60 protein-coding genes and 3 tRNA genes (1 of these 63 cut by a window edge) are annotated in these 54,889 nt (G+C 63.6%); 26 read left to right on the top strand and 37 right to left on the bottom strand.

Going from position 1 to position 54,889, the window contains the following annotated elements:
• The 3 genes in view from Q4G22_RS04110 to recR are tightly spaced (at most 1 nt apart) and all read left to right on the top strand, a layout consistent with a single transcriptional unit that may run on beyond the window.
• Positions 1-1,537: the 3' portion of a DNA polymerase III subunit gamma/tau gene (locus Q4G22_RS04110; RefSeq protein ID WP_303384628.1), read on the top strand. It extends 239 nt beyond the left edge of the window; only the last 1,537 of its 1,776 coding nucleotides appear in the window; the start codon falls outside the window, past its left edge; it ends in the stop codon at positions 1,535-1,537.
• A gap of 1 nt (position 1,538) precedes the next feature.
• Positions 1,539-1,883, top strand: a complete 345-nt coding sequence (locus tag Q4G22_RS04105) for a YbaB/EbfC family nucleoid-associated protein (RefSeq protein ID WP_303360145.1) — start codon at positions 1,539-1,541, stop codon at positions 1,881-1,883.
• Complete coding sequence (gene recR, locus Q4G22_RS04100; protein ID WP_303384627.1) at positions 1,884-2,486, top strand: recombination mediator RecR; 603 nt, start codon at positions 1,884-1,886, stop codon at positions 2,484-2,486.
• 96 nt (positions 2,487-2,582) lie between these two features.
• Here recR and Q4G22_RS04095 read toward each other — a convergent pair whose 3' ends face one another.
• The 9 genes from Q4G22_RS04095 to Q4G22_RS04055 form a co-directional block, all read right to left on the bottom strand.
• The gene (locus Q4G22_RS04095; RefSeq protein ID WP_303384626.1) at positions 2,583-3,035 is read right to left on the bottom strand and encodes an Hsp20 family protein; all 453 of its coding nucleotides are present in this window, start codon (positions 3,033-3,035) and stop codon (positions 2,583-2,585) included.
• 275 nt (positions 3,036-3,310) lie between these two features.
• A complete protein-coding gene (locus tag Q4G22_RS04090; RefSeq protein ID WP_303384625.1) occupies positions 3,311-3,556 on the bottom strand; it encodes a hypothetical protein in 246 nt (81 codons plus the stop codon).
• 221 nt (positions 3,557-3,777) lie between these two features.
• Positions 3,778-3,912, bottom strand: a complete 135-nt coding sequence (locus Q4G22_RS04085) for a hypothetical protein (protein ID WP_303384624.1) — start codon at positions 3,910-3,912, stop codon at positions 3,778-3,780.
• Positions 3,909-4,139, bottom strand: a complete 231-nt coding sequence (locus tag Q4G22_RS04080; RefSeq protein WP_303384623.1) for a hypothetical protein — start codon at positions 4,137-4,139, stop codon at positions 3,909-3,911. Before Q4G22_RS04080 ends, Q4G22_RS04085 begins: the two co-directional genes overlap by 4 nt.
• Positions 4,140-4,148: 9 nt before the next feature.
• Positions 4,149-4,862, bottom strand: coding sequence for a hypothetical protein (locus tag Q4G22_RS04075; RefSeq protein ID WP_303384622.1), 714 nt, complete (start codon positions 4,860-4,862; stop codon positions 4,149-4,151).
• Complete coding sequence (glcF, locus tag Q4G22_RS04070) at positions 4,859-6,130, bottom strand: glycolate oxidase subunit GlcF (protein ID WP_303384621.1); 1,272 nt, start codon at positions 6,128-6,130, stop codon at positions 4,859-4,861. The genes Q4G22_RS04075 and glcF overlap by 4 nt, the downstream gene beginning before the upstream one ends.
• Positions 6,130-7,161, bottom strand: coding sequence for an FAD-binding protein (locus Q4G22_RS04065; RefSeq protein WP_303384726.1), 1,032 nt, complete (start codon positions 7,159-7,161; stop codon positions 6,130-6,132). The genes glcF and Q4G22_RS04065 overlap by 1 nt, the downstream gene beginning before the upstream one ends.
• A gap of 4 nt (positions 7,162-7,165) precedes the next feature.
• Positions 7,166-8,611, bottom strand: a complete 1,446-nt coding sequence (locus tag Q4G22_RS04060) for an FAD-linked oxidase C-terminal domain-containing protein (RefSeq protein ID WP_303384620.1) — start codon at positions 8,609-8,611, stop codon at positions 7,166-7,168.
• Positions 8,612-8,617: 6 nt separating this feature from the next.
• Positions 8,618-8,863: a YdcH family protein gene (locus tag Q4G22_RS04055; protein WP_303384619.1), complete on the bottom strand. Its 246-nt coding sequence runs from the start codon at positions 8,861-8,863 to the stop codon at positions 8,618-8,620.
• Between the two features lie 86 nt (positions 8,864-8,949).
• Here Q4G22_RS04055 and Q4G22_RS04050 point away from each other — a divergent pair, with 86 nt between their 5' ends.
• On the top strand, positions 8,950-9,720 hold the full coding sequence (locus Q4G22_RS04050) for a DUF599 domain-containing protein (protein ID WP_303384618.1): 771 nt from the start codon (positions 8,950-8,952) through the stop codon (positions 9,718-9,720).
• Here Q4G22_RS04050 and Q4G22_RS04045 read toward each other — a convergent pair.
• Positions 9,629-10,825, bottom strand: a complete 1,197-nt coding sequence (locus Q4G22_RS04045) for an MFS transporter (protein ID WP_303384617.1) — start codon at positions 10,823-10,825, stop codon at positions 9,629-9,631. The genes Q4G22_RS04050 and Q4G22_RS04045 overlap by 92 nt on opposite strands.
• Before the next feature lie 131 nt (positions 10,826-10,956).
• Between Q4G22_RS04045 and trpC the strand changes: the two genes are divergently transcribed.
• The 4 genes from trpC to lexA all read left to right on the top strand — a co-directional run bounded on the left by trpC (position 10,957) and on the right by lexA (position 14,179).
• The gene (gene trpC, locus Q4G22_RS04040; protein ID WP_303384616.1) at positions 10,957-11,748 is read left to right on the top strand and encodes an indole-3-glycerol phosphate synthase TrpC; all 792 of its coding nucleotides are present in this window, start codon (positions 10,957-10,959) and stop codon (positions 11,746-11,748) included.
• Positions 11,745-12,212: a cyclic pyranopterin monophosphate synthase MoaC gene (gene moaC, locus Q4G22_RS04035; RefSeq protein ID WP_303384615.1), complete on the top strand. Its 468-nt coding sequence runs from the start codon at positions 11,745-11,747 to the stop codon at positions 12,210-12,212. The genes trpC and moaC overlap by 4 nt, the downstream gene beginning before the upstream one ends.
• The gene (gene glp, locus Q4G22_RS04030; RefSeq protein WP_303384614.1) at positions 12,209-13,390 is read left to right on the top strand and encodes a gephyrin-like molybdotransferase Glp; all 1,182 of its coding nucleotides are present in this window, start codon (positions 12,209-12,211) and stop codon (positions 13,388-13,390) included. The genes moaC and glp overlap by 4 nt, the downstream gene beginning before the upstream one ends.
• Before the next feature lie 93 nt (positions 13,391-13,483).
• Complete coding sequence (lexA, locus tag Q4G22_RS04025) at positions 13,484-14,179, top strand: transcriptional repressor LexA (protein WP_303384613.1); 696 nt, start codon at positions 13,484-13,486, stop codon at positions 14,177-14,179.
• 155 nt (positions 14,180-14,334) lie between these two features.
• Here lexA and hemC read toward each other — a convergent pair whose 3' ends face one another.
• Complete coding sequence (gene hemC / locus Q4G22_RS04020; protein ID WP_303384612.1) at positions 14,335-15,267, bottom strand: hydroxymethylbilane synthase; 933 nt, start codon at positions 15,265-15,267, stop codon at positions 14,335-14,337.
• Between the two features lie 74 nt (positions 15,268-15,341).
• Here hemC and hemE point away from each other — a divergent pair, with 74 nt between their 5' ends.
• Positions 15,342-16,370 carry a uroporphyrinogen decarboxylase gene (gene hemE, locus Q4G22_RS04015; protein ID WP_303384611.1) on the top strand — a complete coding sequence of 343 codons (1,029 nt, stop codon included), beginning with the start codon at positions 15,342-15,344 and terminating at the stop codon, positions 16,368-16,370.
• A complete protein-coding gene (locus Q4G22_RS04010; protein WP_303384610.1) occupies positions 16,367-17,239 on the top strand; it encodes an EamA family transporter in 873 nt (290 codons plus the stop codon). Before hemE ends, Q4G22_RS04010 begins: the two co-directional genes overlap by 4 nt.
• On the opposite strand, the gene hemF is transcribed toward Q4G22_RS04010, so the two are convergent.
• Positions 17,240-18,094: an oxygen-dependent coproporphyrinogen oxidase gene (gene hemF, locus Q4G22_RS04005; RefSeq protein WP_303384609.1), complete on the bottom strand. Its 855-nt coding sequence runs from the start codon at positions 18,092-18,094 to the stop codon at positions 17,240-17,242.
• Between the two features lie 110 nt (positions 18,095-18,204).
• On the opposite strand from hemF, the gene Q4G22_RS04000 reads away from it, so the two are divergent.
• Complete coding sequence (locus Q4G22_RS04000; RefSeq protein ID WP_303384608.1) at positions 18,205-18,591, top strand: hypothetical protein; 387 nt, start codon at positions 18,205-18,207, stop codon at positions 18,589-18,591.
• Here Q4G22_RS04000 and Q4G22_RS03995 read toward each other — a convergent pair.
• The 3 genes from Q4G22_RS03995 to clpS are packed head-to-tail and all read right to left on the bottom strand — an operon-like array spanning position 18,573 to position 20,719.
• A complete protein-coding gene (locus Q4G22_RS03995; RefSeq protein ID WP_303384607.1) occupies positions 18,573-19,397 on the bottom strand; it encodes an SDR family NAD(P)-dependent oxidoreductase in 825 nt (274 codons plus the stop codon). The genes Q4G22_RS04000 and Q4G22_RS03995 overlap by 19 nt on opposite strands.
• Positions 19,394-20,389: a class I SAM-dependent methyltransferase gene (locus Q4G22_RS03990; RefSeq protein WP_303384606.1), complete on the bottom strand. Its 996-nt coding sequence runs from the start codon at positions 20,387-20,389 to the stop codon at positions 19,394-19,396. Before Q4G22_RS03990 ends, Q4G22_RS03995 begins: the two co-directional genes overlap by 4 nt.
• A gap of 3 nt (positions 20,390-20,392) precedes the next feature.
• Positions 20,393-20,719 carry an ATP-dependent Clp protease adapter ClpS gene (gene clpS / locus Q4G22_RS03985; protein ID WP_303360126.1) on the bottom strand — a complete coding sequence of 109 codons (327 nt, stop codon included), beginning with the start codon at positions 20,717-20,719 and terminating at the stop codon, positions 20,393-20,395.
• 201 nt (positions 20,720-20,920) lie between these two features.
• On the opposite strand from clpS, the gene Q4G22_RS03980 reads away from it, so the two are divergent.
• Positions 20,921-22,570, top strand: a complete 1,650-nt coding sequence (locus Q4G22_RS03980; RefSeq protein ID WP_303384605.1) for a D-alanyl-D-alanine carboxypeptidase family protein — start codon at positions 20,921-20,923, stop codon at positions 22,568-22,570.
• A gap of 307 nt (positions 22,571-22,877) precedes the next feature.
• Here the strand turns inward: Q4G22_RS03980 and ccoS are convergent, their stop codons facing one another.
• The 5 genes from ccoS to ppk2 form a co-directional block, all read right to left on the bottom strand.
• Positions 22,878-23,039 carry a cbb3-type cytochrome oxidase assembly protein CcoS gene (gene ccoS, locus Q4G22_RS03975; RefSeq protein ID WP_303384604.1) on the bottom strand — a complete coding sequence of 54 codons (162 nt, stop codon included), beginning with the start codon at positions 23,037-23,039 and terminating at the stop codon, positions 22,878-22,880.
• Positions 23,040-23,048: 9 nt separating this feature from the next.
• Positions 23,049-25,253, bottom strand: coding sequence for a heavy metal translocating P-type ATPase (locus tag Q4G22_RS03970; protein WP_303384603.1), 2,205 nt, complete (start codon positions 25,251-25,253; stop codon positions 23,049-23,051).
• Between the two features lies 1 nt (position 25,254).
• Positions 25,255-25,794 carry a FixH family protein gene (locus tag Q4G22_RS03965; protein ID WP_303384602.1) on the bottom strand — a complete coding sequence of 180 codons (540 nt, stop codon included), beginning with the start codon at positions 25,792-25,794 and terminating at the stop codon, positions 25,255-25,257.
• Entirely contained in the window at positions 25,794-27,239 is a 1,446-nt protein-coding gene (ccoG, locus tag Q4G22_RS03960; protein ID WP_303384601.1) for a cytochrome c oxidase accessory protein CcoG, read from the bottom strand. Before ccoG ends, Q4G22_RS03965 begins: the two co-directional genes overlap by 1 nt.
• A gap of 164 nt (positions 27,240-27,403) precedes the next feature.
• A complete protein-coding gene (gene ppk2 / locus Q4G22_RS03955; protein ID WP_303384600.1) occupies positions 27,404-28,438 on the bottom strand; it encodes a polyphosphate kinase 2 in 1,035 nt (344 codons plus the stop codon).
• Between the two features lie 141 nt (positions 28,439-28,579).
• On the opposite strand from ppk2, the gene Q4G22_RS03950 reads away from it, so the two are divergent.
• The 5 genes from Q4G22_RS03950 to Q4G22_RS03930 all read left to right on the top strand — a co-directional run bounded on the left by Q4G22_RS03950 (position 28,580) and on the right by Q4G22_RS03930 (position 32,623).
• Complete coding sequence (locus Q4G22_RS03950) at positions 28,580-29,230, top strand: glutathione S-transferase family protein (protein ID WP_303384599.1); 651 nt, start codon at positions 28,580-28,582, stop codon at positions 29,228-29,230.
• Between the two features lie 54 nt (positions 29,231-29,284).
• Entirely contained in the window at positions 29,285-29,533 is a 249-nt protein-coding gene (locus tag Q4G22_RS03945) for a hypothetical protein (protein WP_303384598.1), read from the top strand.
• A gap of 5 nt (positions 29,534-29,538) precedes the next feature.
• Positions 29,539-29,913, top strand: coding sequence for a type II toxin-antitoxin system death-on-curing family toxin (locus tag Q4G22_RS03940; RefSeq protein WP_303384597.1), 375 nt, complete (start codon positions 29,539-29,541; stop codon positions 29,911-29,913).
• Between the two features lie 66 nt (positions 29,914-29,979).
• Positions 29,980-31,941 carry a DNA topoisomerase IV subunit B gene (parE, locus tag Q4G22_RS03935; RefSeq protein WP_303384596.1) on the top strand — a complete coding sequence of 654 codons (1,962 nt, stop codon included), beginning with the start codon at positions 29,980-29,982 and terminating at the stop codon, positions 31,939-31,941.
• The gene (locus tag Q4G22_RS03930) at positions 31,934-32,623 is read left to right on the top strand and encodes a gamma-glutamylcyclotransferase (protein WP_303384595.1); all 690 of its coding nucleotides are present in this window, start codon (positions 31,934-31,936) and stop codon (positions 32,621-32,623) included. Before parE ends, Q4G22_RS03930 begins: the two co-directional genes overlap by 8 nt.
• Positions 32,624-32,629: 6 nt before the next feature.
• On the opposite strand, the gene Q4G22_RS03925 is transcribed toward Q4G22_RS03930, so the two are convergent.
• From Q4G22_RS03925 to Q4G22_RS03910, 4 genes are all read right to left on the bottom strand, one after another.
• A complete protein-coding gene (locus tag Q4G22_RS03925) occupies positions 32,630-33,133 on the bottom strand; it encodes a phosphatase PAP2 family protein (protein WP_303384594.1) in 504 nt (167 codons plus the stop codon).
• Positions 33,134-33,135: 2 nt separating this feature from the next.
• On the bottom strand, positions 33,136-33,543 hold the full coding sequence (locus Q4G22_RS03920; RefSeq protein WP_303384593.1) for a c-type cytochrome: 408 nt from the start codon (positions 33,541-33,543) through the stop codon (positions 33,136-33,138).
• Between the two features lie 90 nt (positions 33,544-33,633).
• Complete coding sequence (locus tag Q4G22_RS03915; RefSeq protein WP_303384592.1) at positions 33,634-34,293, bottom strand: ABC transporter ATP-binding protein; 660 nt, start codon at positions 34,291-34,293, stop codon at positions 33,634-33,636.
• Positions 34,286-35,587, bottom strand: a complete 1,302-nt coding sequence (locus Q4G22_RS03910) for a lipoprotein-releasing ABC transporter permease subunit (RefSeq protein ID WP_303384591.1) — start codon at positions 35,585-35,587, stop codon at positions 34,286-34,288. Before Q4G22_RS03910 ends, Q4G22_RS03915 begins: the two co-directional genes overlap by 8 nt.
• 111 nt (positions 35,588-35,698) lie before the next feature.
• Between Q4G22_RS03910 and radA the strand changes: the two genes are divergently transcribed.
• The 4 genes from radA to Q4G22_RS03890 all read left to right on the top strand — a co-directional run bounded on the left by radA (position 35,699) and on the right by Q4G22_RS03890 (position 40,572).
• Positions 35,699-37,063 carry a DNA repair protein RadA gene (gene radA / locus Q4G22_RS03905; RefSeq protein ID WP_303384590.1) on the top strand — a complete coding sequence of 455 codons (1,365 nt, stop codon included), beginning with the start codon at positions 35,699-35,701 and terminating at the stop codon, positions 37,061-37,063.
• A gap of 41 nt (positions 37,064-37,104) precedes the next feature.
• Positions 37,105-37,704, top strand: a complete 600-nt coding sequence (locus Q4G22_RS03900) for a CvpA family protein (protein ID WP_303384589.1) — start codon at positions 37,105-37,107, stop codon at positions 37,702-37,704.
• A gap of 114 nt (positions 37,705-37,818) precedes the next feature.
• On the top strand, positions 37,819-39,303 hold the full coding sequence (gene purF, locus Q4G22_RS03895; RefSeq protein WP_303384588.1) for an amidophosphoribosyltransferase: 1,485 nt from the start codon (positions 37,819-37,821) through the stop codon (positions 39,301-39,303).
• Between the two features lie 162 nt (positions 39,304-39,465).
• Positions 39,466-40,572 carry an acyltransferase gene (locus Q4G22_RS03890; protein ID WP_303384587.1) on the top strand — a complete coding sequence of 369 codons (1,107 nt, stop codon included), beginning with the start codon at positions 39,466-39,468 and terminating at the stop codon, positions 40,570-40,572.
• Positions 40,573-40,581: 9 nt separating this feature from the next.
• Here Q4G22_RS03890 and Q4G22_RS03885 read toward each other — a convergent pair whose 3' ends face one another.
• From Q4G22_RS03885 to hisD, 3 genes are read right to left on the bottom strand one after another with little or no spacing between them, the layout of a single operon-like run.
• Positions 40,582-41,043, bottom strand: coding sequence for a low molecular weight phosphatase family protein (locus Q4G22_RS03885; protein ID WP_303384586.1), 462 nt, complete (start codon positions 41,041-41,043; stop codon positions 40,582-40,584).
• A gap of 1 nt (position 41,044) precedes the next feature.
• Positions 41,045-41,524: a UPF0262 family protein gene (locus Q4G22_RS03880; RefSeq protein ID WP_303384585.1), complete on the bottom strand. Its 480-nt coding sequence runs from the start codon at positions 41,522-41,524 to the stop codon at positions 41,045-41,047.
• Positions 41,525-41,547: 23 nt separating this feature from the next.
• Positions 41,548-42,867: a histidinol dehydrogenase gene (gene hisD, locus Q4G22_RS03875; RefSeq protein ID WP_303384584.1), complete on the bottom strand. Its 1,320-nt coding sequence runs from the start codon at positions 42,865-42,867 to the stop codon at positions 41,548-41,550.
• Between the two features lie 140 nt (positions 42,868-43,007).
• On the opposite strand from hisD, the gene Q4G22_RS03870 reads away from it, so the two are divergent.
• On the top strand, positions 43,008-43,805 hold the full coding sequence (locus Q4G22_RS03870) for a peptidoglycan-binding protein (RefSeq protein ID WP_303384583.1): 798 nt from the start codon (positions 43,008-43,010) through the stop codon (positions 43,803-43,805).
• Between the two features lie 12 nt (positions 43,806-43,817).
• Here Q4G22_RS03870 and Q4G22_RS03865 read toward each other — a convergent pair whose 3' ends face one another.
• From Q4G22_RS03865 to Q4G22_RS03855, 3 genes are read right to left on the bottom strand one after another with little or no spacing between them, the layout of a single operon-like run.
• The gene (locus Q4G22_RS03865; protein WP_303384582.1) at positions 43,818-44,294 is read right to left on the bottom strand and encodes a DUF2948 family protein; all 477 of its coding nucleotides are present in this window, start codon (positions 44,292-44,294) and stop codon (positions 43,818-43,820) included.
• Positions 44,284-45,567 carry a UDP-N-acetylglucosamine 1-carboxyvinyltransferase gene (murA, locus tag Q4G22_RS03860; RefSeq protein ID WP_303384581.1) on the bottom strand — a complete coding sequence of 428 codons (1,284 nt, stop codon included), beginning with the start codon at positions 45,565-45,567 and terminating at the stop codon, positions 44,284-44,286. Before murA ends, Q4G22_RS03865 begins: the two co-directional genes overlap by 11 nt.
• Entirely contained in the window at positions 45,567-45,740 is a 174-nt protein-coding gene (locus Q4G22_RS03855; RefSeq protein WP_303384580.1) for a hypothetical protein, read from the bottom strand. The genes murA and Q4G22_RS03855 overlap by 1 nt, the downstream gene beginning before the upstream one ends.
• A gap of 110 nt (positions 45,741-45,850) precedes the next feature.
• Here Q4G22_RS03855 and Q4G22_RS03850 point away from each other — a divergent pair.
• Positions 45,851-45,925 (top strand) — tRNA-Thr (locus Q4G22_RS03850).
• A gap of 6 nt (positions 45,926-45,931) precedes the next feature.
• On the opposite strand, the gene Q4G22_RS03845 is transcribed toward Q4G22_RS03850, so the two are convergent.
• From Q4G22_RS03845 to Q4G22_RS03815, 7 genes are all read right to left on the bottom strand, one after another.
• Entirely contained in the window at positions 45,932-46,480 is a 549-nt protein-coding gene (locus Q4G22_RS03845) for a histidine phosphatase family protein (RefSeq protein WP_303384579.1), read from the bottom strand.
• A gap of 69 nt (positions 46,481-46,549) precedes the next feature.
• Entirely contained in the window at positions 46,550-47,395 is an 846-nt protein-coding gene (locus Q4G22_RS03840) for a calcium-binding protein (RefSeq protein WP_303384578.1), read from the bottom strand.
• A gap of 152 nt (positions 47,396-47,547) precedes the next feature.
• Positions 47,548-47,622 (bottom strand) — tRNA-Val (locus Q4G22_RS03835).
• Between the two features lie 58 nt (positions 47,623-47,680).
• The gene (locus Q4G22_RS03830) at positions 47,681-47,980 is read right to left on the bottom strand and encodes an HU family DNA-binding protein (RefSeq protein WP_303384577.1); all 300 of its coding nucleotides are present in this window, start codon (positions 47,978-47,980) and stop codon (positions 47,681-47,683) included.
• A 215-nt stretch (positions 47,981-48,195) separates the two neighbouring features.
• Positions 48,196-50,613, bottom strand: a complete 2,418-nt coding sequence (gene lon / locus Q4G22_RS03825) for an endopeptidase La (protein ID WP_303384576.1) — start codon at positions 50,611-50,613, stop codon at positions 48,196-48,198.
• Between the two features lie 156 nt (positions 50,614-50,769).
• Positions 50,770-52,068, bottom strand: a complete 1,299-nt coding sequence (locus Q4G22_RS03820) for a hypothetical protein (RefSeq protein WP_303384575.1) — start codon at positions 52,066-52,068, stop codon at positions 50,770-50,772.
• A gap of 65 nt (positions 52,069-52,133) precedes the next feature.
• Entirely contained in the window at positions 52,134-53,492 is a 1,359-nt protein-coding gene (locus Q4G22_RS03815) for an ATP-binding protein (RefSeq protein WP_303384574.1), read from the bottom strand.
• A 34-nt stretch (positions 53,493-53,526) separates the two neighbouring features.
• On the opposite strand from Q4G22_RS03815, the gene Q4G22_RS03810 reads away from it, so the two are divergent.
• From Q4G22_RS03810 to Q4G22_RS03800, 3 genes are all read left to right on the top strand, one after another.
• Positions 53,527-54,399, top strand: coding sequence for an MBL fold metallo-hydrolase (locus Q4G22_RS03810; RefSeq protein ID WP_303384573.1), 873 nt, complete (start codon positions 53,527-53,529; stop codon positions 54,397-54,399).
• Positions 54,400-54,458: 59 nt separating this feature from the next.
• Positions 54,459-54,533 (top strand) — tRNA-Asn (locus tag Q4G22_RS03805).
• A gap of 107 nt (positions 54,534-54,640) precedes the next feature.
• A partial coding sequence (locus tag Q4G22_RS03800) for a hypothetical protein (RefSeq protein WP_303384572.1) occupies positions 54,641-54,889 on the top strand: 249 nt, incomplete at its 3' end.

Here is a 54,889-nt window from a genome sequence, read left to right as displayed (position 1 = left end):
TGGCGGGCCGACGACCGAACCTTGCGGTCGTTGCGAACATTGCGTGGCGATTGCCGAAGGCCGCCATGTCGATGTGCTGGAAATGGACGCCGCCAGCCGCACCGGCGTGAACGACATCCGCGAAATCATTGAATCCGTTCACTATCGCGCCGCATCCGCCCGCTACAAGATCTATATCATCGACGAAGTTCACATGCTGTCCACCAGCGCCTTTAACGCGCTGCTAAAAACGCTTGAGGAGCCGCCGCCGCATGTCAAATTCATCTTTGCCACCACCGAAATCCGTAAGGTGCCGGTCACGGTGCTGTCACGCTGTCAACGCTTTGATCTGCGCCGGATCGAGCCAGAGGTGATGATCGCCCTTCTGCGCCGCATCGCCACTGCTGAAAGCGCAGAAATCAGCGATGACGCGCTGGCGCTGATAACCCGCGCCGCCGAAGGCTCGGCCCGCGATGCGACCAGTCTGCTGGATCAGGCGATCAGCCATGGCGCGGGCGAAACCGGCGCGGCGCAGGTGCGGGCGATGCTGGGGTTGGCCGACCGGGGGCGGGTGCTGGACCTGTTCGAAATGATCCTGCGCGGCGATGCGGCAGCGGCCTTGGCAGAATTGCAGGGGCAATATGCCGATGGTGCCGACCCTGTCGCCGTGCTGCGCGATCTGGCGGAGATCACGCATTGGGTCTCGGTCGCGAAAATCACGCCCGAGGCACTGGATGATCCCACCGTCGCCCCCGACGAACGCAAACGGGGCGAGGATCTGGCCAGCCGTCTGGCCATGCGGGTGCTGACGCGGCTGTGGCAGATGCTGCTGAAATCGCTTGAGGAAGTTTCCGCCGCACCGAACGCCATGATGGCTGCCGAAATGGCGGTGATCCGCATGACTCATGTGGCCGACCTGCCCGACCCGGAATCGCTGATCCGACGCGTTCAACAAGCGCAGGCGGCGGGCGAATTCACCCGCGCCCCTGCCGCCCCCGCCGCGGCGCACACGCCCGCCCCCCAAGCCCGCGCCGTGGCCCAGCCAAGCGGTCAAGCAACCGCACTGGCTTTGTCGCCCGATGCAATCGCAGCCTTTCCCGACTTCGATTCGGTCGTGGATCTGATCCGGCGGATGCGCGATATGACCTTGCTGGTGCAGGTAGAAAATCACGTTGCGCTGGTGCGTTATGCGCCGGGGCGGATCGAATTCGAACCGCGCGGCCCCGCTCCGCCCGACCTCGCGCAGCGGCTGGCCGAACGGCTGCGCGGCTGGTCTGGTGGTCAACGCTGGGGCGTGTCCGTCGTCAACAGCGGGGGCGGCCCGACAATTGCCGAAACCCGCGCGACCCAGGCCGCGCAGGCCGAGGCCGAGGCGATGCAAAACCCGCTGGTGCAGGCCGTGTTCGCGACCTTCCCATCCGCGCGCATCACCCGGATCGTGACACCGCCACAGCCGGTTGAATCCGCGCCCGATCCGGCTACATCCCAGCATGAAACGGCCGAGGGCGTAATCGCCGCCGTCGCCGATGAATGGGACCCATTTGAGAACGAGGTATAAAATGCTGAAAGGTTTGGGCGGACTTGGCGACATGGCCAAGATGATGGCAGCCGCCAAAGATATGCAGGGCAAGGTCGAAAAGCTGCAAGAAGACCTGAACAGCATCACCGTCACAGGTGAGGCCGGGGCCGGTCTGGTCAAGGCCACCGCCACCGCCAAGGGCGAACTGACCGCCTTGGACATCGACCCGTCGATCTTTGTCGCCTCGGAAAAAGAAGTGGTCGAGGATCTGATTCTGGCCGCCATCAAGGACGCACAGCGTCGCGCCCAGGACCGTGCACAACAGGAAATGGCTCGCATTTCGGCTGATCTGGGCTTGCCAGCAGGCATGAAACTGCCGTTCTGAATGACCAGCGCCGACAGCGACGACATTCAGGCGCTGATAACGATGATGGCGCGGCTGCCGGGGCTTGGTCCCCGCTCGGCCCGTCGTATCGCCCTGCACCTGATCCGCAAACGCAGCGGCCAGATGGCGCAACTGGCCTCATTGTTGGACAGGGTGGCCTCCACTTCACGCGAATGCCTGACCTGCGGCAATATTACCGACCGCGACACCTGCGCGATCTGTGCCGACCCGGCCCGCGCCACCGGCGAGCTTTGCGTGGTTGAAGACGTGGCCGATCTGTGGGCGCTGGAACGCGCCCGCGCCTTTCGTGGTCGTTATCACGTGCTGGGCGGAACCTTGTCGGCGCTGGACGAAATTGGCCCCGAGGATCTGGGCATCCCGGCCCTGATCGACCGCATCCCGCGCGAAGGCATCGGCGAGGTGATCCTGGCCCTGAACGCCACGGTTGAAGGGCAGACCACTGCCCATTACATCGCCGAAGCACTGGACGGCACCGCCGTCACTGTGACCGGCCTCGCGCAAGGCGTGCCCATCGGTGGCGAACTTGACTATCTTGATGACGGCACCATTACCGCCGCCCTTCGGGCGCGGCGACGGCTTTAGAAAAAGGCGCGGAAACCCGCGCCCCGTCTTTCGTTTCCAAATATCCTACAGGGGGTCCGGGGGATGTAAAATCCCCCGGCGTCGCGGGACGCAAAATCAAGCGTCCAGCTTTTCAACCTTACCCGCCGCCTTGGCGATCTCGATCCGGCGCGGCTTCAGCGCCTCGGGGATTTCGCGGATCAGGTCGATGTGCAGCATGCCGTCAGCATGGCTGGCACCCTCAACGCGAACGTGATCGGCCAGCGTGAACTTGCGCTCGAACGCACGGGTGGCGATGCCGCGGTGAAGATAGGTGCGGCTTTCATCCTCGGTTGCCTTGCGGGCAGACACGATGACGGCACCATCGCGCATTTCGACCGTCAGATCGTCGGCGGCGAAACCGGCGACGGCGATGGAAATGCGATATGCATTTTCGCCAGTCTTTTCGATATTATAGGGCGGATAGGTCGGCGCGGCGACATCGGCGCTCAGCGCGCGGTCCATGACATCGGCCAGACGGTCGAAACCAACCGAAGCACGGTAAAGCGGGGTCAGATCAAGATTACGCATTGGACATCCTTTCACAGCGATGCGTTTGTGCCCCCCGATTGCGGGCGGGCGGATACCGGCGCCTGATGGCCATCCGGTGACAGAAATCTGGGGGCGACAGGACGGTTTTCAAGGGGCGCGACGCCGCCATCCTGCCATCAGCACCAGTGCCATGCCCACAGCAAGCGGAAGCCAGAAGAGCAAAACCCCGATGTGATCCAAGAAATTCGCTCCGCAAGCGCCAAGACCACACAAAAATGTGGCGAAAAGCACAAAAGCCAGAGCCGCCGCGCCAATCAGCAGCCAGCCCGCAAGCGCCAGCAGATGCGCCAGATCCAGATGCCGCCCGCCGCCGCAGCCAGCAGCCCTACCAGAAAAGGCAGCCAAAACAGCACGACCGCATTTGGGCTGAACCACGAGAACATGCCATAGCAGCGCCCCGGCGGACAGATCAGCCGATGCCCCAGTGGCCAGGCGAACACCATAAACCCCGCCAGAACCAGCCCACCAATCCAAGCCCGCCGCGCCTTATCATACTTCATAAACTCACCCCTCAGTCAGATCAGAACGCAGCTTTCTGTCGCAAAAGGGCAAGAACTGCGCACGATCGCCGCCATGCTGGCGACAAGCCTCAGTCTAAGGATGATCTGCAGCTTGGACCATGACCTGCTCAACTCTGCCGCAGACCCCACATCCCCCGGATCATCAGCACAGTCCCGATGATGACCCCAGGCCAAAGCGTCAGCTGCGCCAGATCACCAGATCAATCGGCCCGGCACATGGCGCGCGACCCGGCCAAGGCGCAGGCAAGACCATTCGCCACCTCAAGCGCCAGCCAGCCAAGACCGCACAGCAGCAGACCAGCGGCGATCAGCGCCTTGGCAACCCCGCGCCTCATTCCCTGATGCGCCGCCATCCCGATACGGCCATTACAACGCCGATCAAAAAAGGTGGCCAAAATATGCCAACGGCTTGGGCAGTGAACAGATCGCGCATCCAGATATAATCGCAGGCGCCCACGGTTGTCGCTCCGAAGCCGCAGCCATAGCTGATCAATACATACCACAGCAGCCAAGTCAGGGTTGCCAGAACGATGCCTGCGATCATCATAATACGGGCCTTCATGCCCTCTCCTTACCTGCGTCGCCACAGCCCCCAGAGGCCCCAAATTATCAGCACCCCGCCCAGCAGGGCCAGCGGCCAGAAACTATAGCGGGCTTCGGGGCTGAACCAGTCGATCGGGCAATTCCGCTGCCCGCCCCATGCGCAGGCATAGCCGTTGATATAGATGGTGATGAACCAGCCCAGAAAGCAAAGGAACGCGCCCAACAACATCAGCGGTATGGCGAGCCAACGTCTCATCCGCATCCTCATCGCACCGCGTATGGCCAGCGCGACACCGCCAAGAAAGAGCGGCCAGAACAGGCCAAGCGCCTCGGGGGAGAGCGTCTCGCCAATCGCATAGGGGACGCAGAACCACATCGCGGACAGGTTGAACCCGCAGCCAAACAGCCCGATCCAGAGCACAAAGGACAGCACGGCAATGCCCACGCCCACGGCCAGCATCCAGCGCCCTGAATGTCGCGGGCCATCGGGGCGCGGCGCAATCTGGGGCCGCCGCGCCCGCCAGCCCCAGACGGCCAGCGCGACGCCGACCAGAAAATAGGGCCAGAACAGATGCAGGGCCTCTTGGTTGAACAGCCCGGTCAGCCAGATGAAATCACATTGCGCCGGGCTGGTCGCGCCATAGCCGCAGCCCAAGGCAGTCAGCCAAAACCATAACAGCCAGGTCAGCGCGCTGATAACACAGCCGATGATAATCAGCGCGAGCGCGACGCCCCGGCTCATCCCAAAGCGCGCGGCTTTGGCCCGCCGGTCGCCCAGTCCAGCAGTTCGGCCGTATGCACCACCGGAATGTCCGTGCCGCCGCCGATCTGCATCATGCAGCCGATGTTGCCAGCGGCGATGATCTCGGGCGCGGTGGCCTCTAACGTAGCGACCTTGCGGCGGCGTAATTCGCCCGAAAGTTCCGGTTGCAGCAGGTTATACGTCCCGGCAGAGCCGCAGCACAGATGAGGGTCGGTGGGTTCGACCACGGTGAACCCGGCTTGCGCCAGCAAGGTCTTGGGCGTGGTTTTCACCTTTTGCCCGTGTTGCAACGAACAGGCCGAATGATAGGCGACGCGGCCCTGCGCCTGACCGGAGGGCAGGCCGTGACGTTCCAGAAACTCGGTCACATCCATCGCCAGCGCGGCGACCCGCGCGGCATCCGGGTCATCGGGCAGCAGGTGGACATAGTCCTTGATCGTCGTGCCGCAGCCCGAGGTGTTGATGATAATCGCGTCCAGCGGCCGGGCGGCCTCGGTCGCGATCAGGCTGGCGATGGCGGCGCGGGCCTTGGCCTTGCCGTCATCGGCGCGGCCCATATGCAAAGGCAGCGCGCCGCAGCAGCCAAAGTTATGTGGGATTACCACCTCGCAACCCGCACGGCGCAACAGGCGGATGGTGGCGTCGTTGATGTCGGTGTTCAGCGCCCGCTGCGCGCAGCCGATCATCAGCGCGACCCGCGCGCGGCACGCGCCGATGGGGGCGAAGGTCTGGCCATCGTCGTTGCGGCTGACCGGCGGGATCGTGGCCGGGGCCATCGACAGCATCGCCCGCAACCGCGCGTCCGGCATCAGCCGCGCAAAGGGGCGCGCGATTTTCGCCCCCAACATCGCCAGCCGGAACCGGCGAGGATGCGGGATGACCTGCGCCAGCAGCCAGCGCAGCGCCCGGTCGCGCCACGGGCGGCGATAGGTCGCCTGAACATGGGCGCGGGCGTGGTCAATCAGGTGCATGTAATGCACGCCGGATGGGCAAGTGGTCATGCAGGCAAGGCAGGACAAGCAACGGTCGATATGCAGCGCGGTTTTCTCATCGGCGGGGCGGCCGGATTCCAACATATCCTTGATCAGATAGATGCGCCCGCGCGGGCTGTCCAACTCGTCGCCCAACACCTGATATGTTGGACAGGTCGCCGTGCAAAAACCGCAATGCACACAGGCGCGCAGGATCTGATTTGATCGGGCAATCGCCGGGTCGGTCAGTTGTTCCGGGGTGAAATTCGTCTGCATCAGGCCGCCCCACCGAACAGGCCACGCGGATCGAACCGGCTGCGAACAGCCGTATTCAACGCCGCAATCGCCGGGTTTTCGGGCGGGATCAGTCCTGATTGCGCGCCTTTTACGCGCCGCGCATGGCCGGGAAAGGATGACAGGCGCGGTTCCTCGCCCGGCGGCAGTTCGACCCAGATCAGCGCTCCGCCCCAGTCGATCAGCGCAGGCTCCGGCAGCGCGGCCAGCAAGACGGGCGCGGCGCTTGGGTCGGTGACGATGCGCCACAGATCGCCGCCGGATGGCGTATTTGGGCAAACAGAAAGCGGATGGTCGGTCGTCTCGACGGCGCCAAAGCGGGCCAGATGCGTGGCCAGTGCATCGCGGCGGATGGCGACGGATTCGGGCAGGCCCTCGATCCGCAGCATTGCGCCCTGCCCCGGCTGCCATTGCGCCGCCGATACGTCAAAGGGCGCTGTCAGAGCTGTGGTCAGCGCCGGAATGGCGGCGATAGCGTCCAGTCCCGGCAGGTGCAAAATCGCACGAGCGGGCGGGATCGGCGTGGTTTTGAACGCGATTTCGGTCAGCACACCAAGGCTGCCTCGGCTGCCTGCGGCCAGTTTCACCAGATCATAGCCGGTAACATTCTTCATCACCCGTCCGCCGCTGCGGATCAGGGTTCCGGTCCCATCTACCATGCGCAGCCCGATCATTGCGTCACGGCAGGCCCCGGCCAGCACCCGGCGCGGACCCGAGGCATTGGCAGCCGCCACCCCGCCGACGGTTGATCCGGCGCGCACATCGGGTTCAAAGCCCAGCATCTGCCCCTGCGCGGCCAGCGTTGTCTGCACCTGTTCCAGTGGGGTTCCGGCCCGCACCACCAGAGTCAGCGCGGCGGGTTCATACAGCGTGATGCCGCTCAGCGCGGCGGTGGTCAGCGGCGTGCCCCGCGCCTCACCCGGCCACAGGCGCGTGCCGCCGCCCTGGATGGCCAGCGGCGCGCGGGCAGAGCGAATCATACAAGCCAGTTCGTCTTCGGTTTCGGGGCGCAGCGGCTCAGGCAGCATCCGACGCCCCCCTGCGCCGGGCGGCGGATACATGCAGCGGAAAGACCTTGGCCGGATTCAGCAGCCAGCGCGGGTCAAAAGCATCCTTGATCCGCATCTGCGCCTCAAGGTCATCGGTCGTGAACTGAACGTCCATCAAATCGCGCTTTTCGATGCCGACACCATGTTCGCCGGTCAGGCAACCGCCGACCTGCACGCACAGACGTAGAATATCGGCCCCCAGGGCCTCGGCCCGTTGCAGATCGCCGGGGGTGTTGGCGTCAAAGATGATCAGCGGGTGCATATTGCCATCGCCCGCGTGAAACACATTGGCCACGCGCAACCCTGCCGCAGCCGACATTTCTCCAATGCGGCCAAGCACATGCGGCAGACTGGACACCGGGATCGTGCCATCAAGGCACAGGTAGTCACCCAATTGCCCCATCGCGCCAAAGGCGGATTTGCGGCCCAGCCAGATACGGGCCGATTCCGCCTCGCTGCGGCTTTCGCGAAACTCCAGCGGCGCAAAGGTTTGGGCGATGTCGCGGATCAGGCGCAATTGTTCATCAATTTCCGGTGGCGTGCCCTCGACCTCGACGATCAGCAGCGCCTCGCAATCGGGATAACCGGCGCGAGCATGTTCCTCGGTCGCGTGGATGCAGGGGCGATCCATGAATTCGATGGCGACGGGCAGGATACCGGCGCGGATGATGCCCGCCACGCAGGCCCCGGCCGTTTCGCTGGAATCAAAGGCGATCAGCACCGGGCGGGCACCCGCGGGACGCGGCAGGATGCGCAGCACCGCCTCGGTCACGATGCCAAGCTGGCCTTCCGATCCGCAGGTCACGCCCAGCAGGTCAAGGCCCGCCGCCTCACCCATCGGGCCACCCAGTTCGACGACGGTGCCATCCATCAGCACCATGGTCGCGCCCAGCAGATTGTTGGTGGTGACGCCGTATTTCAGGCAATGCGCCCCGCCCGAGTTCATGGCGATATTGCCGCCGATGGCGCAGGCCAGTTGCGACGACGGATCGGGAGCATAGAAAAAGCCGATACCCTCGACCGCCTGCGACACCGACAAATTGGTGCGGCCCGCCTGCACGCGGATGGTGCGATCGCCGGAGTTGACGTCCAGCACGGCATTCATGCGGGCAAGGCCGATCACCACCGCGTCAGAGGTCGGCATCGAGCCACCGGCAAGGCTGGTCCCGGCCCCGCGCGGCACCACCGGCACCCGTTCGGCGTGACAAAGCCGCAAAACCGCCGCCACTTCGTCGGTTGAACGTGGCAGCACGACGGCCAGCGGCGGGCAGCGATAGGCGGCCAGCGCATCGCATTCATAGGCGCGCGTCTGCACCGGATCAGAGATCACGGCCCCCGGCACTGCCTGCTGTAGCAAGGCGACGATCTGATCGCGCCGCGCCAACAGGCGGGTATCGGGGGCCGGCATGTCCATGGCAGGTCAGACTGCCGTGTGCTGCGACAACATCCGCGCGATTTCGTCTTTCAGCCGGGCGCGCTGCTTGCGCAGTTCGGTTTCGTGTTCCTGCGAGGTCGGCTTGACCAGCGTTTCAGCGGCAGCCACCTCGTCGTTGACCGCGTCATATTCATCAAGCAGGCGCGCAAAATGAGCGTTGGACACCTTCAGATCATGAATCTTGTCGGCATCGTTGGGAAATTCTTCGTGGATTGCGTGGGCAGCGGCCATGGCTCTCTCCTCTTTTGGCGTTGGCAAGACGTTAGCCCCAGCGCAGGGGGCTTTCAACCTCGCAAACTCCTGCATAATCTGGCTGTATGATCTTGCCTGAACTGACCCTTGCCGGTGTTACGCCCGTTGATTTGCTTGGCCTGCTGCTGCTGGTGCCGGGATGGCTGATTCTGGGCTGGCTGATCGAAAACCCGCCTCAGGGCAAACCCTCGGTCAGCGTGCTGATGCAGCGTTACCGACGCGAGTGGATGCGCCATTTCGTCAATCGTGCACCACGTATTTTCGATGGCAACGTGCTGTCCAGCCTGCGCGAAGGCACGGCATTCTTTGCGTCGGCCTGCATGATCGCCTTGGGCGGCGGGCTGGCACTGGTCGGCAATGTCGAACGGCTGCGGGGTCTGGCCGCCGAACTGGATCTGGCCCCCATGGCGGGTGTTGATCCGGCCATCAAGCTGTTGCTGACGCTGATCTTTGTGGCCAACGCCTTTCTGAAATTCGTCTGGGCGCACCGGCTGTTCGGCTATTGCGCGATCCTGATGGCATCGGTTCCCGACCACGGCAGCGACCCTCAGGCGCTGCCGCGCGCAGATCAGGCGGCGGATGTGAATATTCAGGCGGCCAAGAACTTCAACGCCGGGCTGCGCAGCGTCTATTTCGCGCTCGGGTCGCTGGCGTGGCTGGGTGGCGGCTGGACCTTGTGTCTGGGCGCCGGGCTGGTGCTGTGGGTGACGTGGCGGCGCGAGTTTGCCTCCAGCTCGCGGCGGGTTATTCTGCGCGCCCTGCCCCCGGCACGTCTGCCCGATGCTGCCGCGACATCACCAGAGACAGAGCAAAAATCACCGCCCCCGCAGCCGTAAGCGCGACGCCGACCACGCCGGGCGAACGCCAGCCCCAACCAGCCGACAGCGCCATTCCGGCCAGAAACGGGCCAAGCGCGTTGGCTGCGTTAAAGGCGGCATGGTTCATCGCCGCCGCCATGCTTTGGGCGCGTCCGGCCACATCCATCAGCCGGGTTTGCAGCGGAATAACCAGCCCAGAACCGGCGGCGATCAGAAAGGCCGCCACGATCATTGCACCCCAGTGCCCCACCGTTAGCGAGGCCAGTGCCTGCGTAATCCCCATGGCCGCCAGACAGGCCCAGGCGGTTTTGACCGTGCCCCACCTTTCGACCAGCCGCCCGGTGAACCACGTCCCCAAGGTGCCGCCAACGCCGAACATGGCCAGCGCAGCCGGAACCGCCCAGCCCGGCGCCTGTGTCGTGGCCAGAATCGCGGCTGTCCAGAAGGCATAGACCGAAAACAGCCCGCCGAACCCGATCGCGCCCACGGCCAGAATCCACAGCACGCGCGGATTGGCCAGTGCGGCCAGTTCGTCCAGCGGGCGATGGCCCGCCGTGCCGGTGCCGCGTGGCGCAAACCGCAAAATCAGCGCCGCCGCCACCAGTGCGATCAGCCCCGGCATAGCAAAGCCCCATCGCCAGCCGATATTCTGCCCCATCCAGCCCGCCAGCGGCACACCAAAGATATTGGCCACCGTCAGCCCCAACAGCACCTGCGCCGCCGCGCGCCCGCGCTGGTTCAGCGAAGCGCCATCGGCCGCCATCAGCATCGCCACGCCCAGATAGCCACCATGCGGCAGCCCGGCCAAAAACCGCGTTCCCGCCAGCGTCGCATAGCCCGGCAGCACCGCCGCCGCGAGGTTCATCACCGCATAAAACGCCATCAGCGCCGCCAGATAGCGCCGCCGCGGCAACCGTGCCCCCAGAATCGAGGTCAACGGCGCGCCGATCACGACACCAAGCGCATAGGCGCTGATGACATGTCCCGCCTCGGGTTCTGAAATCGCCAGATCGGCGGCAAAAAACGGCAGCAGCCCCATCGCCGCAAATTCCGACGTGCCAATGGCAAAGGCCCCCAGGGCAAGGGCAAGAATCATGGGCAGCGTATTGGTCTGCGTGGTCATGGCGGCTCTCTATGGGATAGGCGTGTAGATTGCGTTAACGGCTGTGTGACACAATACCGCAGATCGCAAGGCCGGGTTGCGCGCCACACAACGCGGCTTTTCCTGCGGCGACGGGCGCGATAGAAAGCGGTATGGATATTCTGGATAAAATCCGGGCCTACAAGCTCGATGAAGTCGCCGCCGCGAAACGCGCCCGCCCCTTGGCCCTGGTCGAAGATCAGGCCCGCGCCGCATCCGCCCCTCGCGGCTTTGCCGCTGCGCTGACACAAAAGGCGGCGCACGGCCCGGCGCTGATTGCTGAAATAAAAAAGGCCAGCCCCTCCAAAGGGTTGATCCGCGCCGACTTCAACCCGCCCGCACTGGCCCGCGCCTATGAACAGGGCGGCGCGGCCTGCCTGTCGGTGCTGACGGATTCGCCCAGCTTTCAGGGTGCGCCGGAATTTCTGACCAAAGCCCGCGATGCCTGCACTCTGCCCGCGCTGCGCAAAGATTTTCTATACGACACCTATCAGGTGGCCGAGGCGCGCGCCTGGGGGGCCGATTGCATCCTGATTATCATGGCCTCGGTCGATGACACACTGGCGGCGGAACTTGAGGATGCGGCGCTCCATTGGGGCATGGATGCGCTGATCGAGGTTCACGACCACACCGAACTGGATCGCGCGCTGCGGCTGAAATCACCCATGATCGGAATTAATAACCGTAATCTCAAGACGTTCGATGTCACTCTTGATGTGACTCGCGAACTCGCGCCGCATATTCCGGCAGGGCGCGATGTGGTCTGCGAAAGTGGCCTGTTCACTTCTGGCGACCTGGCCGCGATGATGGAAATCGGCGCACGTCGCTTTCTGATTGGCGAAAGCCTGATGCGGCAGGATGACGTCGTCGCCGCCACACGCGACATTCTGGGAGTCTCCCCGTGACCCTGACGCATTTTGACCAATCAGGTCAGGCGCATATGGTCGATGTCTCAGGCAAGGCATCAACCGCGCGCGAGGCCGTAGCAGAAGGCTTTGTCATCATGTCATCCGAGACGCTGGCCTTGGCGCAGGGCGGCGCAGCCAAGGGCGATGTCCTGGGGGTCGCGCGGCTGGCCGGGATCATGGGTGCGAAACGCACCGCCGATCTGATCCCGCTCTGCCACCCGCTGCCGATTACCAAGGTCGCGCTGGACCTGACCCCTGACCCCGACCTACCCGGCATTCGTGTGCAGGCCACCGTGCGCACCTCTGGCCAGACCGGGGTCGAGATGGAGGCGCTGACTGCCGTCTCAACCGCCTGCCTGACCGTCTATGACATGCTGAAAGCCGCCGAAAAGGGAATTCAGATCAATGGCATCCGCCTACTGCGGAAGACCGGCGGAAAATCCGGGGATTGGCAGGCATGATTTCCGTGGACGAGGCGTTGACCCGCGTTCTGGCGCTGGCCCACCCACCCAAGGCCGGGACACTGCCACTGGCCGAGGCGGCCGGGCGCGTTCTGCTGCACCCGGCTGTCGCGCGACTGACTCAGCCGCCCTTCGATTCCGCCGCAATGGACGGTTATGCCTTGCGCGATGCCGATCTGCCCGGCCCTCTGCGCGTGATCGGCGAGGCGGCGGCGGGTCACCCGTGGAACGGGCAAGCTACCCCCGGAACCGCCGTGCGCATCTTTACCGGCGCGCCGGTGCCTGCGGGCTATGACCGCGTGGTGATGCAGGAAAACTGCATGCGCGAGGGTGAAAAGGTAACGATCACCGATGCGTCAGGCGGCACCAATATCCGCGCGCGCGGTGGCGATTTCGCCGAGGGTCAGGCGATCAAGGCGCCACGCCTGCTGCGCGCCGCCGACATCGGCTTGCTGGCGGCGATGAATGTCGCACAGGTCACGGTCGCGCACCGTCCGCGCGTAGCGATCATCGCCTCGGGTGACGAACTCGTGCGGCCGGGAGAGGCGGTGGCACAAGGGCAGATTGTCAGCTCGAACGATCTGATCGTCGCCGCCCTGGCACGTGACGCCGGGGCCGTCGCCGATATTCTGCCGATTGCCCGCGACACCGAATCCAGTCTGCGCGACGTATTTGCCCAGGCCGCGGGCGCGGATCTGATCGTGACCATCGGCGGCGCCTCGGTCGGCGATCACGATCTGGTCGGCAAGGTCGCCGTCGATCTGGGGCTGGAGCGGTCGTTCTACAAGATCGCCATGCGCCCCGGCAAGCCACTGATGGCGGGCCGAATGGGTAACGCGGCAATGCTGGGCCTTCCCGGAAATCCTGTTTCATCATATGTTTGCGCTATATTGTTTATGCAACCTCTAATTCACGCGATGCAGGGACTGCCTGAGCAACCGCGCAAGCTGCGCGCCCGGCTGACCTGCGATCTGCCCCCCGAGGGTGCGCGCCAGCATTACCTGCGCGCACGGCTGGTGGCGGGGGACGGCCTGTCCGGCATCACCCCCTATAAGGATCAGGATTCCGCACGGTTGACGGTTCTGGCGGATGCCGATGCGCTGCTGGTGCGGCCCGCAAACGACCCGGCCCGTCAGGCTGGTGACGTGGTGGACTATCTGCCGCTGCACGCAGGTTAATCTTTTGTTCACGCTCTTGTGGTCTAGATGTTGACGCGATTCGTCGCACAGTCTAGAACATACCCCGAACACCGGGCCGGGAAAGGTGAACCAATGCTGACCAAAAAACAGATCGAGCTGTTGGATTTCATCCAGAAGCGTATGGCGCGCGATGGTGTGCCGCCGTCCTTTGATGAAATGAAAGATGCATTGGATCTGCGGTCAAAATCCGGCATCCATCGACTGATTACCGCACTGGAAGAGCGCGGCTTTATCCGTCGTTTGCCCCATCGCGCCCGTGCATTGGAAATCGTGCGTCTGCCCGAAAGCATTGCCCGCGACCCCAAAGCGGGTTTCACCCCGACCGTCATCAGCAACAACCGCCCCCCGCGACCGCGCGGCGCCATGGCGGTCACGGACAGCCCGGCGGTGGAACTGCCGCTGATGGGCCGCATCGCCGCCGGGGTCCCGATCGAGGCGATTTCCGAAGTTTCTCATCACGTCGCCGTCCCCGGCAGCATGATCGGCGGACGCGAGCGCCACTATGCGCTTGAGGTCAAAGGCGATTCGATGATCGAAGCGGGGATCAACGACGGCGATGTCGTGGTGATCCGCGAACAGGATAATGCCGAAAACGGCGACATCATTGTGGCGCTGGTTGACGGACACGAGGCGACGCTGAAACGCTATCGCCGTCGTGGCGGCATGATCGCGCTTGAGGCTGCGAACCCCGCCTATGAAACCCGCATTCTGCCCGAGGATGCCGTCCGCGTTCAGGGCCGTCTGGTCGGGCTGATCCGCAGCTATTGATCGCGGCGCATTCCTGACAGCGCTGGAGCCGCGAACAGGCTGCTTGCCAAGAATTGGTGAGGGGGCTTCAGTCTGTCCGGCCCCACTGCAACCGCCCGACCGAATACCTGCGCCCAAGGCATGGCCTCTTGCGCCTTACGCAGAGTGACAGGCCGTCAGGCAAAGAACCCCGGCCCGGCCCGCGTTAACAACTCATTCGCCAGATCAGTGCCAATAGCTGCCGCATCTTCCACCGCCCCATGACGTTCGCCCGCAATCACCTTGGCCCCGTCGGGGCTCAAAATCTCGCCGCGCAGGCGCAGGGTTTCACCGTCGATTTCCGCCAAGCCGGCAATCGGCGTCTGGCAAGATCCATCCAGCCGCGCCAGAAACGCGCGTTCAGCCGTAATACGGATACCCGTGGCAGTATCGTGCAACGCAGCCAGCAAATGCGCCGCCGTTTCATCATCCGCGCGCCGCTCGACCGTGATCGCACCCTGCGCCACGGCAGGCAGCATATCTTCGGGGGAAATGGCACTCCGGGCGATGTGGCTCATCCCAAGCCGGTTCAGCCCGGCCATCGCCAAAAACGTCGCAATGGCGACCCCGTCCTCCAGCTTGCGCAGCCGGGTCTGAACGTTACCGCGAAACTCGACCAGTTGCAGATCGGGGCGCCGGTGGGTCAGTTGCGCGCGGCGGCGCAGACTGGACGACCCGACAACCGCGCCCTGCGGCAAGGCGGCAATCGAATCGAACTCGGAACTGACAAAGGCGTCGCGCACATCTTCACGCGGCAGGAAACAATCCAGCACCAGACCGTCGGGCTGGATCGTCGGCATATCCTTGCAGGAATGCACGGCGATGTCGATCGCGCCGGACAGCATCGCATCCTCGATCTCGCGCGTGAACAGGCCCTTGCCACCGATTTCATTCAGCGGTCGGTCCAGCACACGGTCGCCGGTGGTTTTGATAACCACGATTTCGATGGCAGCGGCGCTCAGGCCGTGGGTGGCCATCAGCCGGTCACGGGTTTCATGCGCTTGCGCAAGGGCCAGCGCCGACCCTCGGGTGCCGATTTTCAGCGGGCGGTTCTCGTTTGGCATATCCATGCCCTGCGCATACCGCCCCGACCGGCGCTTGACAATGCGCCCCCCGCCCTGTCGATAGGCAGCAGGAGGCTAAGATGACCAAGACGATCCTGCGCGCCCTTGCGGGCGAGGCCCTGCCCACCCCGCCGATCTGGATGATGCGGCAGGCCGGGCGTTATTTGCCGGAATACCGCGCGACCCGTGCCCAGGCCGGAGATTTCCTGTCGCTGTGCTATACCCCCGATCTTGCGGCCGAGGTGACGTTGCAACCCATCCGGCGCTATGGCTTTGATGCGGCGATACTTTTTGCCGATATTCTGCTGGTGCCACAGGCTCTGGGGCTGGACCTGTGGTTCGTTACCGGCGAAGGTCCGCGGCTGTCCACCGTCACCACTGCGGATCAGATTGCGGCGCTAAAGCCGACCGACGCGATCCATGGCACGCTGTCGCCGGTCTATGAAACCGTGCGCATCCTGTCGCGCGAATTGCCGCGCGACACCACGCTGATCGGTTTTGCCGGGGCGCCCTGGACTGTGGCGACCTATATGGTTGCCGGGCGTGGCACCAAGGATCAAGGCCCGGCCCATGCGATGATCGCGGCGGATCGGACGGCGTTTGCGGCGCTGATCGACCGCATTACCGAGGCGACCATCGCCTATCTGTCCGCCCAGATCGAGGCCGGGGCCGAGGTGGTCAAGCTGTTCGACAGCTGGGCGGGAAGCCTGCAAGGTGCTGATTTCGATCAATTTTCACTGGAACCGACACGCAAGATCATTGCCGCGTTGAAGGCTCGGCATCCCGGCATTCCGGTTATCTCCTTCCCGCGCGAGGCAGGGGATCGCTATATCGGCTTTGCCCGCGCGACCGGGGCCGATTGTGTGGCGCTGGATAATTCGGTCAGCGCTGAATGGGCCGCCGCCAATGTGCAAAAGGACGGTTGCGTTCAGGGCAATCTGGACCCGCGGCATATGGTCACAGGTGGTGCAGATCTGGTCGCCGAGACCCGCCGCATCGTTGATGCCTTCCGGGGCGGGCCGCATATCTTTAATCTTGGGCATGGCATCACCCCCGACGCCGACCCCGATAACGTCGCCCTGATGATCGAGACCGTGCGCGGCGCATGATCTGGGCCGTCGCCACGATCATCGCGGCGGCATTGCAAACCGCGCGCAATGCCGCGCAGGCCGGGCTGGATCAAAAGATCGGCCCGGTCGGCGCGACTTCGGTCCGCTTTATCTTTGGCCTGCCCTTTGCGCTGTTGGCTGCGGGGCTGATCGCAGCCGTGAATGGGCTGCCGCACCCCACTGTCGCAACCTTTGGTTGGGCTGCGTTTGGTGCCGTCGCGCAGATCGCCGCCACCGCTTTCATGCTGCTGACCATGCGCGGGCGCGGCTTTGGCGTCGCCACCGCATTGATGAAGACCGAGCCGATCACGCTGGCCATCATCGGTGCACTGCTGCTGACCGAGCCGCTGACCCTGCCTCAACTTGGCGCCATCCTGATCGCTGTATCGGGGGTGATCCTGATTTCAGCCGCGGACTGGAGCCGCGCCAGCCTGCGCGGCATCGCAACCGGCATCACTGCGGGCGCGCTGTTCGGTCTGTCGGCCATCGGCTTTCGCGGCGCGATCCTGACCTTGCCGGGCGGCGCGTTCGTGACACAAGCGGCGCTGGTTTTGGCCATCACACTGCTGATCCAGACAGGATTGTGCCTGATCTGGCTGGTGGCGGCCAATCCTGTCGCACTGGCCGGGATGCGGCGTGAATGGCGCACATCTGTCGGGGCCGGAGGCCTTGGGGCGGCGGCCAGCCTGTTCTGGTTTATCGGATTCGCATTAACCCCGGCAGCGAATGTGCGCACGCTGGCCCTGATCGAAGTCGTCTTTGCGCAAATCGTTTCGGGCCGCGTGTTCCGGCAGGCCGCAACGGCGCGTCAGATTATCGGCATGGCGCTGATTTTGGGGGGCGTGATCCTGCTGCTGCGTGTCGCCTGATTACACCCATTTCGCCAGCGGCGGCAGGCTCATCAGCACGGCATCGGCGTTGTGGCCGGTTTCCAGCCCGAATTTCGTGCCCCGGTCATAAACGAGGTTATACTCCGCATAAAGCCCGCGATGGATCAGTTGCTGATCCTTGTCGGCCTCAGACCATGCCTGCGCCATCCGCGCTTCGGCCAGCGGTAGAAAGGCCGGCAAAAAGGCCGCGCCGACCGCCTGCGTAAAGGCGAAATCCGCATCCCAGTCACCCGTGTTCAGATCGTCGAAAAAGATACCGCCTACCCCGCGCGCCCGGCCCCGGTGCGGGATGAAGAAATATTCATCCGCCCAAGCCTTGAAGCGGTCATAATAATCGCCCCCGTGCGGCGCGCAGGCATCACGCATAACCATATGAAAATACTTGGTATCTTCGGGGTATTCGATGCAAGGGTTCAAGTCGGCCCCGCCGCCGAACCACCATGCGCCGGGGGTCCAGAACATCCGCGTGTTCATATGCACAGCCGGCGCGTGGGGGTTTTGCATATGCGCCACCAGACTGATCCCCGACGCCCAAAAGCGCGGATCGCTGTCCATGCCCGGAACACCGCGCGCCGCCATTGCGGCCTGCGCGCGCGGGGCCAGCGTGCCGTGAACCTCGGACCAGTTGACGCCGACTTTTTCGAACACTCGCCCACCGCGCATCACCGACATGATGCCGCCGCCGCCATCCTCGCCGCGCTGTGTGGGCGTCACCTCGAACCGGCCCGGCGTGGTCTCACCCGGCCCGCGATCCTCCAACGCCTCGAAAGCCTGCGTGATCTGATTGCGCAGCGATCTGAACCAATTGGCAGCGGTGCGGCGGGCGGCGTCCATGATGTCCTCATTTGTTGATTTGCGTTTTGCGGAAACAGGCGCAAAGATCGACGGATCAATATAAGAAGTATGACATGTCCCGCAACCGCGCCCCCCGCCTTGTATCTGTTTTGGCAATCCCCCTGTTTCTGGCCGCCTGCGCGACCGAACAGGAACGCTGCATCAGCCAGCAAACCCGTGAATATCGCGTCGTCAGCAATCTGCTGGCCGAAGTTCAGGGCAATCTGGATCGTGGCTACGCCTGGGAAGAACGAGAGGTCATCCGCCCCGTCTATCGCATGTGCCGCGACGTGATCCGCGACCGCGACGGCAATCGCCGCATTATCGAACGCGGTTGCTGGGAAGACCGCTGGGATACCGAACGCTATCGCGTTCCGATTGACCCGGATGTGGAAACCCGCAAGCGCGACAATCTGGTTGCGCGCAAGGCCGCGCTGGAGCCGCGCGCCCGCGCCGGGATCGCCGCCTGTCGCGCCACCTATCCCGAAAACGGGTAAAGCGACTGCGCCGTCACCGGATCGGCCAGCCCGCGCCCGCCGTCCACCGTCAGAATCTGTCCGGTGACGAAACCCGATGCCGGGCTGGCAAGCAACAGCGCCGTGTCCACCAACTCATCCGCCGAGGCGATACGCCCAAGCGGGGTGCCCTTGATAATCCGGTCCCGCAGCGCCGGATCTTGTCGCAGCGCAGCCTTCATTTCCGGGGTCATCAGGCTGGAATAGCTGATTCCGTTCACCCTGATCCGATGCGGTGCCAAAGCCAGCGCCAGCGCGCGCGTGGTCTGATCCAGCGCGGCGCAAGCGATGGAATAGCCCAGCAATTGCGGCACCGGACGGGTTCCGGCCAGCGTCGTAACATTGATGATCGCCCCGGTTTCGGCCGTGTTGCCGTCGTCCTGTGCCTGCCGGATCATCCGTCGGGCCACGATCTGCGACAGCCGCAACGCCGACATCATATTATGGCGCAGCATTTCCTCGATCTGCTCGGGGTCGCTCTCCAGCGGATCACCGTGCTTTAGCAGGCGATGCGCGTTCACCAGAATATCCACCCGGTCAAAGGCGTCGATCGTAGCTGACAGCAGATTGGCCAACGCCAGCCGGTCGCCCAGATTAGCGGCAAAACGGCGGGCCGAGTGATCTTGACCGTTGGTCAGCGCAGCGGTTTCAACGGTCAGCCTTGCTTCGTCCATATCGGCGAACATCACCCGCGCACCGGCGTCGTGCAGCGCCCGCGCAATCGCCAGCCCGACGCCCTGCGCCGCGCCGGTAACAATGGCAACCTTGCCCTGCACCGAAACGCTCATCTGCGGGGGCCTTTCGGGCGGCGGGCGCCCGTCGCCTCGATCACCTTGAACCGGGAGTCGCCACCGATTTCCATAACTTTGCCAAAGTGTTGCGCCAGCGTGGTTTCATAGGGCAGATGCCGGTTCGCGACCATCCACAGCCGCCCCGCCCCGGTCAGCAGCCGCGCCGCCGCCGCGATGAAATCGCGGCCAAGGCCGGGATCGGCATCGCGCCCCTGGTGAAAGGGCGGGTTCATCACCACGCCATTCACAGGATCGGGCAGGCGAAAGTCGCGGGCATCGGCCCAATGGAACTGCGCGCGCGGGTCTGCGACGTTCAGTCGCGCGGATTGCAGCGCTGCGTAGTCGGATTCGACCAGATGCAGCATCTCGACACCCGACCGCGCCAGCACCTGAGCCGACAGCCAGCCCCAGCCTGCCCCCAGATCGACAACACGTGTCGGCATCTTGTCGGGCAGATGCGCGGCCAGCATGGCCGATCCGGGATCAATGCCATCGGCAGAAAACACACCTGGAACAGTGTGAAAACCGGGGGCAGCTTCCCGCGTGGTGGCGGCCCAATCGGCGGGAACCCATGGCCCGGCGGTCAGGCGAAATATCTTGCCATGCGCCTTGCTGTGAACCTCGGCCACGTCGGTCAGGGCTTTGACTTCCTTCAGGATCGCATCAATGCCGTCAGTTTTTCGCCCATCAATCCAGAGACTTGCGCCATCAGGCACACGGCTGACGGCCTGATGGATCAGCGCCCGCGCCGCAGCCTTGGCTCGCGGCAGGAACACCAGCGCCAGATCGCCACGCCAATCACCGGACAGATCGGGGCACGCGTCAAACCCGCGCGCCAGCAGTGTCTGATGCACAGGATACTGCCCCTGCACAACCGTCAGCCGCGCCGGGTCGAACACATCAAGCGCCGCACCTGCGGGGGCGTTCAGGACCAGAACGCGGCCTTCCGGCGCAACCGGAAAGGCGATGTCGAGGCGAGATCCTGTCACATCTTACTCTTTTTCCATGGTGCATTGCAGCGGATGCTGTTGTCGGCGCGCCAGCTCCATGACCTGTGCGACCTTGGTTTCCGCAATCTCGTGCGAGAACACACCGACAACCGCCACGCCCTTTTTGTGGACCGTCAGCATGATTTCGACCGCCTGCGCGCGCGACATGCTGAACAGCCGTTCCAGCACATGAACAACAAATTCCATCGGTGTGAAATCATCGTTCAGCATCAAAACCTTATACAACGGCGGACGCTGCGTTTTCGGGCGCGTCCTGACCGCCAGATCGGTTTGGTCGAAATCGTCATTATCGCTCATGCGGTGTGTCATGGGGCGTCTGGTTGTCATGATCTGTCCGGTAGGTTGACGGGAATATAGTCGATCCGCCCGGCAATAAAAGCCCCGTGTCGGCTGATGGGCGCCGAACAAGGTGAAATAAACTGTTCCCGCAAGGAATAAGCCATGCTATTGTCATTATGTTAACAAAGACGTGCGAAAAACGACACGTCATGAGGCAGAGAGACCGCGACAGTGAAACGATTCACCCTTGCCGCCCGGCTGTGGGCTTTTGTCCTTATCGCGCTGGCCTTGCCGGCCACCGTCAACGCAGCACCCTTTGCGGCCCATGTGATGGATGCGCGAACGGGCAAGCCAATCTATGCGCAAAACGCGTCAACCCGGCTGCATCCGGCCTCGCTGACCAAGATGATGACGCTGTATATGGCCTTTGCCGCAGTGGAACAGGGCCGCGTCCGGCTGGATTCGCGCTTTACGATCAGCAGCAATGCCGCCGCTGAACCGCCCTCCAAACTGGGGCTGCGCGCCGGTCAGCAGATCGAACTGCGCTATCTGATCCGCGCGGCGGCGATCAAATCGGCCAACGACGCCGCCACCGCCATTGGCGAGGGGCTGGCCGGGTCCGAAGCCGCCTTTGCCCAGCAGATGAACGCGACGGCGCGCGCCTTGGGAATGCGGAACACCAATTTCCGCAACGCCAACGGCCTGACGCAAGAAGGACACTATTCCACGGCCGAGGATATGTCGATCCTGGGGCGGCGGCTGTTCTATGACTTCCCGCAGTATTATTCGCTGTTCTCACGCCGTTCGGCGGATGCCGGCGTCGCGCAGGTTTCCTCGACCAACAAGCGGTTTCTGGACGATTACCCCGGCGCGGACGGCATCAAGACCGGCTACACCCGCGCCGCCGGGTTCAATCTGACGGCTTCGGCGCAGCGTGGGAACAAGCGGATCATCGCGACCGTATTTGGCGGCACGTCCACCGCACAGCGCAATCAGGTGATGGCGCAACTGCTGGACACCGGGTTTGGCCGCGCACCTGATCGGGTGCGGGAAATACGACCCGAGCCGCTGAATATCCCCTCGCAACGCGTCGTTCGCCGGGCTCAGGTTCAACCCGAACCCACCGCCGTCGCCGCACAGCCGCAGCGTCTTGTGCTCAGCCGCTCGGCACCGCCGCGACAGGTGCAGCGTGCGACCGACCGTGCGTCGCTAGTGGCTGCTGCGACCCCTGCCCCTGCTGCTGCCCCCGAGGCTGCCCCAGCAGCCCGTCTCGTGCTGGCGGCCAGCCAACGCCCGGCTCCACGCCCGTCCGGTTCGGTGCCCGAGGTTGTGACCGCCGCCGAGACCGCGCCGGAAGTCCCCGCACAAGCACCGCAATCGGCCAGCATCGCGGGAGCCATTGTCGCATCCGCCCGTCCGACGCCCGCGCCGCGTAACCGTGCCGCCGTCGCAGAGGCCGCGCCGGAACCGCAGCAGATCGCTGAATCCGCGCCTGCGCCTGCGGTAGAAGCACCCACGGGCAGCCTGTCGCTGCTGGCATCCCCGCCGCCGCAGCGCCGGTCCGAAACCGTGATCCTTGCCGCCATGGGCGAAGGGGATATTTCGTCCCCCGAGGCGGTGCAGATCGTGCGCCGCCCGGCGGCTACGGGGCGCAACTATGGGCTGATCCTTGGCACCTATACTTCACGATCCGAGGCCGAACAGCGCCTGCTGCAAAGTGCGCTTCAGGATGGTGGCTCGTTGTCTGGTGCGCGGCGCAACGTGGCCGATACGCGCCGCGGTTTCGAGGCGCATTTTTCGGGCCTGACCCGCTCGGACGCGCAACTTGCCTGTGAACGGCTGACCGCGCGGGGTGAGGGCTGTAAAGTTACGGGTCCCTAAAGCCACCAGTCATAAATACGAACGCCGGTCGCCCTTGGCGCACCGGCGTTTTTCGTTTTGTCGCTTCGCGCCTGTGCGGTTATCTGTCAGGCGCAGGCAGGGGAAAATGGCTCGGGCTGCCAATCGACATGTGCCTGCGCAGGGCGACTGAACAATCCGAGCAAAGACAATGCAGCCCCATCCGTTTCGGGATCAGGACAGTTAAGCAACAGTTTTTCATCCGAAAAAACGCTTACACGCTAAGCCACAAAACCGCAGCGGCTTGCAAGCCAGAATCCATGCAAAAAATGTGGCCCTCGCCGCGCGGTCAATCCGGCTTGGGTCGGTCGTCCCATTCCTTGCTGAGGATACGCTCGGCGTCGCCCTTTGGGTCTTCATACTGGCGGCTTCGCAGGGTCCAGATAAACGCCAGCAAGCCAATCGCACCAAGGCCAAGCGAAACCGGAATCAGAATTGTCAGAATTTCCATATCGTCCTTTCAGCGCCGCAGCCGCAATGCGTTCAGCGTCACGCAGACTGAACTGCTGGACATGGCCAGCGCGGCGAACAGCGGCGTTACCAGCCCGGCCATCGCAAAGGGCACGGCCAGCAGGTTATACAGCAACGAGATGGCAAAGTTTTCGCGGATACGTTTGACCGCCTGACGCGCGGTGTCCAGCGTATCAACAACAGGCGACAGATCCTGCCCCATCAGCACGATGTCGCTGGCGACCCGCGCCGCATCCAGCGCCGAAGCGGGCGAGATCGAGGCATGGGCCGCCGCCAGCGCAGCCGTGTCGTTCAACCCGTCACCAACCATCAGCACATGCGCACCAGCTGCGGTCAGTTCCTGCACGGCCTCGGCTTTGCCGGTGGGCGTAACCTGCGCGCGCCATTCCTCGATCCCCAGCCGTTCGGCAATGTCGGCCACCGCCGCAGGCACGTCGCCCGACAACAGGATCACACGTTGGCCTTCAGCCCGCAGCCTGCGCACACAATCCTGCGCGCCAGGCCGCAGAGAATCGGCGAACTCAAGCCGGATCGGGGGCGTATCGCCGACTGCCAGCCAGCTTGCCGACAGCGCGCCCTGCCCTGCGTCAGCGCCCACCCAATCCGCGCGGCCAAGGCGCACCGGCTGGTCCTGCCAGCGCGCGGCGACGCCGTATCCGGGATGTTCGGTCAGCGCCTCAACCGGCGCGGGTTCCACCCCCGCCGCGCGCAAGGCCGCAGTCAGCGAGCGGGACAGCGGATGATCCGACGCCTGCGCCAAGGCCAATGCCGCAGGGCGCAGAGCATCGGGGATGACATCCAGCGACACAACCTGCGGCGCGCCCATGGTCAGAGTGCCGGTTTTATCAAAGACCACCGTGTCAATCTGCGCCATCCGTTCCAGCGCGGTGCCATCCTTAATCAGCAGGCCGCGCCGGAACAGCCGCCCGGATGCCGCCGTCACAACCGCAGGCACGGCCAACGCCAGCGCGCAGGGGCAGGTGATAATCAGCACCGCCGCAGCAATGTTCACGGCCAGCCGCACATCACCCGTGGCCCACAGCCACCCGGCAAAGCTGGCCAGCGCCAGCAGATGCACCAGCGGAGAATAGCCGCGCGCCGCACGGTCAGCGATCGAGGTATAGCGGCCGCGCGCCGATTCCGCCGCCGCCACCAGTTCTGTCAGCCGCGACAGCGAACTGTCACGTCCGGCAGCCGTCACGCGCAGAGTCAGCGGGCCGGTCAGGTTCACTTCGCCCGCCATCAGGGCCTGCCCCGGCCCGGCGGCAACAGGCACGGTTTCGCCGGTCAGCAGCGAGCGGTCGATCTCGGAATGACCATCCGTCACCTCACCATCGGCGGGGATGCGGCCACCGGGGCGCACCCGGATCAGATCACCGGGGCGCAGATCGGCAACCGGCACCTGCTCTTCGGTGCTTTCGGTCAGGCGCCAGGCGCGCGGCACCTCGAGCGCGGTCAGTTCTTCAGCGGCAGAGCGGGCGACGGCGCGGGTGCGGTAATCCAGATAGCGCCCGATCAGCAAAAAGAAACACAGCATCACGGCGGCATCGAAATAGGCGTGATGGCCGGAATGGATCGTCTCATACAGGGAAATCGAGGTCGCCAGAATCAGCGCCAGCGAGATCGGCACATCCATCCCCAGCCGCCCGGCCCGCAGCGCGCGCCCCGCGCTGGCAAAGAAAGGCCGCCCGGCAAAGATCACCGTCGGAATGGCGATCGCACCGCTGATCCAGTGAAACATGTCGCGCGTTGCATCCTCGGCCCCCGACCAGACGGCGATGGACAGGATCATGATATTCATCATGGCAAAGCCCGACACACCGATCCGCATCAGCAGATCGCGCGCGGTCCGGTCGGCACTGGTCGCCGACAGCGCGCCAGGGTCCAGTTCATGCGCGTCATAGCCGGTAGCTTCGATCACCGGGATCAGGTCCTGAGCGGTCAGGCCGGGCGCGTCGATGCTCACACGGCGCAGGGTCAGGTTCACGCGGGCCGAGCGCACGCCGGGATGCCGGTTCAGCGCGCCTTCGATGTCGGTAATGCAGACCGCACAATGAACAGCCGGCACCGACAGGATGACATCGCCCGCCGCAACCTTGTCTGCACCGGCCGCAGCCACACGCTGTGCCAAGGGGGCCGCATCGCAGGCCGGGCAGGCACTGAAACCGCCCCTGTCTGCCGAAATGTCCGTCATCTCAGTTCACCCGGTCTCCTGCGTAATGGTCGATGCGCTGGCGGAATTCGGTTCCGTCCGGCGCGGTGGCGGTAACGTGGATGATCCACACACCGGGCGCCAGATGCAGCGGCGCACGGAACACGCCATTGTCATAGCTCAGCTCGGGGGTCACGTCATCACGCACATGGGTCGGACGGCCCAAGGTAGCAGACAGAGACGCGATCCGCGCTGGCAAACCAGTCTCATCGGTGACGCGCAGGGTCAGTTCCTGCCCATCGTAGGCGGGCGTCACCGTCCAGCCCAGCGCCTGCTGCGCGGCACGTTCGCGGTCAAAGCTTTGCGACGCGATGTAAGAGTTGGGCACCTCAAGCCCCGGAAAGGTGCCCACGGCCTTGAATGCCATGAAGACGTTCACCACAATGATGATCCCGAACATCGCCACGGCAAAGCCCAGCATATGCCGCCCGGTAAAGCGTTTCCCAACGCTAAACAGCAGGAACGGCAAACCGAACAGCGCCGCGACACCCAGAACCAGCAGATAAGGCATGGCATTTTGCATCAGCGCGTCCGTCCGTGGAATACAGTCGAGGTCGAGGCGGCGATGTCGTCGGTCGTGTCCGTCACCACCATATTGATCCCCTGCTGGGCGGTTGCGGCCAGCGGGTTGTCTGCGGGCGCGGTTAAATAGACACGTTGCAGATAGGTTTCGTCGGCGGGCACGGTCACGACATTGCCCTGCACCCCTTCCAAAGTCACGATCAGCCCCTCGGCCCCGTCGATGGTAATGGCAAAGGGCCGCGCTTCGTGCTGCTTGTTACGCATCCGCACTTCGTAGGTGTTGCGGATCGAACCGTCGGCCAGCGGCACGAACAGCGGGTTGCGCACCGGCGACACGCTGAGATCAAAGGGCGAGCGCATGAACAGCGCCACGACCAGCGCCACCCCGATCCCAGCCCAAAGCGTGAAATACAGCAGCGTCCGGGGGCGCAGGATATGCTTGATAACCGGCTTGGGCGCGGCACCGGCGCGTTCGGCAGTTTCATCGCGCAGCGCCATATAGTCGATCAGCCCGCGCGGCTTGCCGATCTTGTCCATGATTTCGTCACAAGCGTCGATGCACAGGGCGCAGGTAATGCATTCCAACTGCTGGCCGTTGCGGATGTCGATGCCCATCGGGCAGACGTTCACACAGGCATAGCAGTCGATGCAATCGCCCTTGTCCGCCGTCGGATCGTCGGATTTCGTCACCTCGTCCTTGGCGATACGGCCACGCGGCTCGCCCCGCCAGTCGCGATAGGCGACGGTCAGCGTGTCTTCATCCATCATCGCGGCCTGAATACGCGGCCAGGGGCAGGCATAGATGCAGATCTGTTCGCGGAAAAAACCACCGAACAGGAACGTCGTCGCCGTCATCACGGCGATCGTGATATAAGCCACCGGATGCGCCTGCCCGGTAAACAGATTGCGCAGCAGGGTCGGCGCATCGGCGAAATAGAACACCCAGGCACCGCCGGTCAGCAGCGCGATCAGCAGCCAGACCGTCCATTTGAACAGGCGCAGGCGCAGCTTGTGGCCGTCGTATTTCTGCCGCCACAGGCGAATGCGGGCGTTCCGGTCGCCCTCGATCCAGCGTTCGACAAGGATGAACAGGTCGGTCCAGACCGTTTGCGGACAGGCATAGCCACACCAGACCCGCCCGGCAGCGGATGTGAACAGGAACAGCCCCAGCCCCGCCATGACCAAAAGGCCCGCGACGAAATAGAACTCGTGCGGCCAGATCTCGATCCAGAAGAAAAAGAATCGCCGGTTGGCCAGATCGACCAGCACCGCCTGATCGGGCAGATCAGGCCCACGATTCCAGCGCAGCCACGGCGTTATGTAATAGATACCCAGCGTGACGATCAGAATGATCCACTTGAGATTGCGGAATTTTCCGTAGACACGCTTGGGGAAAATCGGCTCTCTGGCGGCATAAAGCTGGGGAGGCTCGACCTCTGAGGACATACCACTGACTCCTGTTGCGCGCGCCCGACCTAGGGAAATTGTATAGCCTGTGCCCTGATCTGCATCAAAATCAAACGCGCGAAGGGCGATATAAGTGTATGCAGCAATCCATCACAAGGGGACGCAATGCCGCAGCAACCGCCCCCTTGTCATCCTTTTCTGCCTTATGCGCCTGACGTGGCCTTCGCAGCCGACCGCTGACCGGATGTCTTGCGCGTTTCGGGATGCATGGCGCTGCCCAGCATATGTTCAGACCGATACACGACGTGGCTGGCTTGCCCCACGATCAGCGGGTCGGGCTGGCCGATCAGTTCGACATCCTTGCCCGGATAGTCCAGGGACGACAGGAAATGCCGCATACAGTTCAGGCGGGCGCGTTTCTTGTCGTTGGATTTGACGATGGTCCAGGGCGCGTCGGCGGTGTCGGTGTAAAAGAACATCGCCTCTTTCGCCTCGGTATAGTCGTCCCACTTGTCCAGACTGGCCTTGTCGATGGGTGACAGCTTCCACTGTTTCAGCGGGTCGGTTTCGCGCGCGACAAAACGGCGGCGCTGTTCCTCTTGCGTGACCGAAAACCAGTATTTGTAAAGCCGGATGCCCGAACGAACCAGCATCCGTTCAAATTCCGGCGCCTGGCGCATGAATTCCAGATATTCGGTGGCCGAACAAAAGCCCATCACCCGTTCGACGCCCGCGCGGTTATACCAGCTGCGGTCATAGAACACCATCTCGCCAGATGTTGGCAGGTGATTGATATAACGCTGAAAATACCACTGTCCACGTTCCTGATCGGTCGGTTTTTGCAGGGCGACGACGCGGGCGAAACGGGGGTTCAGGTGTTCGTTGAACCGCTTGATCGTGCCGCCCTTGCCCGCCGCGTCGCGGCCTTCGAACAGAATCACGAATTTCTCGCCAGTTTCCTGCGCCCAAAGCTGAACCTTGAGAAGTTCGGCCTGAAGCCGCGCCTTTTCCGCCTCGTAAGCCGCGCGGCCCATGCGGTGGCTATAAGGATAACGGCCATTTTCAAACGCGGCACGCACCTGTTCGGGTGTAACGGGGGCAGGTTTGGCACGTTTTCTGGTGGTTACAGGCGCCGGTTCGGCGGCAACACCCGCTGCACTGCCAAGCGCCGCCACAGCAGCATCAGCACCTTCGGTGGCAATATCAAGACGGTTCCGGGTCGGGCTGTCATCAGGCATTGTTCGCGCACTCCTTTTCTTTAACGAATGCGCGATTATGTCACATTCTTGTAATTCGCGCATTGAGGCGGATCAAATTTGCACCTTTTCGCGCGCAAATGTGCCGCATAACCTGCCGCGGCAGGCAGGAAAGGACCAATCATGCTGACCATCCACGGCGTCACCCGCTCGCGCGCGTCGCGTATCATCTGGCTGTGCCATGAAATCGGGCTTGAGTTCCGGCAGGTGCCGGTAATTCAGGCCTATCGCCTGCCCGACCCCGAGGCCGCCGACGCGCCGCTGAACACCCGTTCGCCCGCGTTTTTGCGCCTTTCACCCGCCGGGGCGGTGCCGGTGATTCAGGATGGCGGTCTGGTGCTGTCGGAAAGCATGGCTTGCACCCTGTATCTGGCAGGCAAATACGGCGCGCCCTTTGGTCCCGCCGATGCGGCGGAAAGCGCGCAGATGATGCAATGGTCGTTCTATGCCGCGACTGCGGTTGAACCCGATGCGCTGACATTGCTGTTCCTGTCGGGGTCCGCAAAGGCCGAGGACAAAGCCATCTGCGAAACCGCCGCCGAAAGGCTGATCCGCCCACTGTCGGTGGTCGAGGATCATCTGGCGCATCACGGCGAAATGGTCGCGGGCCGCTTTACCGTCGCAGACATCAACATGGCCGAGGTGATCCGCTATGCGCAGGGGCGGGCCGACCTGATGGCGCGCTTTCCGGCGATCAGCGCCTGGCTGGCGGATTGTCAGGCCCGCCCGGCCTTTCGCAAGATGTGGGAGACACGGCTGGCCGAACCGGAATGACATTGAAATATCACATCAGATGTGCGATATTTCGCACATCTGAAAGGACATCTCATGACCCGCCTGCTGACCAACCACATCTGCACCATCACTGAACTGCGCGAACCACAAAAAGTGCTTGACCGCGCCGGCGGCAAGCCGGTGGCGGTGCTGAAAAACTCGCAGTTGGTGGCCTATCTGGTGCCAGAGGAGGCAACGGATAAAGGCCAACACCGCTATGCAACCCGCGACGAGGTGATGGAATCACTGCGCCGTCGCCGTGCTATCAACCAGCCGGTTCTGGATTATCTGCGCGACAAGTAACGACCATGACGTTTATTTTGCTGCCCGCCGAACTGGTCGAGGCGATTCATGACGAGGTTCTGAACCCCGGCGAATTGCCCGGTCGCGCACTAAACAAATCACTGGAAGGTGCGCTCTCGCGTGTCGAAAATCGTGTCGCTTACGGCATGATCGGCGATGCCTACGATCTTGCCGCTGCATATGCGATGGCGATTGCCCAAGGGCATTGCTTTAACGATGCCAACAAGCGCACCGCCCATCAGTCGATGGATACCGCCCTGGACTTGAACGGCGTGCAGATCACATGGGACGCCACCGAGGCTGGCAACCAGATCATCACCCTTGCGCAAGGGCTGATCGACGATGGCGATCTGGCCGATTGGCTGCGCGACCGGGCCTAGGCTCTCTTGCCCGGCCCTGCCCTGTCGTGAGATACCCCGCAAATGACAAACGAGCCAAGCACCCCCATGTCCGACGATCTTTTCCTGTCCGACACAGCGTCCGACGCCTATTCCGCCGCCTCGATCGAGGTGCTGGAAGGGCTGGAACCCGTCCGCAAACGCCCCGGCATGTATATCGGCGGCACCGATGAACGCGCACTGCACCATCTGGTTGCCGAAATCCTTGACAACTCGATGGACGAGGCGGTGGCGGGCCATGCCAGCCGGATCGAGGTGGAACTGGCCGCGGATTACAGCGTCACCATCCGCGATAACGGGCGGGGTATCCCGATTGATCCGCACCCGAAATTCCCCGGCAAATCGGCGCTGGAAGTGATCCTGTGCACGCTGCACGCGGGGGGCAAGTTTTCGGGCGATGCCTATCAGACCTCGGGTGGGTTGCACGGGGTTGGCGCCTCGGTCGTGAACGCCCTGTCTGACAGCATGGTGGTGCAGGTCGCCCGTAATAAGGAACTGTTTGAACAGCGTTTTTCGCGGGGCATCCCGCAAGGTCCGGTCGAACGGATCGGCGCGGCACCCAACAGGCGCGGCACCACCGTCACCTTCCACGCCGACGAGCAGATCTTTGGCCATCACCGCTTCAAGCCCGCGCGGCTGGTGAAGATGGTGAAATCCAAGGCGTATCTGTTCAGCGGCGTTGAAATCCGATGGAAAACCGAGATTGACGACGGCGAAACCCCGCTTGAGGCGACCTTTCACTTTCCTGGCGGTCTGGCCGACTATCTGACCGAAACCCTGACCGGGGCCAGCACCTATGCCGACCGCCCCTTTGCCGGAAGCGTTGATTTCAAAGAAAAATTCAACGCCCCCGGCAAGGTGGACTGGGCGATCAACTGGACGCCATCGCGCGATGGATTTATCCAGTCTTATTGCAACACCGTCCCCACACCCGAAGGCGGCACCCACGAAGCCGGGTTCTGGTCTGCGATTCTCAAAGGCATCCGCGCCTATGGCGAACGGGTCAGCAACAAAAAGGCCGCGAATATCACCCGCGACGATCTGCTGACCGGCGGCTGTGCGCTGGTGTCGTGCTTTATCCGCGAACCGGAATTCGTCGGCCAGACCAAGGACCGCCTTGCCACGGTCGAGGCGCAGCGACTGGTCGAAGGCGCGGTGCGTGACCATTTCGACAACTGGCTCGCGGCGGACACAAAATCGGCGGGCGCAATTCTGGATTTCCTGATTTTGCGCGCCGAAGAACGCCTGCGCCGTCGTCAGGAAAAGGAAACCGCCCGCAAATCCGCCACCAAGAAACTGCGCCTGCCCGGCAAGCTGGTGGATTGCAGCGCCACCAACCGCGACGGCACCGAGATTTTCATCGTCGAGGGCGACAGCGCCGGCGGCAGTGCCAAGATGGCGCGCGACCGGACGACTCAGGCCCTGCTGCCACTGAAAGGCAAGATCCTGAACGTGCTGGGTGCGGCCTCGTCCAAGCTGGGATCAAATTCAGAAATTTCTGATATTTGTCAGGCTCTTGGCGTTGGTATGGGAAGCAGATTCAACGTCGATGATCTGCGTTATGACAAGATCATCATCATGACCGATGCCGATGTGGACGGCGCCCATATTGCCAGCCTGCTGATGACGTTCTTCTTTACCCAGATGCGCCCGCTGATCGACAAGGGCCATCTGTATCTGGCCTGCCCGCCGCTGTATCGGCTGACGCAGGGCGCAAACCGGGTTTACGTGGCTGATGACGCGGAAAAGGAACGTCTGCTGGCCAAAGGGCTGGGTGGCAAGGGAAAAATCGACGTGCAGCGGTTCAAAGGCTTGGGCGAGATGGACGCCAAAGACCTGAAGGACACCACCATGAACCCGGCCACGCGCAAGCTGATCCGGGTCAACATCGACGATCAGGACGGCGGCGAAACCGGCGATCTGGTGGAACGGCTGATGGGCAAGAAACCCGAATTGCGCTTTGAATACATTCAGGAAAACGCGCAATTCGCCGAGGATCTGGATGTCTGACGAAATCCCCATCCCGATCCTGTCGCTGGCCCATGTGCAGCGCGTGACCCGGCCGGTGGAGGGTCCGCTGCACAGCCCGCATTTCACCATACTGGACGACGCCGCTCTGGATCGTCTGGCCAAGGCGCTGACCCGTGACCGTCCTCGTCCGATTCCGGTATTCGCCTATGGCTCGCTGATCTGGAATCCGGGTTTCGAGGTCGCGGCGCGGCGGCGGGCACGGGCGGTTGGCTGGCACCGGCAGTTCAGCATCCATCTGGATCATTTTCGCGGCTCGCCCGAGGAACCGGGGCTGATGCTGGCCCTTGCCTCGGGCGGGGAATGTGACGGGCTGCTGCTGGACATCGCGCCGGGCACGGAAATGGAATCGCTGCGCGCCCTGCTGCGGCGCGAATTGGTGGCGCATGAACTGGCGGCAAATGCGGTCTGGATCGAGGTCGCAACCGACCGGGGCCGCGAACAGGCGCTAACGTTTTACGCCAATCCGGTCGGCACCGAACTGGCCGATCTGACCGTGGATCAGCAGGCCCGCCGCCTGGCCCGCGCCAATGGTGCCGCCGGTTCAGGTGCCGAATATCTGCATCGCACCGCCCACGGCTTGCGTGATGCCGGGATTTTTGACCCCTATATTTGGGAACTGGACCGACTGGTGGCGGCAGAGATAGACCGGCTGCACGACTGATCGCCCTTAAAACCGCATCCCAAAGCTGATCGACACCTCGTCCGTGCCGATGCCCAGACTGGCCGCGCCAAAGCTTAGCCCGATCAGCGCGCCGGACATGACCTGCGCGGGCGTATGTTCGCCCGCGTGAAGACGGCTGAGACCTGTCATCCCCGCCGCACCATAGGCCGCTGCCCCGGCCAGCGGATCATCGTCAAAGCATTTGCCCGCCAGATCGGCTGCCCCGAACATGGCCGAGGCCGTATGACCCGACGGAAACCCGTCGCCCCCACCTGACGGACGCCGACCGATGTCGCTGTTTTGAAACAGATGTTTCAGCCCCAGAACCAAGCCGACCTGAAGCGCGCCGCGCACCGCAAAATCTTCGGCCCGGTCATCGCGCAGCGCGCACAGCGCCGCAGCGGCTGGCAGGGCATATTTCATCGCGGTGCCGAAATTCTCGAACGGGTCGGCCACGACCGGGGCGGCGGTCAAGACCATACCCAAGCTTAACAGGCCGTGACGCAGCACGATTATTCCTGCATCCGCTCGACATATTCCATCAGCGCGACCAGCCGCTGCGGGGTTGGCGTCTCGCGCCCGTCACCGGCGTCATACATGACGGTCCGGCCCTCCAGCAGATCGCCGAACTGCGGCATCGGGCTTTCGGAACGGCCCATGGTATAGCCATAGATATGGCTCATCACCTGAAGGCGCGGGAATTCGCCGTCGTGACGCGCCGCGATGGTGGTGATGTCGGCGGGGCGCGGGTTCTGCCCCGCGGCAGCCGGGCCGTTACCCTTGCCGGTGGTGCCATGGCATCCGGCGCACAGGTTCATATAATCGCTGCGCGCGGTGGTCATCTGTTGATCGGGGGCACAGGCCGCAATCACCGCTGCCATCGCCAAAGCTGCCGTTCCTGCCACAATCGCCTGTTTCATCGGGTTCTCCGGTTTTATCGGTTGCCACGACTGTGCCGCAGGTGGCGCGCGCGGGCAACCGTTTCACGCCGGACAGGCGAATTTCCCGCCTCAACCCAGACCGATGACCCGATCCATCTTGGCGGCCAGATCGTGGTTATGCGTCGCGATCAGCGCCGACAGGCCGGTATCGCGCACCAGATCCATCAGCACACCGAACACCTTGTCCGAAGTGTCGGGGTCAAGGTTGCCCGTCGGCTCATCCGCCAGCAGCAAGGATGGCGCATTGGCCAGCGCGCGGCAAAAGGCCACCCGCTGCTGTTCGCCCCCTGACAGTTCCGCCGGGCGGTGGTCGGCGCGATGCGACAGGCCGACACGGGCCAACAGATCCGCCGCACGTGCCGCCGCCGCCGCTTGGGACGTGCCATTGGCCAGTTGCGGCAGGATCACGTTCTCCGCCGCCGAAAATTCGGGCAGCAGGTGGTGAAACTGATAGACAAAGCCCAAATCCTGCCGCCGCGCCTCGGTGCGGGCCTTGTCGGGCAGGCCGGTCATGTCGCGCCCGTTCAGGATCACCTGCCCGCCCGTCGGCGTATCCAACAGCCCGGCGATATGCAGCAGCGTCGATTTGCCCGAACCGGATGGCGCGACCAGTGCCACCACCTCGCCGCGCGCGACGGTCAGGTTGATGCCGCGCAGCACCTCGACCGGCGAGGGGCCACCCACGCCATAGGTTTTCGACACATCGCGCAGGGACAGAACTTCACTCATAGCGCAGCGCCTCGACCGGGTTCATCCGCGCCGCACGGCGGGCGGGAAAGATGGTGACGACGAAGGACAGAAACAGCGACAGCGCGACGGCGCGGCCAACATCCCACAGCCGTAATTCGGCGGGCAGGCGATAGATGCCGCGCACCTCGGGCTGCCATGCGCCGCCGCTGGTCAGCGCGTTCAGCGCCGACATGATGTTATCGACATTCAGCGCCAGCAACACACCCAGGATCACCCCGGCGATGGTGCCCAGCACGCCGGTGAACGCGCCGCACAGAAAGAACACCCGCATCACCGCGCCTTCGGTCAGGCCCATCGTGCGCAGAATGCCGATGTCGCGGCCCTTGTTCTTGACCAGCATCACAAGGCCGGATGTGATGTTCATCGCCGCGATCAGCACCAGCACCGACAGGATGACGAACATCACGTCATCCTCCATATCCAGCGCCGACAGGAACGAGGATGACGAATCCTTCCACGACCAGGCCAAAGCCCCCTGCCCGGCGGCGTGCAGCAGGTCCGGCGTCCAGCTGTCAATCCGCTCGGGGTCGTTCACGAAAACCTCGATCTCATCCGCCGCGCCCTCGCGGTTGAAATAGGATTGCGCCTCGGGCAGCGGCATATAGATGCGGGTGCGGTCGATGTCATAGCGCCCGGCGGTAAAGATATAGGCGACGTCATAAACCTCGATCCGCGGGGTGGTGCCGAATGCCGTGCGGGCGCCGTCGGGGGAAATCAGCTTGACCTTATCGCCGATGCTGACGCCCAGTTCGCGGGCGATGCCGTTGCCGATAGCGATGCCGCTGTCGAACTGATCCAGACGGCCCAGCGAGGTGGACGGATCGGCAATACGCGGCATCGCGGCCAGCGCCTCGGACGTGACGCCGAACACCTCGGCCACGTTCGAGCGATCCCCGAACGAGGCCATCACCTGCCCCTTGACCACCGGCACCGCGCGGGTAACGCCGGGCAGCGCGGCAATGCGGGCCGCCATATCGTCGTAATCGGTGATCCGCCCGGACTGGGTGTAAACCTCGCCGGTCAGTTCGTTTGTGAAACTGGTCGAGGCCATATAGATCGACGTATGCGCATTCGCGCCAAGGATCGTATCCACAAATTCCGCGCGAAAGCCCGACCGCACCGCCAGCGTGGCGATCAGCGCCATCACGCCAAGCGCGATGCCGATCAGGCTGATCCATGTCATTACGCTGACGCCGCCTTCGGACCGGCGGGCGCGCAGGTATCGCCATGCAATCAGGAATTCATAGCGGGAAAAGGGGGCGGGGCTGGCCATCGGCACCTCGGGTCAAAAGCGCGGGCAAACTGGACGCGGGGGGCCGAAAGATCAAGCCGACAATGGCGTGATGACTGGCGGCGGGCGGCAATTGCCCTTATGCGGGGTGGTATGGCCAAACCTGTCACCTCTTTCACCTGCACCGAATGTGGCGCCGCCCACAGGAAATGGGCCGGGCGCTGCGATGCCTGTGGCGCATGGAACAGCATCATTGAGGAAGCGCCGCTGGCACAGGGGCCGGGGCGAGGTCTGGGTGCCGCACGCGGGCGCATGGTGCCGCTGGCCGGGTTGGCAACCGACGAACCGCCCCCCGCCCGCACCGCATCCGGGGTCGAGGAATTCGACCGCGTGCTGGGCGGCGGTCTGGTGCCAGGCAGCGCGATTCTGGTCGGCGGTGATCCGGGTATCGGCAAATCGACGCTGCTGTTACAAGCGGCGGCGGCCCTTGCGCGGCGGGGCGCGCAGGCGATCTATCTGTCAGGCGAAGAGGCCGGGTCGCAGATCCGAATGCGCGCCGCCCGGCTGGGCCTGACCGATGCGCCGGTGCGGCTGGGGGCCGAAACCAATCTGCGCGACATCCTGACGACGCTTGATGCGGAAAAGCCTGATCTGGCGGTGATCGATTCCGTGCAGACGCTGTGGTCGGATCAGGTGCAGGCTGCGCCGGGTTCGGTGGCGCAGGTCCGTGCCGCCGCGCACGAACTGGTAACATTCGCCAAGCGCAGCGGAGTTGCGGTGATCCTTGTCGGCCATGTCACCAAGGATGGGCAGATCGCCGGGCCGCGTGTTGTCGAACATATGGTCGATACCGTCCTGTATTTCGAGGGCGAGCGTGGCCACCAGTTCCGCATCCTGCGCAGCGTCAAGAACCGCTTTGGCCCTGCGGGCGAAATTGGCGTGTTCGAGATGACCGGCGGTGGTCTGGCCGAGGTCGCCAACCCCTCGGCGCTGTTTTTGTCGGAACGCGGCCAGCCGGTCGCCGGTTCGGCGGTCTTCGCCGGGATCGAGGGCACCCGCCCCGTGCTGACCGAAGTGCAGGCGCTGGTCGCCCCCTCGACCCTTGCCAGCCCTCGCCGCACGGTCGTCGGGCTGGATTCGGGGCGCGTGTCCACCATCCTTGCGGTGCTGGAATCGCGCTGCGGCATCCCCTTTGCCGGGCTGGACGTGTTTCTGAACGTCGCGGGCGGGATGCGCGTCGCCGAACCCGCCGCCGATCTGGCCATCGCCGGTGCGCTTTTATCCGCTCGTGAAGACACGCCGCTGCCTCCTGAAGCCGTGCTTTTCGGCGAAATCAGCCTGTCGGGGGCACTGCGTCCCGTCGCACAGGCGGAAAACAGGTTGAAAGAAGCCCGAAAACTTGGTTTTTCACAGGCGATTTTACCTGAAAGCCAGCGGCTTGAGGGTGACGGGACCATGCGGCTTTCCCGTATGGCTGACCTGACCGGATTCGTGGGCGAAGTCTTTGGCGCCGGCTAAGACCCGCTGATAAAACATAAAAACCGGCGCGTGAGAGGACGATGGACGGATTTACGATCATTGACGCAGTGGTGGCCGCGGTCATCATCCTGTCAGCCATCCTGGCCTGGAGCCGGGGCTTCGTGCGCGAATCGCTGTCGATTCTGGGCTGGATCGCGGCGGCCATTCTGGCCTTCATGTTCGCGGCGGCAGTCAAGCCGCTGATCGCGCAGGTGCCGGTGCTGGACCGTTTCCTGGGCGACAGCTGTGAACTGGCCACGATTGCCGGATTCGCGGTGGTCTTTGCGCTGGCGCTGGTGGTGTTTTCCATCATCACCCCGCTGTTTTCATCGGTGGTGCAGCGGTCGGCACTGGGCGGGGTCGATCAGGGTATGGGCTTTTTGTTCGGGGTTGCACGCGGTGTCCTGCTGGTGGCGATCGCCTTTATCGTCTATGATCGGGTGATGACCAGCCAGGCGGTGCCGATGGTGGAAAACTCCCGCTCGGCCCAGGTATTTGTGCGGCTTTCCAGCCAGATGGACGACCAGATCCCCGCCGATGCGCCGGGCTGGATCGTGTCGCGCTATGAACAACTGGTGCGGTCGTGCGGACCTGCGGCGGATGCGCCCACAGCGCCTGCCACAACGGCACCTGCCAACTGATTTAACAGTTTCGTCACAATTTCGCCCTCGCGCCACGCGCGGGGGCGTGACTTTCCCGGCCTGCGGTCCTACATAGCGGCTGACAGCCCAAACCCAGCAAACAGGACGCACCGGATGAAACCCTTTCTGGCCGATCCTTTCGATTCGGACCGCCTGCACGAAGAATGCGGCGTGTTTGGCGTGATCGGCGTGGCCGACGCCGCCAGCTTTGTGGCCCTTGGGCTGCACGCCCTTCAGCATCGCGGGCAAGAGGCCGGGGGCATCTATGCCCATGACCCCGAACAGGGCTTCAACGGTGCCCACCGCTTTGGCTATGTGCGTGACAATTTCACCAAGGCCGAGGTGATCTCGACCCTGCCCGGCCCGCTGGCTATCGGGCATGTGCGCTATTCCACCGCCGGGACCAAGGCGAATACCGCGATCCGCGACGTGCAGCCGTTCTTTGGTGAATTCGCCATGGGGGGCTGCGCCATTGCCCATAACGGCAATATCACCAATGCCACAGCCCTGCGTCGCGAACTGATCGAGCGCGGCAGCATTTTCCAGTCGGGCAGCGATTCAGAATGCATCATTCATCTGATGGCCCGGTCGATTCAGCGCAACCTGTCCGAGCGGCTGAAAGATGCGCTGCGCCGGGTCGAGGGGGCATTCAGCGTGATCGCCATGACCCGCACCAAGCTGATCGGCGTGCGCGATCCGCTGGGGGTTCGCCCGTTGGCTCTGGGCCGCGTGGGCGAAGACGGCTATGCACTTGCGTCGGAAACCTGTGCGCTGGACATTATCGGTGCCGAATTCGTGCGCGAGATCGAACCGGGCGAAATGGTGGTCATCTCGCCCGGCAAGGTCGAAAGCTCGCGCCCCTTTGCGCCGTCGGGCAGCAGGTTCTGCATCTTTGAGCATGTCTATTTCAGCCGCCCCGATTCGATCATCGGCGGGCGGTCGGTCTATGAAACCCGCCGTCAGATCGGCGTCGAACTGGCCCGCGAAGCCCCGGTCGAGGCGGATCTGGTCTGCGCCGTCCCCGACAGCGGCACCCCCGCCGCCATCGGTTATGCGCAAGAAAGCGGCATCCCCTTTGGTATGGGGATCATCCGCAACCAATACATGGGCCGCACCTTTATCGAACCGACCGATCAGATCCGCAACATGGGCGTTCGGCTGAAACTGAACGTCAACCGCGCGTTGATTCAGGGCAAGCGGGTGGTTCTGGTCGATGACAGCGTGGTGCGCGGCACCACCAGCCGCAAGATCAAGGACATGATCCTTGATGCCGGCGCCGCCGAGGTGCATTTTCGCATCGCCAGCCCGCCCACCGCCTGGCCGTGCTTTTACGGGGTCGATACGCCCGACCGGGGCAAGCTACTTGCCGCGCAGATGACGCCCGCTGAAATGCGCGACTGGATCGGCGTCGACTCGCTGGCTTTCGTGTCGCTGGACGGGCTGTATCGCGCCGCGGGCGAGGCTGGGGGCCGCAACAGCAACTGCCCGCAATATTGCGACGCCTGCTTTTCCGGTGACTATCCCGTGGCCCCGTCCGATCAGATCGAGCGCGGTTTTCAGATGCAAGAGGGCAGCGAAACCGCCCATGCGGCGGAATAACTCGGGTCTGCCGGTATTGAGTTCAGCCAGCAGCAGCCCACTGGACTGAAATCATAACAAGGCGCATGTGACCAGCCAAAGATCGTTGGCTGTAGTTAACCCTTTGTTTACGCAAACTCTGTAGTTCCCTCACAGGCCCATGGGCAGTTTGGGAACGCGTTCATGTCATTCACAGATCAATTGGCAGCACCTGTTGGCGGCTACCGCCATTCTGCACAGACCACTGCTGCCCGCCATGAGGGCGTCATCGACTGGCCGCTGTTCGACTGGCTGAGGTTGGTGCTGGCGTCTGTCGTGGTGATCGGTCACGCAGGCGCCGGGGTGGTGGGGGATTATGGCAATCTGGCCGTGCAGGTATTTTTTGCCCTCAGCGGATGGCTGATCGGCGGTATTCTGATGCGCGCTGATGTCGGGGATATACCACGCTTTTACTTTAACCGGGCGACGCGGATCTGGATTCCGTTTCTTGTCTGTGTCCTGACGCTTTACGCCGTGGCCATCCTCAAGGGCGGCTATGCACCCCGATACCTCGAATTTTTGCTCTACGACCTGACCTTCACCCACAACCTGTTTATCCCCAAGACACCCGATGTAATCGCCGCCATGCCGATGCAGGGCACCGGCGCCCATTTCTGGAGCATCGCGGTCGAAGAGCAGTTTTACCTTGCCGCGCCGTTCCTGATCCTGATGCTGCCCGCCGGGCGCAGCGTGCTGCTGTGGGCGATGATCGCCGCGCTGATGGTCTGGCAGCAAGGGTGGTATGGGTCGATCGCAATGGGCGTGTTAGCAGCGGCACTTGCGCATCAATTCGGCGACTGGCACCTGCGCCGTTGGGCCTGGCTCGGACTTGGTGTGCTGATGATTGCGACATTTGCGGGGTTCAGTGCCAATCCATCGTTCTACGCTCTGCTGGCACCCTTGTTTTCGGTCGCCGTGGTGCTTTTGTGCGCTCGACCGGGGCGGCGCGGGCCTGTTGGCAAGTTCTTTGGCGCGATCTCGTTCCCGGTGTATCTGTGGCACTGGGTCGGTCTGTTCGGTGCGAATATGGTCTGGAAAATGGGCGGATTTGATCCGTCCCTCCGCCCCGCAGTCGGCTATGCGCTGTCGCTAATGATAGGTGCGGTCGCGTGGATGGCAATTGACCGGCCGGTGATGCAGCTCCGCAATCAGTGGTATTCGCCCGCACTGGGCCAGACATTGATGGCGGCGGCCTTTGCGCTGTTGTTGGCTGGGCTGACGACGGCGATGGTCCTGCAACCGCTGCGCTGATTGGTAGAATCAGCCCTCGGTCGGGGGGCCAAAGCGGTCGATCATCCGTTTGCGGATCTGGTCACGGGTCTGGCGATACATGTCCAGCTTGGCCTCGCGGGTTTCGCCCATGCCGCTGGGGTCCATGATCGGCCAATATTCCACATCGAGGTGATACAGCCGCGTCAGCTCCAACGCCTGACGCTGGCTGGCGGGGGACAGGGCGATGACCAGATCAAACCCCCCCAGATCATCGCCCCAATCCTGCATTTCCTCGAACGACCGGCTGCGGTGGTTCGACAGTTCAACGCCGATTTCATCGCTGACGGCGATGGCGAACCCGTCGATTTCCAGATCGTTATGCACGCCCGCCGACTGCACATAAGCGCGGCGGCCGTAATATTTCTTCATCATCCCCTCGGCCATGGGCGAGCGGATGGCGTTGTGATCGCAGCAAAACAGCACCGAATGGGGAATGCCGCTGCCCGTCATCTTACCCCTGCGGGATCAGCGCGCAGATCAGGGTGAACAGGCGGCGGGCGGTGTCGATGTCCAGTTCCGCCTTGCCCTCCAGCCGTTCTTGCAGGGTGCGCGCACCTTCGTTGTGGATGCCGCGCCGGGCCATGTCGATCGCCTCGATCTGGGCGGGCGGCAGGCGTTTTACCGCGTCGAAATAGCTGTTGCAGATCTGAAAGTAATCTTTGACCACCTGCCGGAACGGTCCCATCGACAGATGAAATTCGGCCACCTGCGCCTGTTCCCCGGTCGTCAGGCCAAAGACCAGCCGCCCTTCGCGGATCGCCAGATCAAGGACATAGGGACCGGGCGGCACCTCGGCCCCCTCGCGCCCCGGCAAGGTAAAGCTGTTGTCCTCGATCAGATCAAAGATGGCGACGCGGCGCTCCTGCTCCATCTCGGGGGTGGCGGGTGGCAGGGCGGAATCGTCGATTTCAATATGGCAGAGCCGGGTCATGCACAGCGTCCCCTTCGTCGTGGTCAGCCGTCAGATTGGCTGTTCTGGTTCAGCACGTCCAGACGCGATTGCACCGATTGCGCATGAGCGTGCAGCCCCTCGGACAAGGCCAGCCGCACCGCCGCGGGACCAATGGCGCCCAAAGCGCCCGGCGACAGGCGTGCCACCGTGGTGCGTTTCAGAAAATCCATCACCGACAGGCCCGAGGAAAAGCGGGCGGAACGCGCGGTCGGCAGAACGTGGTTCGGCCCGCTGACGTAATCGCCCGCCGCTTCAGGCGTAAAGCCGCCCAGAAAGATCGCGCCCGCGTGGCGAACCATGGCGGCCACCGTCTCGGGGTCGTCGGTGCAGATTTCCAGGTGCTCGGGCGCGATGCGATCAGACAAGGCGGCGGCCTCGGCCAGATCGCGGGTGATGATGATCGTGCCATAGTCGCGCCAGCTTGCCCCGGCAATCTCGGCGCGCGGCAGGGTCGGGATCAGCCGGTCCACCGCCCCCGCCACCGCATGGGCCAGCGCGGCATCGGGCGTAACCAGAATCGACTGTGCCGCCGTATCATGTTCGGCCTGCGCCAGCAGGTCCAGCGCCAGCCAGTCGGGGTTCTGTGCGCCATCGGCGATAATCAGCACCTCGGACGGACCGGCGATCATGTCGATACCGACCTTGCCGAACACCTGCCGTTTCGCGGCGGCAACATAGGCGTTGCCCGGCCCGGTGATCTTGTCCACCGGGGCAATGGTTTCGGTGCCATAGGCCAGCGCGGCAATCGCCTGCGCGCCGCCGATGCGATAGATTTCGTCCACCCCGGCCAGTTCGGCAGCCAGCAGCACCAGCGGGTTGATCGCGCCACCCGGTGTGGGCACGGCAATCGCCAGCCGCCGCACCCCCGCCACCCTCGCCGGGATCGCGTTCATCAGCACCGACGACGGATAGCTGGCCGTCCCCCCCGGAACATACAGCCCCGCCGCATCAACCGCCGTCCAGCGCCAGCCCAGGGTCGCGCCAGTGGCGTCGGTCCAGCTTTCATCCTGCGGCATCTGCCGGGTGTGATAGTCACGGATGCGATCCGCCGCCAGCTCCAGCGCGACACGATCCTCGGGGCCGACCTTGGCGGTTTCGGTCGCGATCTCGTCAGCCGACAGGCGCAACCGGGCGGGCGTCAGGGCCAGCCGGTCAAAGCGCGCGGTCAGCTCGCACAGCGCCGCATCGCCGCGCGCGCGCACATCGTCGATGATGGCGGCCACGGCCTGCCCGACATCGGCGGCATCCTCGCGCTTCATGGTCAGAACGCCGCGAAAACGCGGTTCGAAATCGGCATCAACGGTGGTCAGGATCGTGGGCATGGGCTGTCCTTGCGCAAGTCAGGGTTTCTTAGCCGCTGGCATCGTTCCGCTCAAGCCGATCACGTTATGCGGAGCACGGGAATTACTGCCCCGCTTCGCGCGTTAGGCCGTCAGGAAACCGCACAGCACAAGAGGATGCCATGCGTAACACTATCTTTTCTGCCCTGATGCTTGCCGGATTAACCGCCGCACCTGCCGCACAGGCGCAGGATCTGGGCCAGATCATCTCGGGCGTGGCCCAGGGGCTGCTGGCGCAGGAACTGGAACGCAACGCCTGGGACGAGGCGCGTCAGGCGAACACCGCCAACGCCTATCGCAACTATCTGAACCGCTTTCCCAACGGCGCCCATGCCAGCAACGCGCGGCAGGCGCTGAACCGGCTGACCAACAACGGTAATTCGCGCCAGCCATCCTTTACCGCGCCGGTCATTTCCACCCCCGCCACGCAGGCCGGCAGAGCCGCCCGGACCGAGGCAGAGCTGAACCTGACCCGATCCGACCGGGTGCGGGTGCAGCGGCAATTGACGCAGCTTGGCTATAACACGCAGGGTGCCGACGGGCTGTGGGGCAACCGCACCCGCAGCGCGATTCAAAGCTGGCAGCGGGCGCATAACCACAGCGCAACCGGATATGTCACTGCGGCACAAGTGCGCCAGATCAACCAGCAGGCCGGCGCACCCACCAACCGCACCCCTTCAGGCAACCAGCAAAGCGACGCGCAGGTGCAGGAACGGCTGCTGTCGCTGGGCGCGGCAGAGCGGCGGGAACTGCAACTGCGGCTGACCTTGCTGGGCTATAACACGCGCGGCACCGATGGCGTGTTCGGCACCAACACCCGCAACGCGATCCGCCGCTGGCAAGGCGACCACGGGCTGCGCCAGACCGGCTATCTGACCGCAGATCAGGTCAAGACATTGCGGTCTGAAACGCGCGGTTAAGGCGGAAACGCGTCAGTCCGGGTGTGCAGGCCGCAGCCCGGACGGCGCGGCATAGGGGCGGGTGACATCGCGCAATTCGACGTTCACGCATTCACAATCAACGGCCAGCGCGCCGTCGCCCGCAAAATCCAGCACCATGCGCCCGGTACCGTCCTCGCCGGGTTGCCAGCTGATCGTCAGCAATTCCAGCACGGTGTCGCTGTCGCGGGTGATGCCATCCGACTGCACCCGCAGCGCATCATGGATCAGCAGAACGGAACGGACGCGCTCATAGGGGCGCTCCTCACGCGCGGCGGCCTCGGCATCCTCCCAGCGGAAACGGTTCAGCAACAGCGCAAGCTGGCGTGCGCGGGCATCGACGATGATTTCCGACACCGGCAGGATCGCGTCCTGCGTCAGTGCGGAAATGATCGCCAGATCATCCGCATCCTCGGCCCGCAGCGCCAGCGCCTGCGGCGCGCCATCGGCAAAACTGGCATCATTCGTCATGGCCGACCTCGCGCAGACGGGTGATCTTGGCGCCGACGCCGGACAGCTTGCGCACCACCCGTTCATAGCCGCGATCAAGATGATAGACGCGGCTGACCACCGTTTCGCCTTCGGCCGCCATCCCCGCCAGTATCAGACTGACCGAGGCGCGCAGATCGGTCGCCATCACCGGCGCACCGCGCAGTTTCTCTACGCCAGTCACGCGGGCATGACCCCCGTGAACCTCGATCCGGGCACCCATGCGGGTCAGTTCCGGCGCGTGCATAAAACGGTTTTCGAAGATCGTTTCCTCAAGTTCCGACACACCATTCGCCGTGCACATCAGGGCCATCATCTGCGCCTGAAGGTCGGTCGGGAAACCGGGAAAGGGTTCCGTTTTCACGTTCACCGCCCGCACCCGGCCATTCTTGCGGCTGACCTTGAGGCCCCGCGCGGTCTGTTCGACATTGATGCCCGCCTCGTCCAGCTTTTCGCAGAAAGCCGCCAGCAGGTCGATGCGCCCGCCAAGGCATTCCACCTCGCCGCCGCAGATTGCCGGAGCCAGCATATAAGTGCCCAGTTCGATCCGGTCGGTGACGACGGGATGGGTCGTGCCATGCAGAGAATCAACGCCCTGAATGGTGATGGTGCCGGTGCCCTCGCCCTCGATCTGGGCACCCATGGCACGCAGACAGACCGCCAGATCAACGATTTCCGGTTCGCGCGCGGCATTGTTCAGCACGGTCGTGCCCTTGGCCAGCACCGCCGCCATCAGCGCGTTTTCGGTCGCCCCCACCGACACCAACGGGAAATCGATCACCGCCCCGCGCAAGCCCCCCATCGGGGCTTTGGCGTGAACATATCCGTCGCGCAGGTCCAGCTCGGCCCCCATCGCCTCGAACGCCTTCAGGTGCAGGTCCACAGGCCGCGCGCCGATCGCACAGCCGCCGGGCAGCGACACCTCGGCATGGCCATAGCGCGCCAGCAGCGGCCCCAGCACCAGAATCGAGGCCCGCATCTTGCGCACGATGTCGTAATCGGCGTGTTGGCTGGTCAGATCGTGGCTGGACAGCGCCAGCACCTGACCGTCTTGCAGGCTGGCGACCTCGGCCCCAAGGCTTTGCAGCAGCGCGGTCATGGTGCGGATGTCGGACAGGCGTGGGGTATTGGTCAGCGTCAATGGCTGGTCTGTCAGCAGCGTGGCGGGCATCAGCGTAAGGCAGGCGTTCTTGGCCCCCGCAATCGGAATTTCGCCGCTGAGCGGGCCATTGCCCTGCACGATGATCTGATCCATCAGTTCTGCCCGTCCTTGTCTGCCTGATCTGCCTGCCCGTTTTCGGGGTCTGCCTCGTCCGCCGCCCGCGCGCGGGCCTGCGCCTTGCGCCGCGCCAGATTCGCCCGCAGCGCCGCCGCAAGGCGCGCCTCGCGGCTGTCGCTGTCATGATCGCTGCGTCGATTTTGCTTCATCTGCCCCTGTTAGCGCCGCGCCCCGCAACAGTCCAGCATGGCGGAATGATGAAAATGCCCGATACCCCCTTGCACCCCGCGCCGCCATTGTCTAAACGCCCCTCCACGATGCTGTGGTAGCTCAGTGGTAGAGCACTCCCTTGGTAAGGGAGAGGTCGAGAGTTCAATCCTCTCTCACAGCACCATCCCCCTTATCGCCATATTTCATGCGCGCCGCTGCGGATGACATGCACGGCACCTTGTTCCACCGGCATATCCTCGAATGTGGACATGTCGCGGCCCATGGCCAGCAGGCGCAGCATCCGCAGGGTGATACCGTGGGTGACGATGATGGCGGGGCCGTTCAGATCGGCCAGAAAGGCGCGACAGCGGGTAGCCAGCCCGGCATAGCCCTCGCCCCCCGGTGCACGGTCATACCAGCCAAGGCGGGGCGGGGCGAAAATCGCCGGATGTGCCGCGCGCAAATCGCTGTTCAGATGGCCGCTGAAATCACCGATGTCGATCTCGACCAAGCGGTCGTCGGTGGCAAAACCGGCACCGAACACGATCCGCGCGGTTTCCAGCGCGCGCCCCTGCGGGCTGGAGATATATCGCCCCTGCACGCCCTCTACCAGCCGCGCCAGACGGGTGGCCTGCGCCCTGCCCTGCACGGTCAGCGGCGAATCGAGCCGCCCCTGCATCCGCCCCAAGGCGTTCCACTCGGTCTGGCCATGGCGCATCAGATAAAGGTCGGGCAGCATAGGGCGATCCTGAACAGCAAACAGGGCGCCAGTTTTGGCGCCCTGCTGCGTGTTGGCAAGTGGCCGCGATCACCAGATAAAGTCGTCGCTGTCCATCTGCGAGACGCGGAAGTTCTGAATAATCAGCTTGTGATCGCCGATGTCGATATGCACATGGCTACCCACCTGGCTGGCGGCACTCTTGACCGCCGACCAGCTGTTCATGGCGTTAAAGCTGCTCAGATCGATGGTATCGTCGCCACGTTCGAAATCGGTGATGACGTCGCGCCCGTGGTTAAAGACAAAGCGGTCCGCGCCCTCGCCGCCGGTCATGGTGTCATTACCACGCCCGCCGTCCAGCACGTCGTTACCCTCGCCACCGAACAGCCGGTCGGCACCTTCGTTGCCACGCAGGATGTCGTTGCCTTCGCCGCCGTGAACGGTGTCGCTCCCGGAACCTGCGGTCACGCGATCATTGCCTTCGCCGGCACGGATCAGGTCGTTGCCCGCACCGCCGAACACGGTGTCGTTGCCCTCGCCCGCACGGATGGTGTCGTTGCCAGCACCGCCGTCGATGTAATCGTCACCGCTGGAATCCGAGATAAAGTCATTGCCGTTGCCGCCGAACAGACGATCTTCGCCCTTGTCGCCGAAAATGCGATCGTTGCCGTTGCCGCCATAGATCACGTCGTCATCATCGCCGCCGTAAATGGTGTCATTGCCGGCGCCGCCATAGATCAGGTCGTCGTCGTCACCGCCGAAGATCAGATCATGGCCATTACCGCCATAGATCACGTCATCATCGTCGCCGCCATAAATGGTGTCGTTGCCGTCCAGCCCATAGATCGTGTCGTCACCATCCAGACCGCGGATCAGATCATTGGCATTGGTGCCACGGATCAGGTTGTCTCTGTCAGAGCCAGTGATTCTCGCCATTTCTTGGTCCTTGCCTAAAATTTTTCCCATCGGTCGCGCCGATGCCCGGATAACGCCCGGCAGTGGACCTTATTCCCCCTGCCTGCATTTTTCTGCGGCACATACGCGGTGAAAACAACAAAGGCCGCCACACGGGCGACCTTTGGGAATAATGGTGGGTGATAACGGATTTGAACCGCTGACATCTTCGATGTGAACGAAGCGCTCTACCGCTGAGCTAATCACCCGGTGGAGGGGCTTCTAGCGACAGCCGCGACCCGATGCAAGACGAAAGTCGCCGGTCTTTCAGTCGTCGGCGTCGCCAAGGCGGTCTGCGCCATCAAGAGATTTGCGCCGCAGCCGCATGGTGATGATGTCGCTGCCGCGAACGTCGCGCTGATGGCTGACGCGGGCCTTGCCGAACGGTGGGATCGCCAGGGTTTCGCCTGCGGCAATCGCCTCGCCCAACTGTTCCAGAACGGCGTCGATGATCGGACGCGCGGTGGACCGGCCAGCCCCGGACGCGGCGACCACACGATCCAGAAACTCTTTCTTTTGGACGATACGGGCAGGCACGGGTTCGCCCCGGCTTTTGGCATGGGCCATAGCCCCAAGATTCCTGCGCGGACCACCCCGACTTGCGACGGCTCTGTTAAGGTCAGACATGATCGCCCCCAAACAATCCCCAAAATGAACTATTAGTCTATTCTGGACACGCAGCAGACCAGAAGTCAAGGAAAACAGTTCAGATTCTGAACTGAAAATGAAAAAGGCCGGACTCGCTGTCCGGCCTTTTGACTTGGATTGACTTTTAGTTCAGATCAATGCGCCAAGGTGCCGCTGCTGCCCTCACCCGAACGGGTGGCGGCGTGGCGCGCTGCCTCGGCCGCTTCTTCCGCCGCCTCATCCCAGACGACGGGTTCAGGCATCCGCACCAGCGCCTGTTTCAGCACCTCGCGGACGTTGGACACGGGGATGATCTTCAACCCCTCTTTGACGTTCGCTGGAATCTCGGCCAGATCCTTTTCGTTATCGGCCGGGATCAGCACCGTCTTGATGCCGCCACGCAGCGCCGCCAGCAGCTTTTCTTTCAGCCCGCCGATGGCCAGCACGTTGCCGCGCAGGGTGACTTCGCCGGTCATGGCCACGTCTTTCCGAACCGGAATTCCAGTCATCACCGACACCACGCTTGTGACCATGGCGATACCGGCAGACGGGCCGTCCTTGGGCGTCGCGCCTTCGGGCACGTGAACATGGATGTCACGCTTGTCGAATTCCGGCGGACGGATGCCCAGTTCGGGGCTGATCGAGCGGACAAAGGACGACGCAGCGTCGATGGATTCCTTCATCACCTCGCCCAGTTTCCCGGTCGTTTTCATCCGGCCCTTGCCCGGCAGGCGCAACGCCTCGATCTGCAACAGATCGCCGCCGACCTGAGTCCAGGCCAGCCCCGTCACCACGCCAACCTGATCGTCCTTTTCCGCCAGACCATAGCGGTGGCGGCGGACGCCCAGATATTCCTCGGCCTTTTCGGGCGTGACCTCGACCGATTTCGCGGTCCCTTTCAGGATTTCGGTCACGGCCTTGCGGGCCAGCTTGGCGATCTCGCGTTCCAGCGAGCGGACCCCGGCTTCGCGGGTGTAATACCGGATGACGTGGTTCAGCGCCTCGTCGGTGACGCTGAATTCACCCTTGCGCAGCCCGTTCGCCGCGATCTGCTTGGGCAGCAGGTGACGGCGCGCGATCTCGCGCTTTTCATCTTCGGTATAGCCGGACAGCGGAATGATTTCCATCCGATCCAGCAGCGGGCCGGGCATGTTATAGCTGTTGGCCGTGGTCACGAACATGACATTCGACAGATCGTATTCCACTTCAAGATAGTGGTCCACGAACGTCGCGTTCTGTTCGGGGTCCAGCACCTCAAGCATGGCCGACGCCGGGTCGCCGCGGAAATCCTGCCCCATCTTGTCGATTTCATCCAGCAGGATCAGCGGGTTGGTGGTTTTCGCCTTTTTCAGCGCCTGAATGATCTTGCCGGGCATACTGCCGATATAGGTGCGGCGGTGGCCACGGATTTCCGATTCATCGCGCACGCCGCCAAGGCTGATGCGGATGAATTCACGCCCCGTCGCCTTGGCGACCGAGCGGCCAAGCGACGTCTTCCCCACGCCGGGCGGACCGACGAGGCACAGGATCGGGCCTTTCAGTTTCGCGGAACGGTTCTGCACCGCCAGATATTCGACGATCCGTTCCTTGACCTTTTCCAAGCCGTAGTGGTCAGCATCCAGCACCTGTTCGGCCTTGCCCAAGTCCTTGCGGGTGCGCGATTTCACGCCCCACGGAAGGGACAGCAGCCAGTCCAGATAGTTGCGACTGACCGTCGATTCAGCAGACATCGGCGACATGGATTTCAGCTTTTTCAGCTCGCTCATGGCCTTGTCGCGGGCCTCTTTGCTGAACTTGGTGGCCTCGATCTTTGCCTCAAGCTCGGCAATCTCGTTCTGGCCATCGTCGCCGTCGCCCAATTCCTTCTGAATGGCCTTCATCTGCTCATTCAGATAGTATTCGCGCTGCGTCTTCTCCATCTGGTTCTTGACGCGGGATTTGATCTTTTTCTCGACCTGAAGGACGCTCATTTCGCCCTGCATGTGGCCATAGACCTTTTCCAGACGCGCGGCGACATCCAGCGTTTCCAGCAGATCCTGTTTCTTTTCAATGTCTACGCCCAGATGACCGCTGACCAGATCGGCCAGACGCGCCGGGTCGCGGGCATCGGAAATGGCGGTGACGACTTCTTCGGGGATGTTCTTGCGCACCTTGATGTAACGCTCGAACTCCTCGGGGACGGCGCGCAGCAGCGCCGAGGTGATTTCCTCATCACCCTCGGTTTCGGGCAGCATGACTGCCGCCGCCTCGAAGTGGTTTTCGTTTTCGATAAAACCGGTGATCTGCACGCGGTCACGCCCCTCGACCAGCACCTTGACGGTGCCATCGGGCAGCTTGAGCAATTGCAGCACATTGGCCAGAACGCCGGTGCGGTAAATCCCGTCTTCGGTCGGTTCATCAATAGAGGCATCTTTTTGTGCGGCCAGCAGGATCGGACGGTCGGCGTCCATCACCGCCTCAAGCGCGCGCACAGATTTTTCACGACCGACGAACAGTGGCACAATCATATGCGGAAAGACCACGATGTCGCGCAGCGGCAGCACCGGATAGGTCTGAGTGGAAAAATCGTTCATATATTCGATCCTTTCATGCCCGAAGCTGCGACCCCTGTCCGGCGGTCCGCAACCTCTGCCTGCGCCCATATCTAGGGATGCGCGCAACCGCGTTCAATACATCTGCACGTTCCCATATCGTTCCGGGGTTAAACAACCGATAACAAAGCAGAGATGTCATTCCTCGGGGTAGAACCTCTCGAATGTCAGACGGACAGGGCGCATCGACATCAGACCCGACGACGCACCATGCAGCAGCACGGCCACATCATAATCCCCCGGTTGCAGCACCACAGGGCCGATCTGCGGGTCCAGCGTTCCGTTCGCATCATCGTTTTCGGCAATCATCTGGCGACCGGCGGCAAACAGCTTCAACCGCGCATCCGCGCCCGGAGCGCCGCCAAAGCCCGAGATCATCACCGCCGTGCGCCGATCAACCGAGAACCGGAACCAGCGCGCCGCCGTGCCGATCAGCGCCACCATTTCCCGCGTTTCATTCAAATTCAGTTGCACCACTTCGACCGAGCCGTCCAAGGGCGGTGCCATTTCAGCACGTTCATAAACGCGACGCAGGGCCGCCGCCTCGTCATAGAGTTCGGCCGATACAACGATCTCCCCCGCAGCACGTTCATAGGCGGCCACGCCAAGACAGTAATCCCCGACAGGCAGACCGCCGGGGAAATCCAGCCGCGCATTCATCCCGTCGTCCGAATCGTCATTGTGCCCCAGCTCTGCCCCCTGTGCATCGAACAAGGTCATCACCGGGTCCACGCTGGTGCTGGCTGCACGCAGCGTCAGCGGTGCCGAAGCCTCGACCGAGAAACGCAGATAGGCCGGTTCCGACGACACCAGTGCCGACTCGCGCAGCGGCCCTTGCCCAAGCGCATCGGCATTCAGGGCCGCAGGCGCAAAGGCCTGCGTCGGGGTGGACGGCGTGCAGACGGCCATGGCAGCACCTGTGCCGGTTTCGCCTTCGGATACGTCCTCGAACAAGGGCGGCACGTCTTGCGTGGCAATCTGCAAATCTGCCTGCGATGCGGCACCGCCCTCGATGGCGGTTACAAGCACACAGTAATCGCCCGGCTCCAGATGCCGTTCGATGCGTGACGACAGGGTGCCGCCGAAATCATCGTTTTCGGCCAGTTCGTTCGCCTGCGCATCCAGCAGGGTCAGAACCGGATCGCCGTTTCCATCAGGATCGTGCAGATCCAGCCGTAGATCGGTCCCTTCATCAGCGACGCGGAACGCAAAACGATGCGCCTGATCGTCGTGCAGCGACAGCCCTGTGCGCGACAGCACGCCTTCACCGGAAATCCGGGAAAGGTCAGCCGTGCCGCCAATCCATTCCGAGGCGCAGGGCGGCGGCGCATCCCCTACAGGCGCGACCGCATCCTGCGCGGTGGCCGCCGTCACCCAGCCTGCAAGGCCGCAACCAAAAGCAAGGGCCACGGCCCGGCGGCCGAGTGTGTTACGCATGACCAATTCTCTGCTTCACATGTGTTTGCGCGCAAGCTGACGGATCACCATGCGCAAGGCAAGCGTCAACGCGGCAGCATGATTTCCGCCCGCAGGCCGCCCAGCCTGTTGCCGCGCGCCAGACGCAGCCGCCCGCCATGCGCCCGCGCCACATCCGCCGCGATGGACAGACCCAGACCGGCCCCGCCCTGTCCGGCATTCTGCCCGCGCGCCGGGTCCAGCCGGGTAAAGGGGCGGATCGCCTCGTCCAGCTGATGTTCGGGAATGCCGGGGCCGTCATCCTCGACCGCGATCAGCAGACTGCGTGGACCCAGAACCGCCTCGATCTCGGCGCGGGTGCCATGGCGCACGGCATTGCCGATCAGGTTTTCCACCGCGCGACGCAGCGTGTCGGGGCGGGCGACGATCTGCACCGTCTCGCCCCCCTCGGCGCGGGCCAGCACCACCGCCTGCCCGGCGCGCTGCGCATCCGCCACGATCGCCTGCACAAAGGGCAAGGCGGTGACGGGTTCAGGCGCGCGGTCCTGCGCCTCGTCCCGCGCGAAATCCAGAAAGGCCGACACCATCTGCGACATCTGCGCAATGTCGCCTTCCATCGCGGTGATGTCCTCGGCATCCGGGGGCATGTCAGGCGACAGCATCGACACCGACAGCCGCAGCCGGGTCAGCGGTGTGCGCAGATCGTGGCTGATTCCCGACAGCATCATCGTGCGCTGTTCGCTGCTGCGTTCCAGACGGTTGCGCATATCGACAAACGCCGTGCCCGCGCTGCGCACCTCGGACGCGCCGGCGGGGCGATAGGGCACGATCCGCCCCTTGCCGTATTCCTCGGCCGCGCGGGCCAGCCGCCGGATCGGGCGCAACTGGTTGCGCAGAAAGATCGTCGCGATCCCCGTCATCAGCAGAGATGTGAACATCATCAGCACCAGCAACTGATGCGGGTTCGACGCCGACACCCGCCGCCGGTCAAAGCTGACACCATAAGGTCCCGCAGGCGCATCCAGCGTCAGGCTGACATCGCGGTAATTGCCAATCAGATCGACCGCCAGCAGATCGGGCAATTCGGCGCGAAGTTCCTCGATCACGACACGACCGGAAAAATCATAAAATTCGCGCTGGTCCTGCGTTGCGGGCGGAACCGGCATGGTCAGGGTCAGTTCAAGCGGGCCAAGAATATCGGCCACCGCCGCCTGTGCCGCATCCGTATCGGGCGCCGCCGCGATTCGTGCGGCCACCAGCGCCACCTCGCGCGCGGTCGTGGCGGTCATCTGCCGCGTCACCCCTTCGAAATGGCGTTGCAGAAACATGACCGACACCACCAGCGTCACCGCAATCACCGGCAAAAACAGGATCAGCGCCGCCCGGCCATAGATGCCGCGCGGCACAAGCCGCTTGAGCCAGCCATTATCGCTGTTGTTTGCCATGGAAACCCCGCTGTGCCGCGGCTAGGCTAACCGCATGAGTGACGATCCGAAAGACCTGCGCGTTGTGCTGGCGCCCAATCCCTCGCCCCTGACCGGGCCGGGGACGAATACATTCCTGCTGGGGCACGACCGGGTTGCGGTCATCGACCCCGGCCCCGACCTGCCCGGCCACCGGCAGGCAATTCTGGATACCGTTGCAGCGGGGGGCGGGCAGATCAGCCATATCTTTGTCACCCATGCGCATCTGGATCATTCCGGCGGTGTCGCCGCGCTGGCCCAGGCGACCGGCGCGCCGGTGCTGGCCTTTGGTCCCGCGCTGGCGGGCCGCTCGCCCGCAATGCAGCGCCTGTCGGGTCTTGGCCGGCTTGGCGGTGGCGAAGGGCTGCACGCCGGTTTCATTCCCGACATCACGCTGACCGATGGCGCACAGGTGGATGGCGGCGAATGGAGCCTGACCGCCCATCATACCCCCGGCCATTTCGGCAACCACCTGTGCTTTCAGTGGGGCGATTCGATTTTCTGCGGCGATCTGGTGCTGGGCTGGGCCACCACACTGATTTCCCCGCCCGACGGTGATCTGGCCGATTTCATGCGCAGCCTTTCCCGGCTGGAACGTCTGGCCCCTGCCCGGCTGTTCCCGGCCCATGGCGATCCGATCAAGGCCCCCGCCGCACGCATCGCCGAACTGGCCGCCCACCGGCGCGCGCGTTCGGCACAGATCATCGCCGCCCTGCGCGACGGCCCCGCCAACGCCGCCAGGCTGGCCGCGCGCCTTTACGACGTGCCCGCCCCGCTGCTGCCCGCCGCCGCCCGCAACGTGCTGGCCCACCTGATCGCCCTGTCCGATCTGGGCGCCACCATTCCCCAAGGCGACATCCACGCCGACACCTTTTTTACAGTTCCGTAAAATTTTCCGTAAAACCCACTGGACGCCCCCAAAACCCAAGGCTATACACCGCTCCGTGTTCCGGCGTAGCTCAGCGGTAGAGCAGTTGACTGTTAATCAATTGGTCGTAGGTTCGATCCCTACCGCCGGAGCCAAATCCTTTAAAATCAATGGCTTAACGGCGATTTGGCGGCGTATGGACCTCATGTCCATTTGTTGACATCGCGCACGGCCCGCTGACCCCTCAAATTGGGGCCAAAACGTGGCACTTGCGAACTATGTGATCCGGCGCGGCGAATTTTATGCGTGGCGGCGCGTCTGGCGCGGAAGCGCCGTCCAGATTCCCCTTTCGACCACCGACCCGACCCGCGCGCGGCGACTCGCCGCCGTGGCGACCGCCGCCGCCTCCATCGGCTGGGGCTTGCTTGACGCGGGCCGGATCTCGATTCACGATGTGAAAACGGAAATCCTTGACGCGGTGAACCGCGAAAGGCTGGCACTGGACTATCAG

Origin of the sequence: Paracoccus sp. (in: a-proteobacteria), from assembly GCF_030538655.1 — a bacterium.
GTDB lineage: Bacteria > Pseudomonadota > Alphaproteobacteria > Rhodobacterales > Rhodobacteraceae > Paracoccus.
The sequence above is the reverse complement of the archived record's forward strand: the minus strand, read 5'-3'. Positions and strand labels throughout refer to the sequence as shown.

Coding starts and splice junctions, on each gene's coding strand:
- Q4G22_RS03900 (WP_303384589.1), top strand. CDS start 37,105: ATGGACGGATTTACGATCATTGACGCAGTGGTGGCCGCGGTCATCATC.
- lon (WP_303384576.1), bottom strand. CDS start 50,613: ATGAACGATTTTTCCACTCAGACCTATCCGGTGCTGCCGCTGCGCGAC.
- Q4G22_RS04080 (WP_303384623.1), bottom strand. CDS start 4,139: ATGAAGGCCCGTATTATGATGATCGCAGGCATCGTTCTGGCAACCCTG.
- Q4G22_RS03880 (WP_303384585.1), bottom strand. CDS start 41,524: ATGACCCGGCTCTGCCATATTGAAATCGACGATTCCGCCCTGCCACCC.
- hemF (WP_303384609.1), bottom strand. CDS start 18,094: ATGGACGCCGCCCGCCGCACCGCTGCCAATTGGTTCAGATCGCTGCGC.
- Q4G22_RS03820 (WP_303384575.1), bottom strand. CDS start 52,068: ATGCGTAACACACTCGGCCGCCGGGCCGTGGCCCTTGCTTTTGGTTGC.
- ppk2 (WP_303384600.1), bottom strand. CDS start 28,438: ATGCCTGATGACAGCCCGACCCGGAACCGTCTTGATATTGCCACCGAA.
- lexA (WP_303384613.1), top strand. CDS start 13,484: ATGCTGACCAAAAAACAGATCGAGCTGTTGGATTTCATCCAGAAGCGT.
- recR (WP_303384627.1), top strand. CDS start 1,884: ATGACCAGCGCCGACAGCGACGACATTCAGGCGCTGATAACGATGATG.
- Q4G22_RS04045 (WP_303384617.1), bottom strand. CDS start 10,825: ATGACCACGCAGACCAATACGCTGCCCATGATTCTTGCCCTTGCCCTG.
- glcF (WP_303384621.1), bottom strand. CDS start 6,130: ATGCAGACGAATTTCACCCCGGAACAACTGACCGACCCGGCGATTGCC.
- Q4G22_RS04055 (WP_303384619.1), bottom strand. CDS start 8,863: ATGGCCGCTGCCCACGCAATCCACGAAGAATTTCCCAACGATGCCGAC.
- Q4G22_RS03920 (WP_303384593.1), bottom strand. CDS start 33,543: ATGAAACAGGCGATTGTGGCAGGAACGGCAGCTTTGGCGATGGCAGCG.
- Q4G22_RS03965 (WP_303384602.1), bottom strand. CDS start 25,794: ATGCAAAATGCCATGCCTTATCTGCTGGTTCTGGGTGTCGCGGCGCTG.
- Q4G22_RS03815 (WP_303384574.1), bottom strand. CDS start 53,492: ATGGCAAACAACAGCGATAATGGCTGGCTCAAGCGGCTTGTGCCGCGC.
- Q4G22_RS04075 (WP_303384622.1), bottom strand. CDS start 4,862: ATGAGCCGGGGCGTCGCGCTCGCGCTGATTATCATCGGCTGTGTTATC.
- Q4G22_RS04085 (WP_303384624.1), bottom strand. CDS start 3,912: ATGAGGCGCGGGGTTGCCAAGGCGCTGATCGCCGCTGGTCTGCTGCTG.
- Q4G22_RS04010 (WP_303384610.1), top strand. CDS start 16,367: ATGATCTGGGCCGTCGCCACGATCATCGCGGCGGCATTGCAAACCGCG.
- glp (WP_303384614.1), top strand. CDS start 12,209: ATGATTTCCGTGGACGAGGCGTTGACCCGCGTTCTGGCGCTGGCCCAC.
- Q4G22_RS03870 (WP_303384583.1), top strand. CDS start 43,008: ATGCGTAACACTATCTTTTCTGCCCTGATGCTTGCCGGATTAACCGCC.
- Q4G22_RS04050 (WP_303384618.1), top strand. CDS start 8,950: ATGATCTTGCCTGAACTGACCCTTGCCGGTGTTACGCCCGTTGATTTG.
- Q4G22_RS04105 (WP_303360145.1), top strand. CDS start 1,539: ATGCTGAAAGGTTTGGGCGGACTTGGCGACATGGCCAAGATGATGGCA.
- ccoS (WP_303384604.1), bottom strand. CDS start 23,039: ATGGAAATTCTGACAATTCTGATTCCGGTTTCGCTTGGCCTTGGTGCG.
- Q4G22_RS03940 (WP_303384597.1), top strand. CDS start 29,539: ATGACGTTTATTTTGCTGCCCGCCGAACTGGTCGAGGCGATTCATGAC.
- Q4G22_RS03915 (WP_303384592.1), bottom strand. CDS start 34,293: ATGAGTGAAGTTCTGTCCCTGCGCGATGTGTCGAAAACCTATGGCGTG.
- hisD (WP_303384584.1), bottom strand. CDS start 42,867: ATGCCCACGATCCTGACCACCGTTGATGCCGATTTCGAACCGCGTTTT.
- Q4G22_RS03910 (WP_303384591.1), bottom strand. CDS start 35,587: ATGGCCAGCCCCGCCCCCTTTTCCCGCTATGAATTCCTGATTGCATGG.
- Q4G22_RS03885 (WP_303384586.1), bottom strand. CDS start 41,043: ATGACGGGCAGCGGCATTCCCCATTCGGTGCTGTTTTGCTGCGATCAC.
- Q4G22_RS04060 (WP_303384620.1), bottom strand. CDS start 8,611: ATGGACATGCCGGCCCCCGATACCCGCCTGTTGGCGCGGCGCGATCAG.
- Q4G22_RS03840 (WP_303384578.1), bottom strand. CDS start 47,395: ATGGCGAGAATCACTGGCTCTGACAGAGACAACCTGATCCGTGGCACC.
- hemE (WP_303384611.1), top strand. CDS start 15,342: ATGACCAAGACGATCCTGCGCGCCCTTGCGGGCGAGGCCCTGCCCACC.
- Q4G22_RS04095 (WP_303384626.1), bottom strand. CDS start 3,035: ATGCGTAATCTTGATCTGACCCCGCTTTACCGTGCTTCGGTTGGTTTC.
- purF (WP_303384588.1), top strand. CDS start 37,819: ATGAAACCCTTTCTGGCCGATCCTTTCGATTCGGACCGCCTGCACGAA.
- Q4G22_RS03890 (WP_303384587.1), top strand. CDS start 39,466: ATGTCATTCACAGATCAATTGGCAGCACCTGTTGGCGGCTACCGCCAT.
- Q4G22_RS03865 (WP_303384582.1), bottom strand. CDS start 44,294: ATGACGAATGATGCCAGTTTTGCCGATGGCGCGCCGCAGGCGCTGGCG.
- murA (WP_303384581.1), bottom strand. CDS start 45,567: ATGGATCAGATCATCGTGCAGGGCAATGGCCCGCTCAGCGGCGAAATT.
- Q4G22_RS04090 (WP_303384625.1), bottom strand. CDS start 3,556: ATGAAGTATGATAAGGCGCGGCGGGCTTGGATTGGTGGGCTGGTTCTG.
- Q4G22_RS03945 (WP_303384598.1), top strand. CDS start 29,285: ATGACCCGCCTGCTGACCAACCACATCTGCACCATCACTGAACTGCGC.
- parE (WP_303384596.1), top strand. CDS start 29,980: ATGTCCGACGATCTTTTCCTGTCCGACACAGCGTCCGACGCCTATTCC.
- ccoG (WP_303384601.1), bottom strand. CDS start 27,239: ATGTCCTCAGAGGTCGAGCCTCCCCAGCTTTATGCCGCCAGAGAGCCG.
- Q4G22_RS03830 (WP_303384577.1), bottom strand. CDS start 47,980: ATGGCCCATGCCAAAAGCCGGGGCGAACCCGTGCCTGCCCGTATCGTC.
- Q4G22_RS03810 (WP_303384573.1), top strand. CDS start 53,527: ATGAGTGACGATCCGAAAGACCTGCGCGTTGTGCTGGCGCCCAATCCC.
- Q4G22_RS03930 (WP_303384595.1), top strand. CDS start 31,934: ATGTCTGACGAAATCCCCATCCCGATCCTGTCGCTGGCCCATGTGCAG.
- Q4G22_RS03845 (WP_303384579.1), bottom strand. CDS start 46,480: ATGCTGCCCGACCTTTATCTGATGCGCCATGGCCAGACCGAGTGGAAC.
- Q4G22_RS03855 (WP_303384580.1), bottom strand. CDS start 45,740: ATGAAGCAAAATCGACGCAGCGATCATGACAGCGACAGCCGCGAGGCG.
- radA (WP_303384590.1), top strand. CDS start 35,699: ATGGCCAAACCTGTCACCTCTTTCACCTGCACCGAATGTGGCGCCGCC.
- clpS (WP_303360126.1), bottom strand. CDS start 20,719: ATGACACACCGCATGAGCGATAATGACGATTTCGACCAAACCGATCTG.
- trpC (WP_303384616.1), top strand. CDS start 10,957: ATGGATATTCTGGATAAAATCCGGGCCTACAAGCTCGATGAAGTCGCC.
- hemC (WP_303384612.1), bottom strand. CDS start 15,267: ATGGATATGCCAAACGAGAACCGCCCGCTGAAAATCGGCACCCGAGGG.
- Q4G22_RS03950 (WP_303384599.1), top strand. CDS start 28,580: ATGCTGACCATCCACGGCGTCACCCGCTCGCGCGCGTCGCGTATCATC.
- Q4G22_RS03995 (WP_303384607.1), bottom strand. CDS start 19,397: ATGAGCGTTTCGGTGCAGGGCAAGGTTGCCATTGTTACCGGCGCGGCG.
- Q4G22_RS03970 (WP_303384603.1), bottom strand. CDS start 25,253: ATGACGGACATTTCGGCAGACAGGGGCGGTTTCAGTGCCTGCCCGGCC.